The 57,671-nt window shown below is 40.3% G+C and carries 38 protein-coding genes, 4 tRNA genes and 7 rRNA genes (2 of these 49 cut by a window edge); 30 read left to right on the top strand and 19 right to left on the bottom strand.

Annotation, left to right across the window (positions count from 1 at the left end):
• From P0Y49_04145 to P0Y49_04130, 4 genes are all read left to right on the top strand, one after another.
• Nucleotides 1-605, top strand: the end of a protein-coding gene (locus P0Y49_04145) for a bifunctional (p)ppGpp synthetase/guanosine-3',5'-bis(diphosphate) 3'-pyrophosphohydrolase (GenBank protein ID WEK20330.1). Its footprint begins 1,603 nt before the window's first position; 605 of the gene's 2,208 nt are visible here — the last part of the coding sequence; its start codon lies beyond the left edge, outside the window; it ends in the stop codon at nucleotides 603-605.
• Between the two features lie 63 nt (nucleotides 606-668).
• The gene (locus tag P0Y49_04140) at nucleotides 669-1,160 is read left to right on the top strand and encodes a transcriptional repressor (GenBank protein ID WEK20329.1); all 492 of its coding nucleotides are present in this window, start codon (nucleotides 669-671) and stop codon (nucleotides 1,158-1,160) included.
• A gap of 33 nt (nucleotides 1,161-1,193) precedes the next feature.
• On the top strand, nucleotides 1,194-2,471 hold the full coding sequence (locus P0Y49_04135; protein WEK20328.1) for an adenylosuccinate synthase: 1,278 nt from the start codon (nucleotides 1,194-1,196) through the stop codon (nucleotides 2,469-2,471).
• 101 nt (nucleotides 2,472-2,572) lie between these two features.
• On the top strand, nucleotides 2,573-3,838 hold the full coding sequence (locus P0Y49_04130; protein WEK20327.1) for an anthranilate synthase component I family protein: 1,266 nt from the start codon (nucleotides 2,573-2,575) through the stop codon (nucleotides 3,836-3,838).
• An 11-nt stretch (nucleotides 3,839-3,849) separates the two neighbouring features.
• Here the strand turns inward: P0Y49_04130 and P0Y49_04125 are convergent, their stop codons facing one another.
• The 4 genes from P0Y49_04125 to P0Y49_04110 are packed head-to-tail and all read right to left on the bottom strand — an operon-like array spanning nucleotide 3,850 to nucleotide 6,593.
• Nucleotides 3,850-4,656, bottom strand: coding sequence for a M48 family metallopeptidase (locus P0Y49_04125; GenBank protein WEK20326.1), 807 nt, complete (start codon nucleotides 4,654-4,656; stop codon nucleotides 3,850-3,852).
• An 11-nt stretch (nucleotides 4,657-4,667) separates the two neighbouring features.
• On the bottom strand, nucleotides 4,668-5,315 hold the full coding sequence (gene plsY / locus P0Y49_04120; GenBank protein WEK20325.1) for a glycerol-3-phosphate 1-O-acyltransferase PlsY: 648 nt from the start codon (nucleotides 5,313-5,315) through the stop codon (nucleotides 4,668-4,670).
• A 3-nt stretch (nucleotides 5,316-5,318) separates the two neighbouring features.
• Nucleotides 5,319-6,161, bottom strand: coding sequence for a carboxylating nicotinate-nucleotide diphosphorylase (gene nadC, locus P0Y49_04115; GenBank protein WEK20324.1), 843 nt, complete (start codon nucleotides 6,159-6,161; stop codon nucleotides 5,319-5,321).
• A 36-nt stretch (nucleotides 6,162-6,197) separates the two neighbouring features.
• A complete protein-coding gene (locus P0Y49_04110; GenBank protein WEK20323.1) occupies nucleotides 6,198-6,593 on the bottom strand; it encodes a DUF4783 domain-containing protein in 396 nt (131 codons plus the stop codon).
• A 137-nt stretch (nucleotides 6,594-6,730) separates the two neighbouring features.
• On the opposite strand from P0Y49_04110, the gene gpmI reads away from it, so the two are divergent.
• Together gpmI and P0Y49_04100 are read left to right on the top strand one after the other, a co-directional pair.
• Nucleotides 6,731-8,251 (top strand): 2,3-bisphosphoglycerate-independent phosphoglycerate mutase, encoded by a 1,521-nt coding sequence (gpmI, locus tag P0Y49_04105; protein WEK20322.1) that lies wholly within the window; start codon nucleotides 6,731-6,733, stop codon nucleotides 8,249-8,251.
• Nucleotides 8,251-8,778: a hypothetical protein gene (locus tag P0Y49_04100; protein WEK20321.1), complete on the top strand. Its 528-nt coding sequence runs from the start codon at nucleotides 8,251-8,253 to the stop codon at nucleotides 8,776-8,778. The genes gpmI and P0Y49_04100 overlap by 1 nt, the downstream gene beginning before the upstream one ends.
• A gap of 8 nt (nucleotides 8,779-8,786) precedes the next feature.
• Here the strand turns inward: P0Y49_04100 and P0Y49_04095 are convergent, their stop codons facing one another.
• Nucleotides 8,787-9,413: a tetratricopeptide repeat protein gene (locus tag P0Y49_04095; GenBank protein WEK20320.1), complete on the bottom strand. Its 627-nt coding sequence runs from the start codon at nucleotides 9,411-9,413 to the stop codon at nucleotides 8,787-8,789.
• A 262-nt stretch (nucleotides 9,414-9,675) separates the two neighbouring features.
• Between P0Y49_04095 and lon the strand changes: the two genes are divergently transcribed.
• Together lon and P0Y49_04085 are read left to right on the top strand one after the other, a co-directional pair.
• Nucleotides 9,676-12,153: an endopeptidase La gene (gene lon, locus P0Y49_04090; protein ID WEK20319.1), complete on the top strand. Its 2,478-nt coding sequence runs from the start codon at nucleotides 9,676-9,678 to the stop codon at nucleotides 12,151-12,153.
• Between the two features lie 115 nt (nucleotides 12,154-12,268).
• Nucleotides 12,269-13,219 carry a lipid A deacylase LpxR family protein gene (locus P0Y49_04085; protein WEK20318.1) on the top strand — a complete coding sequence of 317 codons (951 nt, stop codon included), beginning with the start codon at nucleotides 12,269-12,271 and terminating at the stop codon, nucleotides 13,217-13,219.
• 22 nt (nucleotides 13,220-13,241) lie between these two features.
• Here P0Y49_04085 and arfB read toward each other — a convergent pair whose 3' ends face one another.
• Complete coding sequence (arfB, locus tag P0Y49_04080) at nucleotides 13,242-13,652, bottom strand: alternative ribosome rescue aminoacyl-tRNA hydrolase ArfB (GenBank protein WEK20317.1); 411 nt, start codon at nucleotides 13,650-13,652, stop codon at nucleotides 13,242-13,244.
• Between the two features lie 81 nt (nucleotides 13,653-13,733).
• Here arfB and cmk point away from each other — a divergent pair, with 81 nt between their 5' ends.
• On the top strand, nucleotides 13,734-14,411 hold the full coding sequence (gene cmk, locus P0Y49_04075) for a (d)CMP kinase (GenBank protein WEK20316.1): 678 nt from the start codon (nucleotides 13,734-13,736) through the stop codon (nucleotides 14,409-14,411).
• 12 nt (nucleotides 14,412-14,423) lie between these two features.
• Here cmk and P0Y49_04070 read toward each other — a convergent pair whose 3' ends face one another.
• Complete coding sequence (locus P0Y49_04070) at nucleotides 14,424-14,972, bottom strand: ORF6N domain-containing protein (GenBank protein WEK20315.1); 549 nt, start codon at nucleotides 14,970-14,972, stop codon at nucleotides 14,424-14,426.
• A 401-nt stretch (nucleotides 14,973-15,373) separates the two neighbouring features.
• Here P0Y49_04070 and P0Y49_04065 point away from each other — a divergent pair, with 401 nt between their 5' ends.
• The 20 genes from P0Y49_04065 to P0Y49_03970 all read left to right on the top strand — a co-directional run bounded on the left by P0Y49_04065 (nucleotide 15,374) and on the right by P0Y49_03970 (nucleotide 44,595).
• On the top strand, nucleotides 15,374-15,961 hold the full coding sequence (locus tag P0Y49_04065; GenBank protein WEK20314.1) for a TetR/AcrR family transcriptional regulator: 588 nt from the start codon (nucleotides 15,374-15,376) through the stop codon (nucleotides 15,959-15,961).
• An 18-nt stretch (nucleotides 15,962-15,979) separates the two neighbouring features.
• Complete coding sequence (locus P0Y49_04060) at nucleotides 15,980-17,149, top strand: efflux RND transporter periplasmic adaptor subunit (GenBank protein WEK20313.1); 1,170 nt, start codon at nucleotides 15,980-15,982, stop codon at nucleotides 17,147-17,149.
• Between the two features lie 32 nt (nucleotides 17,150-17,181).
• Nucleotides 17,182-20,358, top strand: coding sequence for an efflux RND transporter permease subunit (locus P0Y49_04055; protein ID WEK20312.1), 3,177 nt, complete (start codon nucleotides 17,182-17,184; stop codon nucleotides 20,356-20,358).
• 10 nt (nucleotides 20,359-20,368) lie between these two features.
• A complete protein-coding gene (locus P0Y49_04050) occupies nucleotides 20,369-21,772 on the top strand; it encodes an efflux transporter outer membrane subunit (protein WEK20311.1) in 1,404 nt (467 codons plus the stop codon).
• A 122-nt stretch (nucleotides 21,773-21,894) separates the two neighbouring features.
• Nucleotides 21,895-22,572 (top strand): response regulator transcription factor, encoded by a 678-nt coding sequence (locus P0Y49_04045; protein WEK20310.1) that lies wholly within the window; start codon nucleotides 21,895-21,897, stop codon nucleotides 22,570-22,572.
• A 36-nt stretch (nucleotides 22,573-22,608) separates the two neighbouring features.
• Nucleotides 22,609-23,919 (top strand): HAMP domain-containing sensor histidine kinase, encoded by a 1,311-nt coding sequence (locus tag P0Y49_04040; protein ID WEK20309.1) that lies wholly within the window; start codon nucleotides 22,609-22,611, stop codon nucleotides 23,917-23,919.
• A 72-nt stretch (nucleotides 23,920-23,991) separates the two neighbouring features.
• The gene (locus P0Y49_04035) at nucleotides 23,992-24,234 is read left to right on the top strand and encodes a hypothetical protein (GenBank protein ID WEK20308.1); all 243 of its coding nucleotides are present in this window, start codon (nucleotides 23,992-23,994) and stop codon (nucleotides 24,232-24,234) included.
• A 235-nt stretch (nucleotides 24,235-24,469) separates the two neighbouring features.
• Nucleotides 24,470-26,407 carry a 30S ribosomal protein S1 gene (gene rpsA, locus P0Y49_04030; protein ID WEK20307.1) on the top strand — a complete coding sequence of 646 codons (1,938 nt, stop codon included), beginning with the start codon at nucleotides 24,470-24,472 and terminating at the stop codon, nucleotides 26,405-26,407.
• An 80-nt stretch (nucleotides 26,408-26,487) separates the two neighbouring features.
• Complete coding sequence (locus P0Y49_04025) at nucleotides 26,488-28,089, top strand: beta-N-acetylhexosaminidase (GenBank protein ID WEK21771.1); 1,602 nt, start codon at nucleotides 26,488-26,490, stop codon at nucleotides 28,087-28,089.
• A 157-nt stretch (nucleotides 28,090-28,246) separates the two neighbouring features.
• Entirely contained in the window at nucleotides 28,247-28,795 is a 549-nt protein-coding gene (gene pyrR / locus P0Y49_04020; protein WEK20306.1) for a bifunctional pyr operon transcriptional regulator/uracil phosphoribosyltransferase PyrR, read from the top strand.
• Nucleotide 28,796: 1 nt separating this feature from the next.
• Nucleotides 28,797-29,729 (top strand): aspartate carbamoyltransferase catalytic subunit, encoded by a 933-nt coding sequence (locus P0Y49_04015; GenBank protein ID WEK20305.1) that lies wholly within the window; start codon nucleotides 28,797-28,799, stop codon nucleotides 29,727-29,729.
• A 169-nt stretch (nucleotides 29,730-29,898) separates the two neighbouring features.
• Nucleotides 29,899-32,916 carry a tetratricopeptide repeat protein gene (locus tag P0Y49_04010; GenBank protein WEK20304.1) on the top strand — a complete coding sequence of 1,006 codons (3,018 nt, stop codon included), beginning with the start codon at nucleotides 29,899-29,901 and terminating at the stop codon, nucleotides 32,914-32,916.
• Between the two features lie 11 nt (nucleotides 32,917-32,927).
• Complete coding sequence (locus P0Y49_04005) at nucleotides 32,928-34,646, top strand: TonB-dependent receptor (GenBank protein ID WEK20303.1); 1,719 nt, start codon at nucleotides 32,928-32,930, stop codon at nucleotides 34,644-34,646.
• 53 nt (nucleotides 34,647-34,699) lie between these two features.
• Nucleotides 34,700-36,058, top strand: a complete 1,359-nt coding sequence (locus tag P0Y49_04000; GenBank protein WEK20302.1) for an SPOR domain-containing protein — start codon at nucleotides 34,700-34,702, stop codon at nucleotides 36,056-36,058.
• 2 nt (nucleotides 36,059-36,060) lie between these two features.
• Nucleotides 36,061-36,771, top strand: coding sequence for a MotA/TolQ/ExbB proton channel family protein (locus P0Y49_03995; GenBank protein WEK20301.1), 711 nt, complete (start codon nucleotides 36,061-36,063; stop codon nucleotides 36,769-36,771).
• Entirely contained in the window at nucleotides 36,771-37,172 is a 402-nt protein-coding gene (locus P0Y49_03990) for a biopolymer transporter ExbD (protein WEK20300.1), read from the top strand. The genes P0Y49_03995 and P0Y49_03990 overlap by 1 nt, the downstream gene beginning before the upstream one ends.
• Nucleotides 37,172-37,990 (top strand): energy transducer TonB, encoded by an 819-nt coding sequence (locus tag P0Y49_03985; protein WEK20299.1) that lies wholly within the window; start codon nucleotides 37,172-37,174, stop codon nucleotides 37,988-37,990. Before P0Y49_03990 ends, P0Y49_03985 begins: the two co-directional genes overlap by 1 nt.
• 40 nt (nucleotides 37,991-38,030) lie before the next feature.
• Entirely contained in the window at nucleotides 38,031-39,317 is a 1,287-nt protein-coding gene (locus tag P0Y49_03980; GenBank protein ID WEK20298.1) for a bifunctional folylpolyglutamate synthase/dihydrofolate synthase, read from the top strand.
• 71 nt (nucleotides 39,318-39,388) lie between these two features.
• Complete coding sequence (locus tag P0Y49_03975) at nucleotides 39,389-41,053, top strand: alkaline phosphatase family protein (GenBank protein ID WEK20297.1); 1,665 nt, start codon at nucleotides 39,389-39,391, stop codon at nucleotides 41,051-41,053.
• Nucleotides 41,054-41,202: 149 nt separating this feature from the next.
• On the top strand, nucleotides 41,203-44,595 hold the full coding sequence (locus P0Y49_03970; protein WEK20296.1) for a methylmalonyl-CoA mutase family protein: 3,393 nt from the start codon (nucleotides 41,203-41,205) through the stop codon (nucleotides 44,593-44,595).
• Nucleotides 44,596-44,673: 78 nt separating this feature from the next.
• Here P0Y49_03970 and P0Y49_03965 read toward each other — a convergent pair whose 3' ends face one another.
• From P0Y49_03965 to P0Y49_03940, 6 genes are all read right to left on the bottom strand, one after another.
• Entirely contained in the window at nucleotides 44,674-45,654 is a 981-nt protein-coding gene (locus tag P0Y49_03965) for an acyl-ACP desaturase (GenBank protein WEK20295.1), read from the bottom strand.
• Nucleotides 45,655-45,951: 297 nt separating this feature from the next.
• Nucleotides 45,952-46,063: ribosomal RNA gene (rrf, locus tag P0Y49_03960) — 5S ribosomal RNA — on the bottom strand.
• A 104-nt stretch (nucleotides 46,064-46,167) separates the two neighbouring features.
• A 23S ribosomal RNA gene (locus P0Y49_03955) occupies nucleotides 46,168-49,046 on the bottom strand.
• A gap of 289 nt (nucleotides 49,047-49,335) precedes the next feature.
• Nucleotides 49,336-49,412 (bottom strand) — tRNA-Ala (locus P0Y49_03950).
• 18 nt (nucleotides 49,413-49,430) lie between these two features.
• Nucleotides 49,431-49,505: transfer RNA gene (locus P0Y49_03945), tRNA-Ile, on the bottom strand.
• A 180-nt stretch (nucleotides 49,506-49,685) separates the two neighbouring features.
• A 16S ribosomal RNA gene (locus P0Y49_03940) occupies nucleotides 49,686-51,207 on the bottom strand.
• The 16S, 23S and 5S rRNA genes sit together here with 2 tRNA genes alongside, the layout of an rRNA operon.
• A 919-nt stretch (nucleotides 51,208-52,126) precedes the next feature.
• Here P0Y49_03940 and P0Y49_03935 point away from each other — a divergent pair.
• Complete coding sequence (locus tag P0Y49_03935) at nucleotides 52,127-53,248, top strand: Fic family protein (GenBank protein WEK20294.1); 1,122 nt, start codon at nucleotides 52,127-52,129, stop codon at nucleotides 53,246-53,248.
• A gap of 62 nt (nucleotides 53,249-53,310) precedes the next feature.
• On the opposite strand, the gene rrf (P0Y49_03930) is transcribed toward P0Y49_03935, so the two are convergent.
• The 6 genes from rrf (P0Y49_03930) to P0Y49_03905 form a co-directional block, all read right to left on the bottom strand.
• Nucleotides 53,311-53,422: ribosomal RNA gene (gene rrf, locus P0Y49_03930) — 5S ribosomal RNA — on the bottom strand.
• A gap of 83 nt (nucleotides 53,423-53,505) precedes the next feature.
• Nucleotides 53,506-53,617 (bottom strand): 5S ribosomal RNA (gene rrf / locus P0Y49_03925).
• Between the two features lie 104 nt (nucleotides 53,618-53,721).
• Nucleotides 53,722-56,600 (bottom strand): 23S ribosomal RNA (locus P0Y49_03920).
• Nucleotides 56,601-56,887: 287 nt separating this feature from the next.
• A tRNA-Ala gene (locus P0Y49_03915) sits at nucleotides 56,888-56,964 on the bottom strand.
• Between the two features lie 19 nt (nucleotides 56,965-56,983).
• Nucleotides 56,984-57,058 (bottom strand) — tRNA-Ile (locus P0Y49_03910).
• 118 nt (nucleotides 57,059-57,176) lie between these two features.
• A 16S ribosomal RNA gene (locus P0Y49_03905) occupies nucleotides 57,177-57,671 on the bottom strand; it runs 1,027 nt beyond the window's last position.

The raw sequence follows: 57,671 nt of genomic DNA, 5'->3' as shown, positions 1-57,671 counted from the left end.
AGGAGCTTTTCATTGCTGTAGCAAAGGGAAAAATCGAGTTAAAGGACTTAAAAGATTACCTGGCCAGCGAAAAAGAAATAGAAAACCGCGGCGCTGAAAGAAATGACCATCAGCAAATTGATGCTTTATTGAACAAGGTAAAAGGTCCTGAGTCGGACATTTTATTAATTGGTGAGGATCTGCAAAAGATAGATTATACTTTAGCAGCTTGCTGTAACCCCATTCCCGGTGATGATGTTTTTGGTTTTGTAACTGTTAATGAGGGTATAAAAATACACCGTACCAATTGCCCGAATGCTGCACAGCTGATGGCCAATTATGGTTACCGTATAGTAAAAGCCAAATGGAACAGACAAAAAGAGCTGACCTTCTTAACCGGTTTGCATATTATCGGTATTGATGATGTTGGTTTAATCAATAACATCACTAAAGTTATATCAAACGATTTTAAAGTAAATATGCGTTCTATAACTGTAGATACAGATAATGGTATTTTTGATGGATCAATAATGATCTTTGTAAATGACAAAGAACACCTGGATAACCTGATTAAAAATCTGTTAGAAGTGAAAGGTGTAACGGGCGTTACTCGTTTTGATGCCTAAAAATAACAATAAATCATAGCGTTTATATAAAAAAATGATACCTTTGAAAGGAGTTTAAAAACTATGTCGACAAACCACAACAGCGAGTTGGTTAGGAAAATATTCGAAGCCTACCTCGAAAATAAAAGTCTGAGAAAAACACCGGAACGTTTTGCCATCTTAGAAGAAATTTACTCAAGAGATGACCATTTCGATGTAGAGACCCTCTATATCCACATGAAAAATCAAAAATACCGTGTGAGCAGGGCTACGGTATACAATACTTTAGAGTTATTGGTTTCATGTGATCTGGTTACCAAACATCAGTTTGGTAAAAACATGGCTCAGTTTGAGAAATCTTATGGCTATCATCAACATGACCATATTATCTGTATTGATTGTGGAAAAGTTGTAGAATTCTGCGACCCGCGTATCCAGCAGATACAAAGTATGGTTGGTGAGCTATTAAAGTTTGAGATCAAACACCACTCTTTAAATCTTTATGGCGTTTGTTTCGATTGTGCCGCTAAAGCTGCGATGAACAATCAGAATGCTGACATTAAACATGCAAGTTAACCAATATAATATTTCCATTTTTAAATTTAAATAATGACGCAAGTAGACGTGCTTCTGGGCCTGCAATGGGGCGATGAAGGCAAGGGAAAAATTGTTGATGTACTCAGTCCACAATATGATTTGATAGCTCGTTTTCAAGGCGGTCCGAATGCCGGCCATACTTTAGAGTTTGATGGCAAAAAGTTCGTTTTAAATACTATACCTTCAGGTATCTTCAATGAAAAAACAATGAACCTGATTGGAAATGGTGTGGTAATTGACCCCATCATTTTAAAAAGGGAATTAGATAACCTGAAAAAAGCAGGTCATGATCCTGTAGCCAAAGGCAAACTGGTAATTGCCCGTAAAGCACACCTTATTTTACCTACACACCAATTGCTGGATGCAGCAAATGAACAAAAAATGGGTAAAGATAAAATAGGTTCTACCTTAAAAGGAATTGGTCCGACTTATATGGACAAGACCGGTCGTAATGGACTAAGGGTTGGTGATACGACCTTACCTGATTTTAAAGAGCGTTACAACAAGCTTGTTGAAAAACATAAAGAAATACTTTCTCATTATGAGTTTGAATATGATCTTACAGAAAAAGAAGCAGCCTTCTTTGAAGCGATTGAATTCATCAAAACCATACCTCATGTAGATAGTGAGCACTATGTAAATGGCTTCCTTAAAGAAGGAAAAACGGTATTGGCTGAAGGTGCACAAGGAACATTATTGGATGTAGATTTCGGTTCTTATCCTTTTGTAACTTCTTCAAACACCACTACTGCCGGTGCATGTACCGGTTTAGGTATTGCACCTAATAAAATCGGTCATGTTTATGGTATTTTTAAGGCTTATTGTACCCGTGTTGGTGGTGGTCCTTTCCCTACTGAGCTGGACGGTGAAGTTGGAGAAACCCTACGTCAAGTTGGTCATGAGTTTGGTGCAACTACCGGACGCGCTCGTCGTTGCGGATGGATTGACCTTCCGGCATTAAAATATGCAATTATGCTGAATGGGGTAACTGAGTTGATCATGATGAAAGCTGATGTATTGGATGGTTTTGATACCATTTATGCCTGCACGCATTATGAGCACAATGGTGAAACCATTGATTATATGCCATACGACATCATTTCTGTGAAACCGACACCGGTTTTAAAAGCAATTGATGGCTGGAAAACAGATGTAACCAAAGTAAACAAAGTAGCAGATATTCCAGCTAAGCTAGCTGATTACATTGCTTTCCTTGAAAAAGAACTGGAAGTGCCTGTTAAATACCTTTCTGTTGGACCAGACAGGGTACAAACACTGGAATTAAACTAAGATTTTTTAGATTAAAATACGCAAGGGCTGCTTCATAAATCATGATGCAGCCCTTTTTATTGGTGCTACTCTGATCCTTATTTTCTACATTTGCGCCCAATATGAACGGCAGGGATATACATTCTTTTAAACAAAAGGCACTGGCATGGGCTGCTTCTTTCGAAGTGTGTTGTGTGCTCGACTCCAATGGTTACACAGATCCCTACGGTAAATTTGATTTGCTCCTTGCTGCCGGCACCAAAGCGGAACTGAATGCTAAATCCGTAAACAAGTTTAAGGAGCTTAAAACATTTTACGAGCAACACCAAAACTGGATGTTTGGATTGCTTGGCTATGATCTTAAAAATGAGACAGAGCAATTACACTCGTCAAAACCGGATTACATTAACTTCCCTGAACTATTTTTCTTTGTTCCTCAATACCTGATTGCGATTAAGGGAGACCAAATAAAGGTAATTATTGGCGATCCGGGACTGATAGATTTAATCGAACATACGGAGCTTGATATGACAGCTATCCTCAACGGGGATAAGCAAAATATTCCTATACAAAACAGAATTTCTAAAGAAGTGTACCTTAAAACTGTTAAGGCCTTACAAGAGCACATTGCACGTGGCGACATTTACGAGGTTAACTTTTGTCAGGAGTTTTTTGCCGAGCACGCGGTGATCAATCCTGTTTTAGTCTATCATAAGCTTAGCGATGTCTCCCCCACTCCATTTGCCGGATTCTTTAAAATAAGAGATCAATACATCCTATCTGCAAGCCCTGAAAGGTTTTTATGTAAAAGAGGCAACAAGCTCATCTCTCAGCCTATTAAAGGCACTGCAAAGCGCAGTGCAAACGCGAAGGAAGATCAGCAGATTAAAGATGCATTGAGGGAAAACACAAAAGAACAGGCCGAAAATGTAATGATTGTAGATCTGGTACGTAATGACCTTACAAAATGCGCCGTAAAAGGAAGTGTAAAGGTTGATGAGCTTTTTGGGATTTATGGTTTCCCCCAGGTTTTCCAAATGATTTCAACCATTAGCTGCGAGCTCAATCCGGATATACATTTTATAGATGCCATAAAACACACTTTTCCGATGGGTTCCATGACCGGTGCGCCGAAGGTAAAAGCAATGAAACTGATAGAAGCACATGAGTTTAATAAACGAGGGGCTTATTCAGGTGCTTTTGGCTATTTTAGCCCTGAAGGTGAATTTGACTTCAATGTCATCATCCGCAGCATCTTGTATGATGCGGGGAAACAATATTTATCCTTCCAGGTTGGCGGGGCGATCACCTATGTTGCTGACGCAGAAGCCGAATATGAAGAATGTATGTTGAAAGCTTCAGCGATTATTCAAACGCTGAAGCCATAAAAAAGATCACCTTAAGGTTTATAATATTTCATTGCCTCTGGGATATCCCTTTGTATTTGTGCAATACGTGTAGCATCACTAGGGTGCGTGCTTAAAAACTCAGCTGGTTTCTGACTTCCGGCAGAAGCTGTAGCCATTCTTTGCCAGAAAGCAGTAGCATTTTGAGGATTGTATCCGGCCATAGCCATAAAGATCAGGCCCAATTTATCTGCTTCCAACTCCTGATTACGTGAATATTTAAGCATCACTAATGGCGTACCTACGCCATACAGGGTATTGAACAAAGACTGAGTTTTAGGATTATTGGATAGCGCAGCACTTCCAACAGAGCCAAGTCCCTGAGAAACCATTTCCTGAGACATACGTTCTGCACTATGTCCTGCAATAGCATGCGCAATTTCGTGGCCCATTACCGTAGCCAGACCTGCATCATCTTTGGTAACGGGAAGAATACCGGTATACACCACTATTTTTCCACCAGGCATACACCAGGCATTCAATTCTTTACTTTCTACTACGTTTACCTCCCACTGGTAATCCTTAATCAGGTTACCATAGTTGTTATTGTTCATATAGACTTTTACGGCAGCAATGAGCTTATTGCCTATCATTTTAACCCTTGATGCCTGTGCATTTGATGCAGACAATACCGCACCTTTATTTTCGGTCAGGAATGTAGTATAAGCCTGAAATGCCATTGGTAAAACCTGGTCATCACTTACCAGATTCAATCTACTACGCCCTGTTAAGGGAACAGTAGAGCAAGATGAGCAAGCTAAACCAATTACGGTTAGGCCTGCAATGAATACTTTTTTCATCAATTTTTAGTTTAATTCGTTTTCTTCTTAAACAGGTATACTTTGGATTCTTTACCTTTTAACAGTCTTTCCAGGTTTTTTTGATGTGTCACTAAAATGAGTACACAAACGCACATTCCATATAAAACCTCAGATTTTATTGATGAATGTAACACAAACACAATGCTTAACGGGAAGGTAAAACCGGCACATATTGAGCCTAATGAAACGTAATTTGTAATCAATAACACCGTAATGAACACCAGAACACAAAGCATTGCTGCCGGGAAGTTAACTGCCAAAATCATTCCAAAAAGAGTGGCCACTCCCTTGCCACCTCTAAAACCGGCAAATATTGGGAATAAATGCCCCATAACGGCTGTAACACCAAGAGCCAGTTCGTAATTAACGAACTGTGCAGAATTTTGCGGACCGGTAACCGACAATCCGATGAAATAGGCCAACTTGGTTGCGGTATACCCTTTTGCGATATCTATAGTCATTACGGCAATACCGGCCTTTTTACCCAACACCCTGAAAGTATTGGTTGCACCAGCATTTCCACTTCCATACTCTCTTACATCAACACCATAAAATGCCTGTCCCAGCCAAACTGCGGTAGGTATAGAACCAAATAAATAGGCTAAAAGAACCGCCGAAATAGAATAGATAGAAATCATAACCTAACAGGCTTTTAAACTCATGTCTAAACTTTTAACAGAATGTGTTAATGCGCCCATAGAGATATAGTCTACGCCGCAGGCTGCATATTCTGTTACATTTTCTTCTGTAATACCGCCAGATGCTTCTGTAATATACTGTTTATTAATCTTATTAACGGCTGCTTTCAGGTCGCTGAAACTAAAATTATCAAGCATGATCCGGTTTACATTTCCGGTTGCAAGTACCTGATCAAGTTCTGAAAGATCCCTGACTTCAATTTCGATTTCTAATTGTTTACCCTTCTCTTTTAAATACTGATTAGCTGCATTAATGGCATTGGCAATTCCTCCGGCGTAATCAACATGATTGTCTTTGATCAGGATCATATCATATAAACCAATTCTGTGGTTTACACCACCGCCAATACGCACTGCCCATTTTTCCAGATACCTTAAGCCTGGAGTAGTTTTGCGGGTATCTAACAATTTGGTAGAATAGCCCGAAAGCATTTTTACAATATGGTTGGTTTTGGTGGCAATACCACTCATACGTTGCATGCAATTTAACACCAAACGTTCGGCAAGCAGGATAGATTGTGCGTTCCCTGAAACGGTTAAAGCAATATCGCCCACCTTCACTTCGGCACCATCGTTAATATATACCTCTGTAATTAAGTCTGCATCTACCTGTTTAAAAATTTCGAGCGCAAGCGCTACTCCAGCTATGATACCGGCTTCTTTTATCAGTAATTTTGCTTTGCCCTGAGCATTCGCAGGGATGGTTGAAAGAGAGGTATGATCGCCATCACCTAAATCTTCGACAATAGCATTTTTTATAAATTGGTCTATGACTTGTTTATCCAAAATTAATATTTAAACCCAAAAATAGCATTTTTACTATTATTTATCAGGCTCTATCCTTAATTCTGTAATAAAAAAAGCATTTGATGATTTTTTTAAGGTAATGGAAACCCTGAATTTCCCATTCTTTGTATGTAAAGAAAGTATGCCAAACCTGAAATTTGGGTTGGTATTAATGAGATGAATCACCGATGATTTAACAGGCGGATATTTAATAAAAAAATTTCTTAGAATCTGTTCAGCCTGAGCTTTAGAGTATACATCTTCCTCGTCGATGATGATTAACTCTACAGAAGAAGAGAAGCTTGCGGCGATCTCTTTTGCATTACCAGCCTTAAAATGATTAGATAAATTGTCTATAATATCGCCTTGAAGCGTATAAGAGGAAAGAAATGGAGTAAAAAAAACAAATAAAAAAAGTAAGGGCTTTATCATCTCTGTATACTAAATGAAGGAGCCCGCATAAATTATGCCATTAATAGATCATAAAAAAGAAATTGGTTCAAAAAAAAAGGCACAATAGACTTATATTTGCTAAGTTCAATAAAACACTAAAACAAAGCGAACCACGAATGAACAACAAAAAAGTAGTACTACTAATTCTTGATGGCTGGGGATATGGAAAACAAGACAGCTCTGATGCTGCTTATGCAGCCAATACCCCATTTTTTGACTCCTTAATCCAAAAATATCCGAACTCAAAACTTGAAGCGTCTGGTGAAGCTGTAGGTTTACCTGCGGGACAAATGGGGAATTCTGAGGTTGGGCACATGAACCTGGGCGCAGGAAGGATTGTGTATCAGGAGTTGGGAAGGATCAATAAAGCGATCAGCGATAAGACCCTTCATCAAAACCCGGTGCTACTTGATGCTTTCAGCTATGCTAAAGACAACCATAAAGCAGTTCATTTTATTGGATTGACTTCTGATGGAGGCGTTCATGCGCACATCAACCACTTAAAAGCTTTATGTGACGCTGCGACTGAACAAGGCTTAAAAGATGTATTTGTACATGCCTTTATGGATGGAAGGGATACTGATCCAAATTCGGGGCTTAATTTCATTAAAGATCTTGATCATCACCTGCAAAATACTTCTGCTAAAATTGCCAACTTAATTGGCCGCTATTATGCAATGGATAGAGATAGTCGCTGGGAAAGAGTTAAACTGGCATACGACCTGCTTACTAAAGGTGCTGGACAATCGACAAGTGATCCGGCAGCTGCTATTGAACAATCTTACAAAGACGGAATAACTGACGAATTTATAAAACCTATAGTAGTTACTCAGGCAAACGGGCAACCTGTTGCGACCATACAACCAGGCGATGTGGTTATTTGTTTTAACTACAGAACAGACCGGGGAAGAGAAATTACAACGGTACTTACCCAAACTGATTTCCCTGATTTTGGTATGCATAAATTGCCGTTGTATTATGTGACCATGACCACTTATGATGAGAGTTTCGAAAATGTGAAAGTCATCTTTACAAAAGACGACCTTTCGGAAACGCTGGGTGAAGTATTGGAAAAACACCATAAAAGTCAGATCCGCATTGCAGAAACGGAGAAATATCCACACGTGACTTTCTTTTTCTCGGGAGGCCGTGAGCAGGTATTTGAAAATGAGAAAAGGATCATGATTCCTTCTCCAAAGGTTGCTACTTACGACTTACAGCCGGAGATGAGTGCTGCGGGAATTACGGAAGCCATTTGCAAAGAACTGGAAACCGGAGGGGCGGATTTTGTATGTTTAAACTTTGCTAATCCTGATATGGTTGGCCATACAGGCGTTTTTGATGCTGTTGTTAAGGCGGTTGAAACAGCAGACCGTTGTGCGGAGCTGGTAGTAAACAAAGGAATTGAAAACGGATATTCGTTTATCATCCTTGCCGATCATGGTAATTCGGAATTTATGATTAACAATGATGGCTCTGTAAATACCGCCCATACAACTAACCTTGTACCTTGTATTTTAATAGATAAGGATTATACAAGTATAGCGGACGGTAAACTGGGTGATATTGCTCCTACCATCCTGAGTATAATGGACATTCCTAAACCGGCAATCATGACCGGTAATAGCCTGGTATAATGAAAAAAACTTTTTGGCTATCTGGTATCGTTTTGATTTTTTACAGCTGTAATCCGGCTGCAAAAAATCAAAATGATACTTTAAATTATTTTGACATTAAAGGCTATTTTGAAAAGGAAGCATTGCGACTTAACAAAAACAATCCATTGCTAACGAAAACGGTAGTGGTAAATGGTGCTGCCGAAACCAGAAAAATCCATATTCCGGACTGGAAAAAGGAGTTGTCTATCTTTTCTGATGCAGAAATTAACCGAAGTGCATGGAAAGGTCTGTTTGGCACAACAAAAAACAATGAACAGGAACTTTATACTTCCGACAATGAAAAGGTACCGGTAAAGGAAGTATTGATCACTAAAAGAAATGGCCGCGTATACGGTATCCGGATCCTGGTAAAAAACACCAATATGCTTTACAATTCTGCAGATACACTGTCTTATTATCCTGATAGTCTATATCAGATAAATAAAAAGCAGCACATCAAATTGATGGCTGCAAAGAATTATAGCATTACAGGAAAATTCAAGTAAGGAGCAGTTTATTTCAAACTGGTAACCTGTGCTTTTACATAATCAATCAAAGAAAGAATATCTTTTCTCTGAGGCTGAACCAATAAAACTTTCTGAAAATCGGCAATAGAATTATTAAATAAAGCTACACAGCCTGTTTTCTCTGCTTTGGTTTTAATCTTATAAGATTTATAAATCGCATAATCTTTATAAGCCAGTGCCCTATTTTGTAGTAGCTGAGTATCTTCTTCCCCATTGATTTCTATTGCCTTCGTGAAATCTTTAATTGCTGCCTGGTAAAAGCTCTCACGCATATTGTTTAAAGATTCCTTAGGGTCGTTCGCTACATTTTGTCTGGCTTTACCACGATAATAATAGGCTGAATAATCTGAAGGTTTTATAGCAATTAAACGACTGTAAGTATCTATAGAGCTTTCAAAATCACCACATTGAAAATAAGAATAACCCAACATTTTCAACACATTAACGTTATTAGGGCTCTTTGTATCTGCTTTTTCCAGTTGACTCACGGCACCTTTGTAATCCCCCTTCATCATAGCCTGCATGCCTAGCTTATCATAACCACTATTTTGTGCAAAAGTGGTGGATGCAGAAAAAACAAATAACATTAAGATTGCTTGCTTGAAATAGTTCATTAACTTTTGTTTAAAATATAAATGTATTTAAAAGGTTAGATATAGACAACTATCATACCATTTGCAAATATCTAACTTAAACGCTAAATAATTCAAATTATGATCTATTAATTAATTATTATTGAGGCATGACTTTTTAACAGGGAAAGGCCGACAATTTCATTTTGGCACAGGAGTTGAAAATATACCAGTAGCATACAATTAATAATTTTTAAACGACATGCTGTCAGATTGTCGTTTTTATTTAAGAAAGACTTATTTAATGAGTAAACGAGATCAATTCGATTTTAGCAACGCACTACCTATCATAAACGAAGACACTGAATTCTTTCCATTGATGTCCCAACAGGATGAAGATGAAATGAATAACGAGGATACTCCAGGGGTTTTACCTATTCTTCCACTTAGAAATACTGTACTTTTTCCGGGGGTTGTGATTCCTATTACTGTTGGCAGAGATAAATCCATAAAACTAATAAAAGAAGCTTATAAGGGCGATAGAATCATTGGCGTAGTTTCTCAGCGCGATGTTTCTATAGAGGATCCTACATTTGAACAGTTAAACAGTGTAGGTACAGTAGCTCATATCATTAAAATGTTACAAATGCCTGATGGCAACACTACTGTAATTATACAAGGCAAGCAACGCTTCCGTTTATTGGAAGAGGTACAGTCTGAGCCCTATATAAAAGTAACCATCAGCAAGTTTGAGGAATCCAAGTTTAAAGCTGATAAAGAATTTAAAGCACTAGTGGCCTCTATTAAGGAGATGTCCAGCCAGATTATTCAGTTATCGCCAAATATTCCCAGCGAAGCCGGTATTGCGCTTAAAAACATAGAAAGTACTTCTTTCCTGATCAACTTCATCTCCTCAAATATGAATGCGGATGTTGCTGATAAGCAAAAGATGCTGGAAATGACAAATTTGCGCGAACGTGCAATGATGGTAATGGAATTGCTGACACTTGAACTTCAAATGCTTGAGCTGAGGAATCAAATTCAGAGCAAAGTACGTGTAGACCTTGATAAGCAGCAAAGAGATTATTTCTTAAATCAGCAGCTAAAAACTATACAGGAAGAATTGGGAGGCAACTCCACAGACCTGGAATATGAAGCCCTGGAAAGCCGTGCTAAGAAGAAAAAATGGGAGCCTCAGGTTGCCACACACTTTAATAAAGAACTGGAGAAATTGGGTCGCATGAACCCTGCGGCTCCTGATTATTCGGTACAGATCAACTACCTTGAGCTGTTGCTTGACTTACCCTGGAATGATTTTACCAAGGACAATTTCGACTTGAAACGTGCGCAACGCGTGCTTGACAAAGACCATTTTGGACTGGAGAAAGTAAAACAGCGCATTATTGAGTATTTAGCAGTGCTGAAACTTAAGCGCGATATGAAAGCTCCTATCCTTTGCCTGGTAGGCCCTCCGGGGGTTGGAAAAACCTCCCTTGGAAAATCCATTGCCAAAGCCCTAAACCGTAAATATGTACGTATGGCTTTAGGTGGTATAAGGGATGAAGCAGAAATCCGTGGACATAGAAAAACTTATATTGGTGCCATGCCGGGCCGTATCATTCAATCTATTAAAAAAGCAGGTGCTTCTAATCCTGTATTTGTATTGGATGAGATTGATAAGGTAGGATCAGATTTTAGAGGCGACCCTTCTTCTGCCCTATTGGAAGTATTGGACCCTGAGCAAAACAGTGCTTTTAATGATCACTATGTAGAAACGGATTACGATCTGTCGCACATCTTGTTTATTGCCACCGCTAACTCACTCAGCACTATCCAACCGGCATTGTTAGACCGTATGGAGATTATTGAGGTAAATGGTTATACTATCGAAGAAAAGATAGAGATTGCTAAAAAATATCTGTTGCCTAAGCAAAGGGATATACATGGTGTAAAAATTAAGGACATTGCTTTAAAGGGTGCTTTAATTGAAAAAGTAATTGAGGATTATACCAGGGAATCGGGTGTGCGCGGACTGGAAAAAACTATTGGATCACTCGTAAGAGGCGTGGCAACTAAAATTGCCATGGAAGAAACCTATGATCCGAACCTTAATCAGGATGATGTTCAACGTATCTTAGGTGCTCCATTGTACGACAAAGATCTGTATGAGGGGAATGAAGTTGCCGGTGTTGTTACCGGATTGGCATGGACACAAGTAGGTGGTGATATTTTATTTATCGAAGCCAGTTTAAGTCCGGGTAAAGGAAAGTTAACCTTAACGGGAAATCTGGGTGAGGTAATGAAAGAGTCGGCCATTATTGCGCTTGCTTATTTACGCGCCCATGCCGAACTTTTTGGGATTGATTATGCCTTGTTTGATCAGTTTGATGTGCACGTTCACGTTCCTGCGGGCGCTACTCCTAAAGATGGCCCTTCGGCAGGTATAACCATGCTTACCGCGCTAACGTCGGCCTTTACACAACGTAAGGTAAGATCTAATTTAGCGATGACCGGCGAGATTACACTTAGAGGTAAAGTGTTACCTGTAGGGGGCATAAAAGAAAAAATACTTGCCGCAAAGCGTGCGAATATAAAAGACATCATTTTATGCAGATCAAACAGGAAAGATATTCTTGAGATCAATGAGAGTTATATCAAGGATCTTCATTTCCATTATGTTTCTGAAATGAAGGAGGTGATCGATCTTGCTTTGACTAAAGAGAAGGTAAAAAATCCACAAAATCTGACCGTTAAAATTACACCTGCTACGGACAATGGCTAATTGTTTAGCAGACAGAAAAAAATAATAGTTAAAAAGCGTTCAGAAATTCTGAACGCTTTTTCTTTTAAAACTAATACCAATCTGATAACTTTACAGCATAACCAGCAATTGACGGATGAAAAAATTACTTCTTGCCCTAACTACAATTTCCCTATTGAGTATCAATTCTTATGGGCAGACTTATAAAAACGAATTTGGATTCCGCAGCGATAATGATTCATACCTGGCCCAAGGTTCTGACCGCTATTACACCAATGGTTTATTTATAAATTTTAGAAGGGCATTGGACCAGCAAACCTTAAAAGCAGGATTAGAAAAAAAGACTTACGAAATTACTGTTGGTCAGGAAATATACAATCCGTACTCAGGATACGCCCCGGATCCAGCCAGACAAGACCGTCCATTTGCGGGTTATTCATATGTGGGTGGGACATTGAACTGGTTTTATAGCAACGAAAGTATTTTAAAAGCGAGTGCAAAAATTGGTACCACAGGTCCGAACTCTCTTGCTGAAGACGCACAGGAATTCTTACACAAGACAGCGGGCTTTTATGAACTTGGAGGCTGGGAGTACCAGATCAAAAATGCAGTAACATTAAATCTTTCTGCTCAATATACCAAACTGTTACACCGTTCTTCAAATCTTGCTACAGATTTTTCTTTTGAGGGCTATGCCAATGCGGGAACTACATTTAGTGGGGCCGGTGCCGGTATTTTATTTAGAGCGGGTGGTCTTAACCAGCTTTTCAACTCTGCCTATACCAATGCTGTAATTGGGAATAATCCAAAAACCAAAGCGCTGGTAAAAAGAGAGGTGTTCTTTTATGCAAAGCCTCAACTAAACTTTGTGGCTTATGATGCTACTATTCAAGGCAGTATGTTTAACAACAATGATCCCATTACTTTTGGTATAAAGCCAATAGTATTTGCTCAGCAGGTCGGCTTCAATTACAGTTCACAGCGGTTTACTTTTGATTTTGGAATGATCTTTAAAACCAAAGAGGTAAAAAGTACAGCGAGAGCACATCAATATGGATTGATCAGCCTATTTTATCGCTTTAACTAGTATGCATTAGCCAACGCTAATTTTAATCTAACTGAGGGCGTTTTCTCGATTCTTTTTTAGCGGATACTGATTGTTTATCGGCAAGCCTTTTTCTAATCACAGCTTTAGGAATTTTGGTAGTTTTTCTCTTTTTCTGTACATGCAAAGCTGATTTAAGCAAAATGATCAACTTGGCAATCGTCTTTTCCTTATTTAGTAGCTGACTTCTGTCTTCCTGCGACACGACATGAATATTCCCCTCCTGATCTATACGTCCTGCCAGTCTCTCTGTTAATAATGTCCGCTCGTTATCCGTAAAAAAGTATGCCTCAGCTATGTTAAAGATCAATTCAACCTTACTGGAAACCTTATTTACATTTTGTCCGCCTTTACCCCCACTACGTGAAGTTTTGAATGTAACTGCTTTTAATATATCTTCTCTGGTGGGTAACATGGTGCAAACATAAACATATGTTGAGTATTTAATAAAAATTTCACACTAAACAATTCCCCAAAATATTAACTTTGCTGCCCTATGAGAAAAAACCTCGTTGTAGCTATAGATGGCTATTCATCTTGTGGAAAAAGCACCCTTGCCAAAGCACTGGCTAAAAAGTTAGGCTTTATTTATATTGACAGTGGCGCTATGTACCGTGCAGTGACCTTATATTTTATTCGTAATCATGTTAAAGTAAATGATCCTGAAGCAGTAACCTCTGCTCTTGGTCAGATAGAATTGAACTTTCACTCGCAGGACTACCAATCGCACATTACACTTAATGGCGAAGAAGTATCCGAAGAAATCAGGCAAATGCCGGTTTCTGAGAATGTGAGTGAGGTTTCGGCGAACAAACAGGTACGTAAGGAAATGGTAAGACAGCAGCAACGTATGGGAAAATCCAAAAACATAGTGATGGATGGACGTGATATCGGGACGACTGTATTTCCTGATGCTCAGGTTAAATTTTTCATGACTGCTGATCCAAAAATAAGAGCTGAACGCCGTTTTAAGGAGTTACAAAGTAAAGGTGATACTACCACGAGTTTAGAAGATGTTTTTGAGAATCTTGCGCATAGGGATTATGCAGACACTACCCGTGAGGAAAGTCCACTAACCCGGGCTGAAGATGCGATTATCCTGGATAATACTAATCTTACAGAATCGGAGCAACTTGACTTTGCACTGGATATGGTGCATCAGCAATTGCCTTAACTTTCTTTTTGTTTATTTTTTGGAACCGATTCTATAACCGATGCTTTTTCGCTCCGGACGAGAGTCTTCCTTCTTTTCTAAGAATTCATCCAGGTATTTAAATACCAGTTCAATATTTTTATTCTGGTTATCTACTTTATTTTTGATGGAGGCTATCTCAAGACGAAGTTCTATATTGTCTAATAGCACCTGTCTAATTTGAATAAATACCCTTACAATTTGAATATTCACTTCGATTGCCTTATCACTGTTCAATACACTAGCAAGCATAACCGCTCCATGTTCAGTAAACACATAAGGCAACGCTGCTGAATATTTCATAGGAGCATGATGTGAAAACTTCAGAATTATCATTTCTTTTTCTTCTTTTGTAATCTGAAACATGAAATCATCTGGGAAACGTTTCTGATTTCGTTTTACCTGTTCATTCAATCGTTTAGTTGTCACCCCATAAAGCGCTGCCAAATCTCTATCAATCATTACCTTTTTATCACGTAATATGATAATCTTATTGATGATGACTTCATCGGGTATACCTACGATTGATTTGTCTTTTGCCATGTCTTGTGTTTGATTTGAAAGGTGGTCGCATTTTGCGACTACCTCAACAGTGTAATTCTGTTATCTTTATTTATCTACAAGTATCTTCCATAAAAACAATTGTAATATATAAATATAGTACAATAAATATTGAACAACAAAACTAAAATTATTAATAATTTAATTATTTTAAATTAAACGATTCACAATATCAAATAAACATAATCACAACAACCTTATCACCTCCAATTAGTTAAGCTTAAACAAAATGAGGACTCCTGCAATACAACAAGTCGATCTCTCCATTTCTCTGCAATTATTTGGTTACAATAACCAACATAACCTAAACATTACATTTCCATGTTTTAACATAAACACCGGATTAATACTTTTGTTTAACAATTTTGTCAAACTCAAGTTTAATGACCAGCAGAGACACAGGTACTGAACAATTAATTAAGAATACTGCGAAGCGTCTTTTTTTTGCCGAAGGCAAGTTACACGCTACTACACAAGAGATTGCGGATGCAGCCGGGGTAAATCGTACGCTTGTAAACTACTATTTCCGATCAAGAGATGCCTTATTTGATCAGGTGTTTAATGAGGCTCAGGATACCCTCTTTAAAATGCTTGACGAGGTTATGGAATCTGATATGCCATTCAAACAAAAAATTGAGAATCTCATTTCGGTATTCCTTAAAGAGGCTCTGCAATTCCCCTACCGCGAGCTGTTTCTCATTACAGAAATGAACAGACATGATGTAATCAATGCAAAAAAAGCAAGAGCTCAAAAAGTAAATGCTTTTTTAGAAGAGATACAACAGGAAATGGAAAAGGGAACCATAAAAGCTATGAACCCAAGACATTTCACCATCAATCTTTTTTCTCTAATGGCCTACCCATTAGTTACCGCTCCCCTAAATAAAATACTATTTGGTATGAATGATGACGACTACACCGCCCTGATGGAGGAACGAAAACAATTAATATTTGAACTTATATTCCCTTAAACACTACGATATATAAATATGAAAACTAGAATCCATTCTCTTTATTTATTACTTCCTGCATTATTGATCATTGCTTCATGTGGAAATGGCGATCAGAAAAAGGCCGGTCCACCTGCCCCTCAGGTACAAGTCTATCCTGTTGTTGCCTTAACCGCCCAATCTACCTCCTTAGAAACAGACTACCCAGCAACGTTAGAAGGGATTCAGAATATAGACATCAGACCGAAAGTTGACGGCTTTATTGAAAAAATATTTGTTGATGAAGGTGCCACCGTTAAAAAAGGTCAGCCGCTTTTTAACATCAATGCTCCACAATACGAACAGCAGGTTAGAACCGCAGCAGCTGCAATAAGCAGTGCCGAGGCTGATGTAAATGCTGCACAACTACAAGTTAACAAAACAAAACCACTGGTAGAAAAAGACATCATCAGCAAATATGACCTTGATGCAGCCATCCTAACCCTGCAAAGCAGAAAAGCAGCATTGGCACAAGCCAAAGCAGAGCTGGTAAATGCAAAAGTAAATCTGGGCTACACCCACATCACCAGCCCGGTTGACGGAGTAATTGGAAGCATTCCCTTTAAAACAGGAAGTTTGGTAAGCAGCAGCAGTGCCAGTCCACTAACAACAGTTTCTAACATATCTAAAGTATATGCTTACTTCTCTTTAAATGAGAAACAACTTTTAGAGTTCTCCCGTCAATATAAAGGGGCAAATCTGGAAGCAAAGCTGAAAAACATACCGGCTGTTTCACTGGTACTTGCCGATGGAACAACTTATGCAGAAAATGGTAAAGTACAATCTATAAATGGATTGATCAATACAGGCACAGGTTCTTCAAGCTTAAGAGCTACATTTTCAAACCCGGTAAACCTTTTAAGAAGCGGTGCAAGTGCATCCGTACGCATTCCTCAACACCTGGAAAATGTAATCCTTATCCCTCAAAAATCTACTATCGATTTACAAGGTAAAAAATTCGTGTATGTATTGGACGACAAAGGGTTGGTTAAAAACACTGAAATTGAAGTCATGGAATTAACTAAAGGTAACTTCTATGTAGTAACCAAAGGACTAAAAGCCGGTGATAAAATCGTACTGGAAGGCTTCCAATCGTTGAAAGATGGTGCAGAGATTAAACCTGAAGAGAAAAATGCAGATTCAGTTTATGCCGACCTTAACAATAAATAATCTGGTTTTTACAACCTGCTGAAATAGAATATATGTTTAAGAAATTTATAGAAAGACCAGTTTTATCAACGGTAATATCCATTATCATTGTAATACTCGGGGTATTGGGTTTAATTACCTTACCCGTATCCCAATATCCGGAAATTGCACCACCAACAGTACAGGTATCAGCTTCTTATCAAGGTGCGAATGCCGATGTGGTACTGAATAGTGTGGTTATCCCACTCGAAGAGCAAATTAACGGTGTGGAGGACATGACCTACATGATCTCATCGGCAAGTAATGATGGTACAGCCACCATTACGATCAACTTTAAATTAGGCACTAACCCTGATCTGGCAGCAGTAAACGTACAGAACAGGGTAGCGAGAGCCAGTAGCTTATTGCCAGCTGAGGTTACCCGTGCAGGTGTGACCACAGCAAAAAAACAAGCCAGTAATGTATTGATATTCGGTATTTATAGCGACAGTGCCTCTTACGACCAGAAGTTTTTGCAAAATTATGCCAATATCAACCTGATTCCACAAATCAAACGCGTGAATGGAGTTGGTGATGCCAGTGCATTTGGATTGATGGACTATACCATGAGGATCTGGCTTAAACCTGATGTAATGGCCACTTATGGATTGGTACCCAATGATGTGAGTGTAGCACTTGCTGAGCAGAATATTGAAGCTGCTCCAGGCCAGTTTGGCGAGCAGGGCGACCAGTCGTTCCAATATGTGCTAAAATACTCAGGACGTTTAAAAAATGAGACTGAGTTTAGCAATATCATTATCAGGACTGCCGCCAATGGTCAGCTTTTACGATTGAAAGACGTCGCCAGAATTGAATTGGGCGCACAGAGCTACTCCAGTTCTGTACGCTTCAATGGCAAACCTGCATTAGGTATTGCCATTAACCAAACGGCAGGTTCAAATGCAAAAGATGTAATCGAAAGTTCCATAAAAATTCTGGATCAGGCTTCGCTCAGCTTCCCTAAAGGGGTACACTACACCTCATTGGTAAACGTGAATGATTTCCTTGATGCCTCCATAGAAAAGGTAATCCATACCCTGATCGAAGCATTTATTTTGGTTTTCATCGTAGTATTTATTTTCCTTCAGGATTTCCGTTCTACCTTAATCCCGGCCATCAGTGTACCTGTTGCCATTATCGGTACATTCTTCTTCCTTAGTTTATTTGGCTTTACCATTAATCTACTTACACTTTTTGCATTGGTACTGGCCATTGGTATTGTGGTGGATGATGCCATTGTAGTAGTCGAGGCCGTCCACGCCAAGCTCGATCATGGCTACACCTCAGCCAAAAAAGCTACTGTTGATGCCATGGAAGATATTACCGGTGCCATTATTTCCATTACCTTAGTTATGGCAGCCGTATTTATTCCGGTAAGTTTTATCCAGGGTTCATCAGGAGTATTTTATAAGCAATTTGGTTTAACCCTGGCCATAGCGATTATACTTTCGGCAATTAATGCCCTAACATTAAGTCCTGCACTTTGTGCTTTGTTACTGAAACCTCATCCCGAAGATCTTGGCAAACCTAAGAACTTTATGAAGCGTTTTTATGCCGCATTTAATGCTTCTTTCGATGCGATGACCACGAGATACAAGCGCTCAGTAAGCTTTTTAGCAAGAAGGAAATGGATAGCAGGTGCCGGAATTGCCCTATTTGCTGTAGTACTTGTCTGGATGATGAATACCACTCCAAAAGGTTTTGTGCCTAACGAGGATTTGGGTACTATTATGTCCGACATTTCATTACCTCCGGCTACTTCACAGGAACAAACAGCTATCGTCATTAAACAGATCGATAGCATCGCCCATACCATCCCTGAGATCAAGAATTCCTTAACAGTAGTTGGCCGAAGCATGATCAGTGGTACTGGAAGTTCTTATGGTATGGTAATTGGAAAACTAGTGCCCTGGAATGAACGTAAGCGTGATGTAAAAGCAATTATTGGCGAATTGTTTGCCAAAACTGCTAATATTAAAGGCGCCAGAGTCATCTTCTTTGCCCCTCCTACTATCCAGGGATTTGGTACCAGTGGTGGTTTCGAATTCCAATTACAGGATAAAACAGGTGGTGACATTAACAAATTCAATACCATTGGAAACGAATTTCTTGCCGCATTGAGTAAGAGAAAGGAAATTCAATATGCATCAACTTCATTTAACCCTAATTTCCCTCAATACCAGATTGATGTAAATGTAGCTACAGTAAAACAAGCCGGATTAAGCGTTAGTGATGTACTGGGTGTATTGCAAGGTTATTATGGAGGTGTTTATGCATCCAACTTTAACAAGTACGGAAAGCAATACCGTGTAATGTACCAGGCAGATGCGCCTTATCGTGCCAATCAGGAAACACTAAATAGCATATACGTTAGAAATTCGAGTGGACAAATGGCTCCTATCAGCAATTTCATTACCTTGAAAAAGGTATATGGACCACAGGCGATATCACGTTTCAACTTGTTTACCTCTATTTCCGTAACCGGAAGTCCTAATGCCGGATTCAGTTCTGGTGATGCTCTAAAAGCAGTACAAGAAGAAGCTGCCATCCATTTACCTGCAGGATATGGATACGAATTTTCGGGTTTATCCCGGGAAGAGATGTCGAGTGGCAGTCAAACCATATACATCTTCCTGCTTTGTGTAATTTTTGTCTACTTCTTACTTTGTGCCCAATACGAAAGTTATATCCTGCCATTAGCAGTACTTATCTCATTGCCAATTGGTTTAGCAGGAGTATTTATTTTCGATAAAATATTTGGTGTCGACAACAACATCTATACCCAGATCACACTGATCATGCTGGTAGGTTTGCTTGCAAAAAATGCCATTTTGATTGTGGAGTTTGCGGTAGATAGACGAAGAAAGGGAATGAGCATCGTAAGTGCGGCCATTAGTGGTGCAACAGCTCGTTTACGCCCGATCCTAATGACCTCTTTCGCCTTTATTTTAGGATTATTACCATTAATGCTATCTACCGGAGTAGGTGCAGCAGGTAATAAATCAATTGGTACCGGAGCCGTAGGTGGTATGCTTATCGGAACCATATTCGGGATTTTTGTAATCCCTACCTTATTTATTGTATTCCAAAGTCTACAGGAAAGCGTAAGTAAGAAATCGCCTTTTGATGAAGGATATGGCCCAATAGAGGAAACCATTGCATTTCCTGAAGTAGACACCCGCGAACATTAATTTAAAAAACATGAACACCAGATATCATAAATATTATTTCATCATTGGCTTTTCCATACTGAGCTTAACGGCCTGTGTAACGAAGAAATACGAGCGTCCTGTCTTAATCAGCAATGATTTATACCGCGGCAATACCAGCACAGACAGCACTACAATTGCTACGGTACCCTGGAAAAGCATATTTGCCGATCCAGAATTGCAGTCGCTCATTGAACAAGGGATCAATGGAAATCTTGACCTGAAACAGGCCATTGAAAGAATTAAAATTGCCGAAGCTACGCTACTACAAAGTAGAGCAGCTTTATTGCCAAGTTTAACAGCCGATCTTTCGGCAACCGATGCTAAGCAATCAAAGGCATCATTAAACTTCCCTCCGGGTATCAATATCAATACCGAAACTCAAACTTACAGGGCGCAGCTGGGTACCAGTTGGGAGGTCGACATTTGGGGCAAGCTGAGCAGTGCAAAGCGCTCGGCCTATGCCTCATTACTACAAAGTGATGCCGCAAAAAGAGCTGTACAAACGCAATTAATTGCCAACATAGCCAATGGTTATTATAGCTTACTGGCACTGGATAAACAATTATCCATTACCGAGCAAACCATCAAAATCAGACAGCAAGATGTCGAAACCATGAAATCCTTAAAAGAAGGTGCAGTGGTAAATGGAGCAGCCGTAGTACAAAGCGAGGCCAATTTATACGCAGCACAGGTAACACTTCCTGATCTGAAAAGAAGCATCAGGGAAACTGAAAATGCGTTAAGCATCCTTTTAGGAAGAGGCCCTGGAAAGATAGACCGCACTACACTTGATCAGCAAACCACATACAGCAATTTACAAACCGGTGTATCGGCACAGCTGTTGCAAAACAGACCCGATGTACAGGCTGCAGAATTTGCTTTCAGGGCTGCATTTGAAAATAAAAATGTAGCTAAAACCTATTTCTATCCTGCTTTAACCCTAACTGCAAATGTGGGCTTATCGAGTTTGAACCTGCAAAACTTTTTTAGCAATTCATTATTCTATAATTTAATTGGGGGTATTACGCAACCAATATTTAACAAAGGACAAAACAAAGCCCGCTTAAAAACTGCGGAGGCGCAACAACAAATTGCATTCTATAACTTCCAGCAAAGCCTGTTAACGGGTGGGCAAGAAGTATCTGATGCACTTTTTGCTTATCAGACAGCAACCGAAAAGGAAAGCACAAGAGCAATGCAAATTGCCTCCTTAACCAAAGCAGTTGATTTTACCAAAGAATTGCTGCGCTACAGTTCTGCAACAAACTATACCGATGTACTTACTTCTGAGCAAAGTTTACTGGCAGCTCAGCTAAGCAGTATCAATGACAAACTCCAAAAATTACAGTCTGCTGTAAATTTATACAGAGCACTTGGCGGTGGTTGGAAATAATTTCTTAGCTAACAACTAACCACTAACGAAAAGGTATACGATTTTACAACGTATACCTTTTCTTTTATCAGTTCTTTTTACCTAGCTTCATCTTCTAATATGATTAAGCTTTATTTTATCTGATGAATATCCTTATAGTTGAAGACGAAAAAACACTGGGTTTAGAAATAGCCGAATTTTTGGGCAAAGAAGGTTACACCATTGAACATGCCTGGAAGAAATCATCTGCCGAAGAAAAAATCTTCGTAAACACTTACGATTTTGTTCTGCTCGACCTTAGCTTGCCTGGAGGCGATGGTTTTGAACTTTTACACCAGCTAAAGAAAATACCGGGTCGCGAAGATGCCGTAATTATACTTACTGCCCGCGGCGATGTAGACGATCGCATTAAAGGCCTCGAAGCCGGTGCCGACGATTATCTGCCCAAACCTTTCTCTTTAACAGAACTACTAGCCAGAATGCACGCGATCATCCGCCGTAAACATAAACTCGTGATGAATGAAGTAAATGTTCATGACTTTTTACTGGATATTAAAAACCATAAGGTGAGTTTTAGTGGACAGCGTATTAGTTTAACCAATAAAGAGTTCGAGATTTTTAATTACCTGGTATTGAACAAAAACAGGGTAATATCAAGAGTTAACCTTACCGAACATGTTTGGGGTGATATATTGGAGGTAAATTCTGACTCAAACTTTGTTGATGTTCATGTAAAAAACCTACGTAAAAAGCTGGCCGCTCATGCAACAATAGATTGGTTTGAAACCGTTAGAAGTATTGGTTACCGGATTAATTTTTAGCTCCCTTAAAGGCCCAGGTTTAGCAACAATGTACCTATGAAATTACAATTTAAACTCGCTTTATACAATACGCTAACCAAGGTTGCTATTATTACCGGACTGGGTATCGTGATAGCGGTTTCCATCAACCATATCTCTATAAGTCACATTCAAAAGCGCCTTTTACAAAAAAAGATCAGGCTTATTGCCAACCTTTCTAATATAGAGGTAAACGATCTGCTACTACAAAAAACATTTACAGACTATAACCTGCTGCGTGAGGAATACATCATTCTTAAAGAGATAAAAAAAGAAGATCATCCCATAAAGCAGAAGTTTATGCAGGAATTCCGTAGTATAGAAGGAAAGCAGGAAGAATTTCAAATCCTGATCACCGACTTTAGTTACGAGGGAAAGAGCTATAGACTCGAACTTGGTGAAACCATGTCCACCTTAGCCCAATTGGAGCATACCATTTCCATGTTTACTTTCGGGATATTGATTGCAGCTGTTATTCTTACCTTAATTATAGACCTCGGCTTTATGCAGTTTTTGCTGGCCCCTTTCTATCTGATTATTGATCAAAAACTGAATAAGGTAAATGATCCGATTAATTTTAATTATCAACCTGTAAAAACCAGTACCGACGATTTTAAAATACTGGATCAGAGCATCAGCGTGCTGATGAATAAAATCGCTACGCTTTTTCTTACCGAAAAGGAGTTTATTGCCAATGTATCTCACGAATTGCTTACCCCTATTTCCATCCTCAATACCAGACTCGAAAACCTGTTAAATGATGAACAGTTAAGCCCCGAAGGAGAAAACAAATTATTTGCTTGTTTAAAAACACTAAACCGACTAAAAGCCATCATAAATAGTTTGCTGCTGATTTCGAAGGTTGAGAACCAGCAATATGGTAAAACCGATATCATATCGGTAAAACATACTGTAGAAGAAGTACATGAAGAGCTGGAGCATCGGCTATTGATGATGAAGCTTAAAATGCATATTAATCTTACGGATGACTATGCCTTTACTGGAAATAAGTCACTGTTCCATACCTTGCTGATGAATTTGATCAACAACGCGATAAAATATAATAAGCGATCCGGTTCAGTAAATATTTATAATGAACCTTCATCGGAAGGTTACACCCTTGTGATTGCCGATACCGGTCTTGGGATGGATCCGGAGGTAGTGCAAAATGCCTTCATCCGTTTTGAAAAACTCCAATCGGAGAAAGAGGATAGTCATGGATTAGGCCTCGCCATTGTAAGAAGTATCGCAGCCTTTCACGACATCCATGTTGATATCACTTCGCAAAAAGGTACAGGAACGAAAGTGCGCATTATTTTTCCAAACTGAATTTTTCTTCATCAAATCTTCATACAGTCTCCGCAACTTTGATCTAACAAAAAACACTAAATAATTTATAACATGAAAAGAACAATTTTAGCGCTAGCATTAGTTGCAACAACTTTTGGCGCATTCGCACAAAACACTACTCCAGCTGCCAAAACTGCAACTGCGAAAACTGCAACTACACCTGCAACTGCTACACCTGCAACTGCTGAAGCTGCAAAACCTAAACACAAAAAAGCTGTTAAAAAAGCTGCTGAAGCACCTGCTACTGCTAAAACTGATGCAAAACCAGTAGAAGCTAAAAAAGCTGGTAAATAGTAATCCGTTAAGTTTTTAGTTGAAAGGCCATTTGTTATAAAACAGATGGCCTTTCTTTTTTGATTCACAGGCATTTAGATCATTTGCCGCTTATTTCTCTGCTTTACGTGATGAAATCTGTGCAATTACTTTACAATCTGTTCTAAATCAACAACATTTATCTGAAATTTCTTTGCTGGAAAAAGAATAATTCCTATATTTGCCGTCCCTCACGGGAAAAGGAGATTTAATTTTAATGGCTAAAAAACAAGTAGCAGAAAAAGAACTAGAGGCTAAAAAAGCCGAATTACAAGGCGCAGACGCTCGTCTGGCTGAGAAAGAAACCATTGAGTCAGAAGCTGATTCAGTGTCGATCGAACAGATCAAATCATCATTAGCAACTCCAGATCAAGATTTTGACTGGGATGCAGACGACAAAGCATTCGGAAATTACAGTGACGCAGACCGTAAGAAGTTTGAAGATATGTATACCGATACTTTCAATCAAATCAACCAAGGTGAAATCATCAGCGGTACCGTTGTTTCAATCAACAACAAAGACGTAGTATTAAACGTAGGATTTAAATCTGACGGTTTGGTATCTACTTCTGAGTTCCGTGATACACCTGATTTGAAAGTTGGCGACAAAGTTGACGTTTTCGTGGAAGCCCCTGAAGATGCTAACGGCCAGTTAATTTTATCTCGTAAAAGAGCTAAAACCCAAAGATCATGGGAGTCTATTAATGAGGCTCTTGACAATGACAGAATCATCAACGGATTTGTTAAAAGCCGTACTAAAGGTGGTCTTATCGTTGACATCATGGGTGTTGAAGCTTTCTTACCTGGTTCTCAAATTGACATCAAACCTATCCGCGATTACGATGTATACGTGGGTAAAACAATGGAATTCAAAGTTGTTAAGATCAACCACGAATTTAAAAACGTAGTTGTATCTCATAAAATCTTAATTGAGGACGACTTAGAAAGCCAAAAAGTTGAGATCGTATCTAAACTTGAAAAAGGTCAGGTATTGGAAGGTACTGTTAAAAACATCACTGACTTCGGTGTATTCATCGATTTAGGTGGCGTTGACGGTTTACTTCACATTACTGATATTTCTTGGGGCCGCATAGAGCATCCAAAAGAAGTATTGAGCTTAGATGAGAAAATCAATGTTGTTGTTCTTGACTTTGATGACGAGAAAAAACGTATTGCTTTAGGTTTAAAACAATTGACTCCTCACCCTTGGGAATCTTTAGATGCTAACTTAGCTGTTGGTTCTAAAGTTAAAGGTAAAATTGTTACTGTAGCTGATTACGGTGCTTTCTTAGAAATCATTCCTGGTGTTGAAGGTTTAATCCACGTTTCAGAAATGTCGTGGTCACAAAACTTACGCAGCCCACAAGAATTCTTGAAAGTTGGCGATGAAATCGAAGCTGAAGTTTTAACTTTAGACAGAGAAGATCGCAAAATGAGCTTAGGTATTAAACAATTAACTCAAGATCCTTGGCAAAATGTTGCTGAAAGATATCCTATCGGAAGCAAACATACTGCAGTAGTTAAAAACATGACTAACTTCGGTGTATTCGTGGAAATCGAAGAAGGCATCGATGGTTTAATCCATATCTCTGATCTTTCATGGTCTAAAAAAGTTAACCACCCTAACGAATTCACTAAAGTTGGTGATACATTAGACGTAGTTGTATTAGAATTAGACGTTGAAAGCCGCAAATTAAGCTTAGGTCACAAACAATTAGAAGAAAACCCTTGGGATACTTTTGAAACTATCTTCACTTTAGATTCAATCCACCAGGGAACTGTTGTTAAAGTAACTGATAAAGGTGCTGTTATTGCTTTACCTTATGGTGTAGAAGGTTTCGTACCAACTAAACACATGGCTAAAGAAGATGGTAGTACCATCAAAGCTGAAGAAACTAATGACTTCAAAATCATTGAGTTTAACAAAGATGCTAAACGTATCGTTGTTTCTCACGCCCGTATCTGGGAAGAGGCTAAAGCTGAAGCTGTTGCTGAAGAGAGAAATGCTAAGAAAAAAGAAGCTAAAGCTTCTAGCAGTGCAGTGAAAAAAGTTAAAGATTCAGTTGAAAAATCTACATTAGGTGATTTAGGCGTGCTTGCACAATTAAAACAACAAATGGAAGGTGAAGAAAACAAAGCCAAAAAAGGCGAGTAATCTTTAAAGCTTATATATTAAAAGCATCCCCTAACCGGGATGCTTTTTTTTTGCCCCTCTTTTTGCTATTTTGCGACATGATGAAATCTTTGTTAACATTCATATTTGGCCTGCTGATCATAAACAACACACAAGCTCAGCTACCGGCAATTATTCCTCAGCCTGTTCAAATTATAGCTAAGGATAAAGCATTGCCTTTTGTATTAAAAACAAATACTCAAATTATTGCAGTAGATTCACTTTCCACTAGCGCTTCCTTTCTGAAGAACTATTTAAATACTTACTATGGTATTGATTTAGCGAATAACCCAGCCTCTGCCAGTACTTCAAATACGATCAAGATCGCGGTTAACCCTGGAGTGACTGAAAATCCAGACGGCTACAAACTGGTGGTCGACAACAAGAACATTAACATTACTGCAAGTTCTGCTCGTGGAGCTTTTTATGGCATTCAAACATTAATCCAACTGCTGCCAACTACAACATCAAAAGATAACCTGGCCATTCCCTCCGTTGAGATTTTTGACTACCCCCGCTTTGGTTACCGGGGTATGCATCTTGATGTAAGCAGACACTTCTTTGATGTGGCCTTCATAAAAAAATACATAGACTATCTGGCCTACCATAAACTAAACAACTTTCATTGGCACCTAACTGATGATCAGGGCTGGAGAATAGAGATCAAAAAACATCCTAAGCTGACCAATATCGGTGCATGGCGTAATGGAACCATTATAGGTTTATACCCGGGGACAGGTAATGATGGCCTTAGATACGGTGGATACTATACTCAGCAGGAAGTTAAAGATGTCATTAAATATGCGGCAGACCGATACATTAATGTCATCCCCGAAATTGAAATGCCAGCACATAGTATGGCCGTATTGGCTGCCTACCCACAGTTTGGTACCGAGCCTTCCAAAAAATATGAAGTGGCACAGACCTGGGGAATCTTCAATAAGTTGAACAATGTGCTCCAACCTACCGAGCAGACTTTTAAATTTCTGGAAGAAGTATTAACGGAAGTTATGGCTCTTTTTCCATCCAAATACATCCATATTGGCGGTGACGAAGGTTCAAAGATCTGGTGGAAACAATCAGCAGTATCGCAGCAGATCATGAAAGCGAACGGAATAAAAGATGAAAGTGGACTGCAAAGCTTTTTCATCCACAGAATAGAAAATTTTGTAAACAGGAAGGGCAAAACCATTATTGGCTGGGATGAAATTCTAGATGGCGGTCTGGCACCAAATGCTGTTGTAATGAGCTGGCGTGGAGAAAAAGGCGGCATTGCTGCTGCCAAACAAAAGCATAAAGTAATCATGACACCGGAAGACATGATGTATTTTAACCATAGTCAGTTTGTGAAAGATGATTCACTGACTGCGGCAAAATATCTTCCACTAAAAAACGTATACGATTACGAACCTGTACCTTCGGTATTGAATACTGAGGAAGCTAAATACATTTGGGGTGGACAAGCAAATTTATGGTCTGAATATATTGCCAATCCTGCGAAAGTAGAATACATGCTTTTCCCGAGACTAGATGCTTTAAGTGAGATTTTATGGAGCCCTAAAGAGAAGAAAAACTATCCTGATTTTCAGAATCGGTTAAAAACCCAATTTAAAAGGTACGACCTCATGAAGATAAATTATAGTAAACGATATTTAGTAAACTAATGAATATATGCCCATAAATATTGAAATCATAAATTCAAATACATAACATATTTAAGGACAAGCTGCTACATTAGCATTTTGTACTTTTTAAATTTAAAAGCATCTTTATGTATTTGAGGTTCCAAATTTTGGCTATATTTGCATAATCTTTAAGTCAATGCAAAAACGAACACTGCTAGACGGTCAAAAATTCCAGATCACAATTAAGCGACTTTGTCATCAATTAATTGAGAATCACAACGATTTTTCTAATACTGTTTTAATTGGTATACAGCCACGCGGCAGTTACTTTGCCGATAGAGTAAAACACGAACTTTCAGAAGTCCTGAAAAAAAGCGCCATTAAGAAAGGTAATTTAGATATCACTTTCTTTAGAGATGATTTTAGACGGAAAGATGGGCTCGTTTCTGCAAGCAGCAATACCATAGATTTTATTATTGAAGGCAAAAACGTAATCTTAATTGATGATGTATTGTGGACTGGGCGGACTATCCGTGCTGCGCTTGATGCACTATTGGCATACGGAAGACCTGCTAAAGTAGAATTACTGGTGCTAATTGACCGACGCTTTTCAAGACACGTACCCATTGAGCCGGATTATATCGGATTACAGGTAGATACGCTTGACTCGCAACAAGTGCGGGTGAGCTGGAAAGAAACAGAAGGAGAAGACAAAGTTATCTTAATATCAGAAAGCAATAAATAATATGGCAGTAGAAAAATTATCAACCCGACATCTTTTAGGAATCAAAGATATTAACCGGAATGATATCGAATTAATCTTCGAAACTGCAGATAATTTCAAAGATGTAATTAACAGGCCAATAAAAAGGGTCCCTTCGTTAAGAGACATCACTATTGCCAATATATTTTTTGAGAACTCTACCAGGACCAAACTTTCATTTGAACTGGCTGAAAAACGCCTTTCGGCCGACGTAGTTAATTTCGCTGCATCCTCTTCATCGGTAAGTAAGGGTGAAACCCTGATTGATACGGTAAACAACATTCTAGCCATGAAAGTGGACATGGTGGTCATGAGACACCCTTATGCTGGTGCCGGTCAGTTTTTAAGTAAACACATCAAAGCCCAAATCGTTAACGCGGGTGATGGAGCTCACGAACACCCTACACAAGCTTTACTGGATGCTTTCTCTATCCGCCAGAAACTTGGTGATGTAGCAGGTAAAAAAGTAGTGATTGTAGGTGACATCCTCCACTCCAGAGTAGCCATTTCAAATATCCTTTGCCTGCAAAAACTAGGTGCAGAAGTAATGGTATGTGGCCCTACAACCTTAATCCCTAAGCACATTGAAAGTCTAGGTGTAAAAGTTGAACACGATTTAATCAAAGCTTTAAATTGGTGCGATGTAGCCAATATGCTACGCATACAACTGGAGCGACAAGACATCAAGTATTTCCCTTCTTTAAGAGAATATGCGATGATGTACGGACTAAATAAACAGATCCTGGACAATCTGGATAAAGAAATCATTGTAATGCATCCAGGCCCTATCAACAGGGGTGTGGAGATTACCAGTGATGTAGCTGACAGCAAGCAATCTATCATCCTTGAACAGGTTGAAAATGGTGTAGCGGTACGCATGGCCGTACTCTATCTATTAGCTGCTCAGAACGACTAAAAAGCCGGTTCAGCACAACATCAATCCCATAGAGGATGGATATTTTTTAAGAATCAATACGAACTTTCTTTAAAAATCGTTAAACCTGTGTTATCAACACATGTTAATTTCTTATGTTAATAAGACCCAATACTATATCTATATTAGTACCAACCATATTTGAAATCAGATGTCAAAAAAATACTTTTTTATTCCGCTACTGCTAGCAGGGGGCTTTACGGCCGGTTACGCGCAAACGAGTGTACTCGTGAACCTGAACAAGAACTACCAAACTGGTTTGGAACTACTCGATAACGAGAAATATGTAGCTGCGGCGCAACAGTTTAGACTGGTGGAGCAGCAGAGACAAAAGCCAAGTACCCAACCAGAAAGCAATGCCGAGTTGTCAATGCTTAAAGAAAATGCCAAGTTCTATGCTGCCGTTTGTGCCTTAGAACTCGGTAACAGGGATGCAGAAAGCTTGTTTCAAGACTTCATTAAAAATTATCCCCTAAATCCAAATACGAAACTTGCTTACTTCCATGTAGGTAAATCATATTTTGCACAAAAAAACTACCAGAAAGCACTGGAATGGTTTGAAAAAACTGACCCTTCTACCCTTTCCGGTAAACAACGACTAGAGTATCAGTTTAAACAAGGATATGCCTATTTTGAACTGAAGAACATAGAAAAAGCAGAACCTTTATTTGAAGCGGTGAAAAAGGAAAAATCACCTTTTCAGGAAAGTGCTACCTATTACTTTGCTTATATCAATTACCTGAACAAAGAATATAAAACTGCACTAAGCAATTTTGAAAAACTAAAAGGATCACCTACTTACGAAGCAAGCTACCCGTATTACATTACTTCTATGTACTACCTGGATGAGCGTTATGATGACGTGATCAATTATGCCATTCCTATTTTAAAGACCTCTAAGCAACAGTATGAAGCAGAAATGCTGAGCCTGATTGCAGCTTCTTATTTTGCGAAATCTGATTATGCAAATGCCGAGAAGTATTTCAGAGATTTTTATGCAAAAGATAAATCAAACAATAAGAATAACCTTTTTATCTATCAGTATGGTTATTCCTTATTTGAATTGAAAAAATACAGTGAATCGGTAAGTGTATTGGAGAAACTGGATACAGATGACATTTACCTACAAAGCGGGATGTATACATTGGGTCGCTCCTTCCTGCAGTTAAAAAATAAAGAAAAAGCCAGAAGTGCTTTCTTCAGGGCTTCAAGACTTGATTTCGATAAGGTGATACAGGAAGAAGCCTGGATCAACTATGCCAGATTAAGTTATGAGCTTGATTTTAACCAACAAGCACTGGAAGCCACTCAAAATTTCTTAAAGCAGTTTCCGACCTCACGGAAATTAAATGATGCCAAAACACTGCTTGGAGAAATCCTCCTAACCAGTAAAAATTATCAGGCCGCGATAGATATTTTAGAGCCTATTCAAAATAAATCGGAAGGAGCCAAAGAGGCTTATCAAAAAGTAACTTACTTCAGAGGACTTGAATTTTATAACGAAAGAGCATTCCCAAATGCATTATCGATGTTCCTTCGCTCAGAAAAATTCCCTCAGGATGAAGAGATTCTTGCATTAAGCACCTACTGGAAAGCAGAAGCCTGCTACGAACTCAGAAAGTTTGGTGAAGCGGTAAAACATTTTGAGACATTTTTGGCTATGCCGGGTGCCAATAAAACCGGCGTTTACAATTTCGCAAATTATGCCCTTGCCTATTCGGCTTTTGAAGATGAGCGCTACGGCAAAGCAGCTACTTATTTTGAGCGTTTTTTAAAAGGCAATGATAAGGATCAGAAAACAGTAAATGATGCGACCATCAGACTAGCGGATTCTTATTTTGTAAGCAAAAGCTATGCTAATGCCCTGGTAAACTACAACAAGATTATTAGTAGTAAGGCTACAGGTGAAGATTACGCTTTATTTCAACGCGGTATGATTCAAGGTCTGGAAAATCAAAATGATGCGAAGATCAGTACCATGCAAAGCCTGCTTAAACAATTCCCTACCTCAAATTATGCCGATGATGCAGGTTTTGAAATGGCCTATACTTATTTCAATAAAGGCGATTTGGACAAATCGAAATCAGATTTGATTAGCCTGGTAAGTCAGTACCCTAACAGTAGTTATGTACCGCGTGCATTGGTAACCATCGGCTTGGTTCAATACAACCAAAACCAGGATGATGCAGCCCTGGAATCATTCAAAAAAGTAATCAGAGACTATGCAAGTACTGAGGAGGCTAAACAGGCTTTAGGATCCATCAAGAATATTTACGTAGATAAAGGAGATTCTCAAGGTTTCATTGCCTATGCGGGCACTACCCCACTGGGTAATTACTCATCGGCAGAACAAGACAATATCCTGTTTCAGGGAGCAAACAACTTATATCTAAAAGGCGATGCGAAAGGGGCTTTTGAAGCGATCAATGCTTACTTTGATAAGTTCCCTAAAGCCATACACGATAAAGAAGCTAAATTTATCAGAGCAGAATCACTGGTTAAATTAGGTCGGCCTAATGAAGCTATTCCTGACTATGAATATATTTTGAACGACTGGACAAGTGATTATACCGAGCGTTCGCTGGTGAGCATTTCCAAACTTTTCCTTGATCAGAAAAAATACAATGAAGCCATTGTATACCTGAAACGACTGGAAACAACGGCTGATTACAAAGTGCATTATACTTACGCGTTAAACAATCTTTTAAAAGCTTACAATGCGTTGAACATGCCGGATGATGTATTGAAATATGTACAGTTGATTAAAGAGTCTGATAAAGCTTCTGAAGAAGAGAAAAACAGTGTGGACCTGTACGCAGGTAAAGCTTACTTATTAAAAGCAGATACAACACTCGCTGTAAAATCATTTAACAACGTAGTTAGCAAAACCAAAACGCTTGCTGCTGCCGAGGCTAAGTATAACCTGGCAGCTGTACAATATGCTAAACGCGATTATAAAACATCAACAAAAACTTGTTTTGATTTGATTAATAATATGCCTTCTTATGATTATTGGGTAGCTAAGGCTTTTATATTACTATCCGATAACTATGTAGCCTTAAAAGATAATTTACAGGCAAAAAGTACGCTATTGAGTATTATAGATAACTACGATGGCAAAGATGATATTGTGCCTACTGCCAAAGCGAAATTAGAAAAAATTAAATAAGACTAAGCGACATGAGATTGACCAAATTAATATATACAACCCTATTTTTTATTGCAGCAGGTACCCTAAACACTATCGCGCAAGACAAAAAAACGACCGAGAAGAAAACGGAAGAGAAAAAAACAGAAGATAAAGCGGTAACCGAGGAAATTGAAGTGGTAAGACCTTATAAGCCTGTTTTAGCAGAAGCCGTTAAATTAAGGAGAAGTCCTGATTTGAATGATGTTAAAACTTATAAAGCAAAATTCAATTACAGCTTAACCGATAGAAAACTTGAATTAAACTCGGACATCAATAAACTACAGGCCCAACAGCTGGCAGCAGAAAAAGAAACGGAACTGATTAACAATTACGTTAAAGGCGCTTTCGGTTCTGCATCAACAACAATGGCTGAAGCCTATATCAATATTGGTAGAGATGAGGCTTTACAAGCTGGTGCATTTTTCAGACATTTCGGGCAATCAGGAAGTCTAAACAAACAAAGTGCAAACCAGCAACAGCTAAGTGTTTTTGGTAGAAGCATTGGCGACCTGGTAACTTTAAGCGGCCGGCTAAACTTTCAAAGGAACGGATTGTACTTTTATGGGATTGATAAAAACAACCCTACTTTAAATCCTAATCCAGAAAAACAGGCATTAAGCTTTCTTGAAGCCGAAGGTGAACTGGTAAATAAATTCACCAATGATCCTGATGCCTTAAGCTATGCAGCTAAATTAAATGGATATGTATGGAGTGATAAATTCGATGCTAAAGAAAGTTCAATTATATTGAATGGTTACCTGAACAAACGCATTAGCAGTCTCAATTTAGGTCTTGCGGCCTCAGCAGAATTTGGCAATACAAAAGATGCGCTTACTAATGTAGGCAACAACCTGCTTAGGTTAAACCCATACATTAAGCTGCAAGCCAATGGCGTTAAGATTAATGCAGGAATCAATTTTGTACAGGAATTTGGAACAGTTTCCTCAACCAGAATATTCCCAGCTGTAACCGCAGATTTTACCTTGATACCTGATTACTTAGAAATTTTTGGAGAAGTAAAAGGTGATGTGAATCGCAATTCCCTAAAACAACTGACCGATGAAAATCCATTTTTGAATAGCAACATATCCATCAAAAATTCAATAGAAAAACTAAGCATCAGTGGTGGTATTAAGGGAACAGGTGGTCCCGGATTTGGCTATAAAGCCAGATTCTATCACAAACGCATCGAAGATATGGCTTTGTTTGTAAATGACTTTGCCCACTTTAACAAGTTTGATGTGATTTACGATTTTGGTACCACAAAACTGACAGGTATTGAAGGCGAATTATCGGTACAGGTGAGTGATGCCTTAAAATGGACAGGTAAATTGAATTTTGAGGATTATAAACCTGCAGCAGAAACACAAAGCTGGTTTAAACCACAATTGCGTTTAAGTTCTGATTTAATGTATGCCATTACCAAACAAATTACATTAAATGCAGCTGTTGCCATCCAGGACGATAGCAAAGCAAAAGTTTACACTGCTGCTCCTGCAAATCCTTATATCATTCCTGATCTGGCCAATGAAACTGTAGTTACAGTGAAAGGCTTTGTAGACCTTGGTGTAGGGGCGACTTATAAGATTAACAACAAATTTTCGGCCTTTGCCAGAGTAAATAATTTGCTAAATACCAAGTACAGCAAGTATCTATATTATGAGGCAATTGGGCTGAATATATTTGGCGGTGTAGCCTATTCGTTCTAATGCATTTCAATTAATAATTGCTTGGTACGGAATTAAAATTTAATTTTACCAGAATGGATATCTTATCATACCTGACAACACTTATAAAAACCCACAAAGAAGTGGGAATTCCCGGACTGGGAACCATTTATAAAAGGAAATCTCCTGGGAGGTATGATATAGATACGCATTCGTTTCTGCCACCAAGCTATACATTAAGCTTTACTTCTGATTTAAAGGAACAAACACTCCTTACAGATTTGATCAGCAAGAAAAAGAATATATCAGTAGATGCAGCAACTTATTTTGTTGAACAATTTTCTCAAAATATACTGGATGAACTTTCCGGTCACCAGGAATCTGATTTTGGTGACCTGGGAACTTTCTCAACCACAATGGGCAGCCTAACCTTTATTCCTAAGCAGGAAAGCAATCTGGGTTTCGATTTTTACGGATTACCAACGGTTAAGGCCGACCTGAGCAGTAAGGAAGAAGAGTCTTTACAAGCTGCAGAATTACCTGAGAAAGAGGAACAGCCACATGTACCTGAGGCACAATTAGCACTCGAAAATAACAATGCTGATCTGAGTGATGGCGCTCCGGAAGCCGAGGATCAGCCTTTGACTGATGATGTACTTATTTCTCATTTGGAGAGTACAGAATTACCTGAGCAGCAACAAGAAGTAGAACACGATGAGCAGCCTGTATACGAGGAAATAGCGGAAGTTGTACCTGGGCCTCAAGTTGAAGAAGAAAAGCCGCCGGTTGTTATCGAAACTCCTGAAGTTGTAAAAGCAATTGATGTTAAGGAGCCTGTTCCTGCCCTTGAAAAGACTCAACAAAAAGGATCTACTCATTTTGAACTGGATTATACAGATCCGGAAAAACTGGGTGTGCCTGCATATCTGAAAGTAATTATTGCCCTTGTTGGCATTATCGTACTTGCCGGAATTATTTATTTGGCAAAACCCGAACTGTTTGATAGCATTATTAAAAAAACTTCCCCACCACCTGTTGTACAAACAGATACGGTACCAGCTATTAATGATAACAAACAAATAAAAATAGACTCTATTGCACAGGCTGACAGCATCAGAAAAAGTAATGAAAAAGCCATTCTTGCTGTAGACTCTGCTAAAAAAGATTCAGTCATAGCTACCAGGAAACCTGTAGAAAAACAGGAAACAGTTTCTTATGAAATTATTGCGGCATCACTACTTAATCAAAAGGAAGCAGATAACTTCCTTGCTGACATGAAGAGAAAAGGTATCAAGGCAAAAGTTGCCGACATGCCAGGCAAAAGAGTAAAAATCAGCATAGGTTCATTTACTGATGAAGAAAGTGCGAAAAAAGAACTTGAAGTCCTGAAGAAAACAACAAAAATCCCAGGAATTTACATTTACACAGTTAGACACACAAACAATCCTAAATAATTATGATCGCATTAATTCAAAGTGCCACTGATACCATTAAACAACTTACCGATACCGCAAACGCGCTAAATCAGGCCGTTACTCCTCCTGCCCCGGAACTACATTTTATAGATCTATTGTTAAAAGGAGGCTGGGTAATGCTTCCACTTGCTTTTTTAGCATTTATGGGCCTGGTTATTTTTGTTGAAAGATACATTACCATCCGAAAAGCATCTAAAACAGAATCCAATCTGATGCTTCAGATTAAACAATACATACACGATGGCAGATTAGACAATGCAATTGCCTTATGTAAAAACAACAATTCTCCATTGGCCAGAATGTTGGAAAAAGGACTAAAACGTATCGGAAGACCAATTAAAGATATCGAAGCTGCTATTGAGAACAATGGTAAACTGGAAGTCTCCAAGCTGGAAAAAAACATCGGTGTACTTGGTATTATTGCCGGTATTGCCCCTATGCTTGGTTTCGTGGGAACTATTATTGGAGTAATTACCATTTTCCATGATGTTTCCATTAAAGGAGCTATTGAAATTGGAACCATATCAGGCGGTCTTTATACTAAAATGATCACCTCTGCAACCGGATTAATCATTGGTATCATTGCCTATGTATTATACCACATATTAAATATGATGGTTGAACGCATCATCCTAAGAATGGAAACTGATGCAATTGAGTTTATTGATTTATTAGAGGAGCCGGGTAAATAATGAATCTACGCAAAAGAAATAGAGGGACAGTAGAGGTTCATACCTCTGCCCTCAACGACATCATGTTCTTTCTACTGCTGTTTTTTCTATTGGCATCAGCCGTAGTTAATCCGCAAGTAGTAAAACTATTATTACCACGTTCTGAATCCGGACAGCAATCTTCGGCACAAAAAACCGTTACCGTATCTATAGATGAGAAGCTAAATTATTTTGTAGATAAACAAAAGGTTTTATTGGATCAGATGCAACCTATGATAGAAGCTTATCAGAAAGCTTCACCGGATCTGACCATTGTGCTTTATGTTGCCAGAGGTGTTTCTATAGAAAATACCATGCAGGTATTTGATGTAGCAAACAAATTGAAACTGAAAGTTGTACTTGCTGTAGAACCTAAGAAATAATGACCTATCCTAAAGAAGAAAATAATTATCCTAAGGCAGTAGCGATATCAACCGGCATCATGGCGGTCCTGCTTGCCTTAAGCTTTTTTATTGCCATTGGTACCTTTAAGCCCGAAGTTGAAGCAGGTATGGGTGGTATGGTAGTCAATTACGGGACTTCTGTAGAAGGTATGGGAACGGATTATACCAGTATTGAAGAACCGTCTGCCGATCCTGATGCAAACAAACAAGCACCAGACAAAGTGGTGGTTACCAAACCTACTCCTCAAGTATCTACTGCACAAACCAGTGATAAGGACATTGTAACTCAAAGTACCGAAGATGCGGTAAGTATCAAAACAAAAGCAACTAAAAGTACCTCCACACCAGTTGCTACTTCAACGGAAAGTAAACCTGCGCAACCAACTATCAATCAGAATGCGCTTTATAAAGGCAAACCCAATAAAGGGACAGGCGGTGGTGATGGAACAGGTGAAACACCCGGTAATCAAGGAAGTGTTAACGGCGATCCACTCGCCAACAATTATGGTGAAGGTGGTTCCGGTTTTGGAGAAACACCAATCGCCTTAAGGAAATTTACCAACCTGGTAACTCCACAGGATGATGGACAAAAAACAGGAAAAATTGCAGTAAGGATAAAAATTAATAAAAGCGGAATTGTTATCGATGCCACTCCAGGAGTTAAAGGAACAACACTAAATGACAGAGAGTTATGGCAAAAGTGTAAAGATGCCGTAATGGGAGCACGCTTAACACAGTCAGAATCCGCTCCCGATGTTCAAATTGGTGTAGTTGTTTTCAACTTTAAAGTGAAATAATTCGTTCGCTTTGGTAATTTTGCCTGCTCAGGCTTTACAAATGAATTATAAGCAAACAATTGACTATTTATACAGCAAGTTGCCAATGTTTACACGCGTTGGCACTGTTGCTTTTAAAAAAGATCTCCACAACATAGTCGCCATGTGCGAAAACCTGGGGAATCCACAAACCAGGTTCAAAACTATCCATGTCGGAGGCACAAATGGCAAAGGATCAACATCTCACATGTTGGCCGCTATTTTTCAACAGGCAGGCTATAAAACAGGTCTATACACCTCCCCTCACCTCAAAGATTTCAGAGAGCGCATCAGAATCAATGGAGAAATGGTTGCAGAAGACTTTGTTACTGATTTTGTAAATCAACAACAGTCTATCATCGAGAAGATCAATCCCTCATTTTTTGAGGCTACTGTAGCCATGGCCTTTTCTTTTTTTGCTAAAGAACAAGTAGATATTGCCATTATTGAAGTAGGATTAGGTGGGCGTTTAGACTCCACAAACATCATTACCCCCGAGCTATCAGTCATTACTAATATCAGTCTTGATCATACCAATATACTGGGCAATACACTGCCCGAAATCGCTGTAGAAAAAGCAGGTATCATTAAACCAGGCATCCCCGTTGTTATTGGAGAAAAGCAGCTGGAAAGCGCGCAAGTATTTATTAAAAAAGCAGCGGAGACTGAAAGCAGGATATTTTTTGCAGATCAGGAACTCCATGTTGCAAATACAAGCAGACAAAAGGAATACCTCAATACATCAGTATACAAAGGCTTCGAACTTCTTTATAAGGATCTTGAACTTGACCTTAATGGTTTTTATCAATTAAAAAATGTGCTCACCGTTCTACAGGCCATAGCCATTTTGAAAGAAAAAGGATATAAAATAACTGATGATCATATTTATGACGCATTGAAGCATGTAAAAGATTTAACAGGACTTCAAGGCAGATGGCAGAAATTAAGCGAACATCCGCTTATCATTTGCGATACGGGACATAATATAGCCGGTATTACTGAGGTCATGCAAAACATCTATACAACTGATCATGAGCGCTTGCACATCGTTATTGGAATGGTAAAAGATAAGGATATCAGTGGTGTTTTGGCATTGCTACCTGTCCATGCTGATTATTATTTCTGCCAACCACAGCTAGAAAGAGCACTACCAGCTGTAGATTTGGCTGCTCAAGCTAAAAAATATGATTTAAATGGTCAGACTTTTGACACCGTTGCTTTGGCTGTTCAGGCTGCTAAAAGGAATGCAGGAGCAAATGATCTTATTTTCATTGGTGGCAGTACATTTGTAGTAGCCGAAGTGCTATGAAATCTTTACATAATGGTAAAGAATACTTATCATCAAGTATTTATATTTACCGCTAATCACAAAAACACATCATGAGAAAAACTTACCTATTATTTACTGCGCTTATTCTGATCAGTCAGCTGTCAACAGCTCAAAAAAAGACGGTAAAAAGCGGATCAAAAGAAACTTCTGCTGAGATAAACAGGCCAAAAATAGTTGTAGGTCTGATTATAGACCAAATGAGATGGGACTACTTGTACCGATACTACAGCAGGTATTCAAATGGAGGCTTTAAAAGATTAGTAAATGAAGGATTTTCTGCCGAAAACACATTAATTCCGTATACCCCAACAATTACAGCTTGCGGACACTCCAGCATTTATACGGGATCAACTCCTGCCATCAATGGTATTATCGGAAATGACTGGTATGATGCCAAGTTAAAAAGAAATATGTATTGTGCAGAAGATACCACTGTAACAACAGTTGGAAGTAGTACAATGGCTGGCGTGATGTCACCAAAAAACATGTTAACCACTACCATTACCGATGAGCTTCGTTTAGCGACAAATTTCAAAAGCAAAGTAATAGGCATCTCACTTAAAGATCGTGGCTCTATCCTGCCTGCCGGACATTCAGCCAATGCTGCTTACTGGTATGACGGACAAACCGGTGATTGGATTACCAGCACCTATTATATGAAACAGCTGCCAGCATGGGTTCAGGATTATAACAAACAGAAAACTGCAGATCAGTTTTTTGCAAAAAACTGGAATACCCTATACCCTATTAATAGCTACACCCAAAGTACTGAAGATAACAAAATCTACGAAAGGAAAACCAAAGGAGAAGAAACACCCACTTTCCCACACCCGCTAAAACTTTACATAGGCAAAAATTACGAGATCATTAAAAGTACGCCTTATGGAAATACTATCACCCTTGATCTGGCCAAATTAGCTATCTCTGCGGAGAAAATGGGACAAAATAATACGACAGACTTTTTAGCGGTGAGCTGCTCGGCAACGGATTATGTAGGTCACCAATATGGTCCAAACTCTGTAGAAGCTGAAGATACTTATCTTAGACTAGATAAGGATCTGGAAGATTTCTTTAATTATTTGGACAACAAATTTGGTAAAGGAAATTACCTGTTCTTCCTTTCAGCTGATCATGGTGCAGCACACGTTCCTGGGTTTATGACTGAGCACAAATTACCTGGAGGAACCTTTGATGAAGGTGCAGTCCTTAAAGACTTGAATGCAGCAATAGAAGAAAACTTTAAAATTAAGAAAGCCATAACAGCTTCTGCAAATGGTCAGTTTTACTTTAACCGCGAAGCCATAAAATCAGCTAAAGCAGACTTTGATGCTATAAAATCTTTGGTTATTGATATATTAAGAACCAAAGATGAAGTCTTTGATGCAGTTGACCTCAGCAAACTTGCAACCACAACCTTACCAGAACAAATTAAAAAATCCCTGACTTATGGGTATAATGCCCGCCGAAGTGGAGATGTATATTATATATTAAAATCGAATTACTTTAGTGGAGGTAAAACAGGCACAACCCACGGCGCATGGGCACCCTATGATTCGCATATACCATGTGTATTTATGGGCTGGAATGTGAAAGCCGGAAAAACCAATAAACAACATTACATGACGGATATTGCGGCAACATTAGCTGCCATGTTACACATACAAATGCCTAGCGGCTGTATTGGCGAACCAATTACAGAGCTTACACATCAATAAAAGGAGCTATTATACCATCTTTAAAGGCTGTTCTGGAACAAAAACCAGAACAGCCTTTTTGTTTACCTCCTTAGTGTATTTGATAAGCCTGTTTCTACCTAGCTCCTCTCAGTTTTTGTTACCTTTGCATACCGATTATAAAACCTATTATGGAGCAAATTGAAATTTATAAACCCAAACATAAAATCCGTTTTGTTACTGCTGCTGCACTTTTTGACGGGCACGACGCAACAATCAACATCATGCGCCGTATCCTGCAATCCTCAGGAGCCGAAGTCATACACTTAGGACATAACCGTTCTGTTGATGAAGTGGTAAACTGTGCAATTCAAGAAGATGTTCAGGGTATTGCAATGACCTCCTATCAAGGTGGTCATATAGAATATTTCAAGTATATGTACGACCTCCTTCAGGAACGTGGTGCAACCCATATTAAAATATTTGGCGGTGGCGGTGGTGTAATATTACCCTCAGAAATCGAAGAACTCCAGGCATACGGCATCACAAGAATATATTCTCCCGATGATGGCCGTAAAATGGGTCTGCAAGGTATGATCAATAACATGCTGGAGCAAACCGATTACATCACTACAAAATCATTAAACGGAGAACTTAAATCTATTCCTCAGAAAGATATTAAGAGTATCGCCGCTGCCATTACTGTAGCAGAAAATGATCCTGAAGCTGCTCAGAAATTTGTAAACGAGCTCAAAAAACTAACTTTAAGCAATCAAGCCCCAGTATTAGGTATTACAGGAACAGGTGGTTCAGGAAAATCATCTCTTGTGGATGAGTTGGTGAGGCGATTCTTAATAGAAGTAAAAGATAAAACCTTAGCAATCATATCTGTCGACCCATCCAAACGTAAAACGGGCGGTGCATTACTGGGAGATAGGATTCGTATGAATGCCATCAATAACCCACGTGTATATATGCGCTCGCTGGCAACCAGACAAGCCAATCTCGCATTATCTAAAAATGTACAGGAAAGTATTGACATCTGCAAAGCAGCCGGATATGATCTCATCATTGTCGAAACCTCCGGAATTGGTCAGTCTGATACCGAGATTACCGAACATTGCGATGTGTCTTTATATGTTATGACTCCGGAGTTCGGCGCGGCAACCCAGCTCGAAAAAATCGATATGCTTGATTTTGCGGACCTGGTAGCTATAAATAAATTTGACAAAAGAGGTGCCCTTGATGCCTTAAGGGATGTCCGCAAACAATATAAGCGCAATCATAATCTATTTGATGCCAAAGATGAAACCATACCGGTATTCGGGACTATGGCTTCACAATTTAATGATCCTGGCATGAATAACCTGTTTACTTCATTAATGGATAAGATTGAAGAAAAAACAGGTGTTAAATTTGATGCGCAGATGGAACTTACAGCTGAGCAGTCAGAAAAAATATACATCATTCCGCCAGACAGGATCAGATACTTAGCAGAAATTGCTGAATCCAGCCAGACTTATAATGAATGGGTTGATAAACAAAGTACCATTGCCCGCAAGTTGTATCAATTGCAGGGCGTAATTAAATTATCACAAGAAGAGCTTACCGTAAAAAATATTCCAGCAAGTAAAAACCTTACTCAGACACTGGAGGATGTATACAAGCACCTTGAAGAGCAATTGGATGGAGAATGCAAACGCTTGCTCCGTCAATGGCCGGAAACCAAGCTAAAATACAAGCAGGAGTTTTTCGTTTACAAAGTAAGGGATAAAGAAATTAAACAACCCTTGTTCTATGAATCCTTATCGAAATTACAAATTCCGAAGGTATCATTACCTAGATATGAAGACTGGGGTGACATCCTTCGTTGGCTTTTAACGGAAAATGTACCAGGAGAATTCCCCTATGCGGCTGGAGTATTCCCATTAAAGCGTGAAGGAGAAGATCCTACACGTATGTTTGCCGGTGAAGGTGGTCCGGAAAGAACCAACAAAAGATTCCATTATGTATCCTTGGGTCAACCAGCTCACCGTTTATCTACAGCCTTCGACTCTGTTACCCTTTATGGTGAAGATCCACACATCAGGCCGGATATTTATGGGAAAATTGGTAACTCAGGTGTAAGTATAGCAACTATTGATGATGCTAAAAAACTGTATTCAGGTTTTGACCTCTGTGCACCTTCAACGTCTGTTTCCATGACCATCAATGGTCCTGCTCCTATGCTGTTAGGTTTTTTTATGAATGCAGCCATCGATCAGCAGTGCGAAAAATACATCATTACACATGGATTAGAAAAAGAAGTTAGCGACAAGATAAAGGACATTTACAAAGCCAAAGGACAAGAGCGGCCGACTTACAATGGCGCACTTCCTGAAGGAAATAATGGCCTTGGCTTAATGCTCTTAGGCGTTACGGGCGATCAGGTTCTACCTGATGATGTCTACGACAAAATACGAGCACATGCCATTAGCACGGTTCGTGGTACCGTTCAGGCAGATATTCTAAAAGAAGATCAGGCACAAAATACCTGTATCTTCTCAACAGAGTTTGCTTTAAGGATGATGGGCGATATCCAAAGTTATTTTATTAGCGAGAAGGTGCGCAATTTCTATTCGGTATCCATTTCAGGCTATCACATTGCAGAGGCAGGCGCAAATCCCATTTCACAACTGGCATTTACATTAAGCAACGGCTTTACCTTTGTTGAATACTATTTGAGCAGAGGGATGAATATAGATGATTTTGCGCCTAACCTATCCTTCTTCTTCTCTAATGGCATTGATCCCGAATATTCTGTTATTGGTCGCGTTGCGCGCCGTATATGGGCTAAAGCCATTAAAAACAAATACAAAGGAAATGACAGATCGCAAAAGTTAAAATATCACATTCAAACATCCGGGCGCTCACTACACGCACAGGAAATAGACTTTAATGATATCCGTACAACCTTGCAGGCTTTATATGCCATCTACGACAACTGCAATTCACTGCATACCAATGCTTATGACGAAGCCATTACCACGCCTACCGAAGAGTCCGTTCGCAGAGCGATGGCGATTCAGTTAATCATAAACCGTGAACTGGGTCTCGCCAAAAATGAAAACCCTTTACAGGGAGCTTTTATAATCGAAGATCTTACCGATCTGGTAGAAGAAGCCGTACTTCAGGAGTTTAAACGAATTAACGATAGAGGAGGTGTATTGGGTGCAATGGAAACCATGTACCAACGCGGCAAAATTCAGGAAGAAAGTCTCTACTATGAAACTTTAAAACATACAGGAGAATACCCTATTGTTGGAGTTAATACTTTCCTGAATAAAAATGGTTCTCCAACGATTGTCCCTGGAGAAGTTATTCGAGCTACAGAAGAAGAAAAACAATACCAAATTACTGCACTACAATTATTCCAGGATAGAAATTCTGACAAGGCTGATGCTGCATTAAAGAATCTTCAGAAATCTGCCATTGCAGGAGACAATATCTTTGAACAACTGATGGAGGTTTGTAAAATATGTTCACTGGGTCAAATATCCAATGCACTTTACGAAGTTGGTGGTCAATACCGAAGAAATATGTAACTGAGGCATCAGTGTTATAAAACAAGAAAGGCTGAATAATTAATTATTCAGCCTTTCTTGTTTATTGATATCTTTTAGTTAAGCATGTATCCAGCTAAACTTATATTCCATTGTTGGAGCTTTCATACGATCTGCAACGCGCAACAATCTCGAAGGAAGTGCCATGATGTAATCACGAGCTCTTTCTCCAGCCTCGTTTAAATCACGCATACTATCCAATTTCCACTCTTCGATTAACTGCTGCATGATTTCTACATAATCAATAGCTGTATAAACACCTAGACGTTGAGCTGCATCTGTGAAATGTCCAAAAGTTTGTCCGATCTTCAAGCCCATCTCACGAAGGAAATGCGCCGGCATCACAATCTTCTGACGCATCATATCTTCAAAAGCGATCATTGCTTCATTAGGATCTACTTCAAAGATTTTACTCATAAAATCCTTATAAGCTTTTGCGTGACGAGCCTCATCCGATGCAATTACACCACACATTTTAGACAATAACGCATCTCCATCTCTTTTAGCCAATGAAGCCACTCTTCTGTGCGATATATTTGTAGCCAATTCCTGGAAGCTGGTATAAATAAAGTTTCTATAAGGATCATGACCTGTACCTATATCAAAACCGTCAGCAATCAGATATTGCGTAGAGATTTCCATCTGACGCATATCTACACGACCTGAAAGATAAAGATACTTATTCAGTAAATCACCATGCCTATTTTCTTCTGCAGTCCAGTGACGTACCCATTTCATCCATCCTCCTTGCTCATTCCTTGAAATTCCATCCACCATACTCAACCATGATTCATAAGTTGGCAAGGCTTCCTCAGTAATGGTATCACCAATTAAAACTGCTACCAGATCATAAGAAAGATCATTGGCCTTTTCACGTAGTACTTTTATATCCTGGAAAAATGTTTCGCTTGTAGAATCTGGCAAGAAATCAGCCGGTTGCCAATTTGTGTCAATTGGTTTTAAGTAAGTCTCCATCATATCAAGCATATAACCTTCTATGTGCAACATTACTTCCCTTCTTTTCTCTGCGAAAAAACTCATTCGTTTTATATTTTAAATTTTGTATCAAAGATAACCAAAAAATGCACAATCTACGGCATTAGCATTATTTTATTCGCAATTATTGACCTAAAACAAAGGTAATTGCATCCCCAAAATGTTTATCAACAATTGCCTTTTAAGCTAAGTGTATTTCCAATCTTCAATTATTTGATTTCTATTGATTATAAGACCATATTAAGCCATCAAAAGACAGCGATGTATCCTCTTAAAAAGAACCTTAAAAAAGGGTTATAAACAAGAAAAGCCTTTCAGTTTCCTGAAAGGCTTTCTTTTAAGATTTGGCACCGACCTACTCTCCCACGTGTTACCGCAGTACCATCGGCTCTGGTGGGCTTAACTTCTCTGTTCGGAATGGGAAGAGGTGGACACCACCGATATAGGCACCTAAATATTTTTAAGTATTTAGTTATATATCTCTCGATTAATTACACTAAACAAATGACATATTATTGAAAGAAGTTAAGTTTTGAAGAACAAACAACAGTGTTCTGCTCTTGAAAGCTTCGGATGATTAGTATTACTCGACTTTGATCTCACAACCTTTACATCTGTAACCTATCAACGTAGTAGTCTGCTACGGTCCTATATGGAATTCTCATCTCGTGGCTAGTTTCGCACTTAGATGCTTTCAGCGCTTATCTATTCCCAGCGTAGCTACTCTGCAATGCCCCTGGCGGAACAACAGATTCACTAGAGGCTAGTCCAACCCGGTCCTCTCGTACTAAGGTCAGCCCCACTCAAAATTCCTACGCCCACAACAGATAGGGACCGAACTGTCTCGCGACGTTCTGAACCCAGCTCGCGTGCCACTTTAATCGGCGAACAGCCGAACCCTTGGGACCTTCTCCAGCCCCAGGATGTGACGAGCCGACATCGAGGTGCCAAACCTCCCCGTCGATATGAGCTCTTGGGGGAGATCAGCCTGTTATCCCCAGCGTACCTTTTATCCTTTGAGCGATGGCCCTTCCATGCAGAACCACCGGATCACTATATCCGTCTTTCGACCCTGCTCGGCTTGTTTGCCTCACAGTCAAGCAAGCTTATGCTATTGCACTCCTCATACGGTTACCAAGCGTATTGAGCTTACCTTTGAAAGCCTCCGTTACCTTTTTGGAGGCGACCACCCCAGTCAAACTACCCATCAAACAATGTCCTTAGCTGTGCCAAGTTAGACACCGAATACAGAAAGGGTGGTATTTCAACGTTGACTCCACAACACCTGGCGATGCCGCTTCATAGTCTCCCACCTATCCTACACATCCTGTATCCAATGTCAATGTTAAATTGTAGTGAAGGTGCATGGGGTCTTTCCGTCCCGTTGCGGGTACCCGGCGTCTTCACCGGGACCACAATTTCACCGAGCTCATGGCTGAGACAGCGCCCAGATCGTTACACCATTCGTGCAGGTCGGAACTTACCCGACAAGGAATTTCGCTACCTTAGGACCGTTATAGTTACGGCCGCCGTTTACTGGGGCTTCGATTCAATGCTTCTCATTGCTGATGACATCCCCTCTTAACCTTCCAGCACCGGGCAGGTGTCAGGCCTTATACTTCATCTTTCGATTTTGCAAAGCCATGTGTTTTTGTTAAACAGTCGCCTGGGCCTTTTCACTGCGGCTGATATTGCTACCAGCGCCCCTTCTCCCGAAGTTACAGGGCCATTTTGCCGAGTTCCTTAGCCATGATTCACTCGAGCGCCTTAGAATTCTCTTCCCGGATACCTGTGTCGGTTTGCGGTACGGGTTTTTATAACCTGAAGCTTAGCGGTTTTTCTTGGAAGTCTGATTACCTGCACTATCCACGCCCCCGAAGGTTTGCGGTACTATCAGCGTTCAGCTAGACCGGCGGATTTGCCTACCAGTCCATTACCTACAGCCTTCAACGATCTATTCCGTCAGATCGCGGCAGTGTCACTACTCCGTCCCCACATCGCAGTTATAAAAAGTACGGAAATATTAATCCGTTGTCCATCGAATATCCCCTTCGGGTTCTCCTTAGGCCCCGACTAACCCTGATCCGATTAGCGTTGATCAGGAAACCTTATCCTTTCGGCGGGCAGGTTTCTCGCCTGCCTTATCGTTACTTATGCCTACATTTGCTTTTCCAGAAGCTCCAGCACAACTTACGTCATACCTTCGCTGCCGCTGGAATGCTCCCCTACCGTAATATTAATATTACCCATAGCTTCGGTGTACAATTTTATGCCCGTTTATTATCCATGCCCGATCGCTCGACTAGTGAGCTGTTACGCACTCTTTAAATGAATGGCTGCTTCCAAGCCAACATCCTAGCTGTCTATGCAATCGGACCTCGTTAGTTCAACTTAACTGTAACTTGGGGACCTTAGCTGATGGTCTGGGTTCTTTCCCTCTCGGCGCGTGACCTTAGCACCCCGCGCCTCACTGCCGTGTATATTAAATAGCATTCGGAGTTTGTCTGGATTTGGTAGGATTTGACTCCCCCGCACCCAATCAGTAGCTCTACCTCTATTTAACTCTACCACGACGCTGTTCCTAAAAACATTTCGGGGAGTACGAGCTATTTCCCAGTTTGATTAGCCTTTCACCCCTACCCACAGATCATCCGGAAACTTTTCAACGTTTATCGGTTCGGTCCTCCAGTACGTGTTACCGCACCTTCAACCTGTCCATGGGTAGATCACAAGGTTTCGCGTCTACCTCCCCTGACTATACGCCCTATTCAGACTCGCTTTCGCTTCGGATCCGTGTCTGAAACACTTAACCTTGCCAGAGAAGAGTAACTCGTAGGCTCATTATGCAAAAGGCACGCCGTCACGCCACCTGGACGCTCCGACCGCTTGTAAGCACACAGTTTCAGGTTCTATTTCACTCCCCTGTTCGGGGTTCTTTTCACCTTTCCCTCACGGTACTGGTTCACTATCGGTCTCTCAGGAGTATTTAGCCTTACCGGATGGTGCCGGCTGATTCCCACAAGGCGTCTCCGACCTCGCGGTACTCAGGATACTACTAGACTAATGGTACTTACGTGTACGAGGCTTTCACTCTATATTGCCAGGCTTCCCATCCTGTTCCACTTCATTGCATTATAATCATATCGTAGTCCTACAACCCCAGTCATGCCGTAACATTACTGGTTTGGGCTCTTTCCCTTTCGCTCGCCACTACTCAGGAAATCATTATTATTTTCTCTTCCTCTGCTTACTTAGATGTTTCAGTTCGGCAGGTTTGCGTACATTGTACAACTAGTCTTCAACTAGCTAGGTTTCCCCATTCAGAAATCTCCGGATCAATTCATATTTGCTAATCCCCGAAGCTTATCGCAGCTTATCACGTCTTTCATCGCCTCTGAGAGCCAAGGCATCCCCTGTGTGCTCTTAATTACTTTCTTCTCTCCATACCCTTTTGCGCGCATATGGAAATGCTTTTTTGATTGTCATTTGATCTTCTTCAGATCAAGGATCAAAGAGCAAGGATGAAGGATAAAAACCGAAGTCTTTATTCCTGGATCTTTCATCTTTTATCCAATTAATAATCTGTTCCAATCAAACAACGTCTCTATTGTTGTTTGCTCTTCTTTTTTAACTTCTTCCAATATGTCAAAGAACTTTTCTATCCCGGGTCACTTTCCTTTTGGGTTGGTTTCCTATTTACGTGCCTTTTGTAACAGACACCGGTGATGGTGGAGAATAACGGAGTCGAACCGTTGACCTCCTGCGTGCAAGGCAGGCGCTCTAGCCAGCTGAGCTAATCCCCCGTAAGATTCAATCTTATGTAGTCCCGAGCAGATTTGAACTGCTGACCCCTACATTATCAGTGTAGTGCTCTAACCAAACTGAGCTACGGGACTATATAGTCGTAAGTAAGGTTTATGAGTACTGATTTCTCATTTCACAAATCTTCTTGCCTACTCATGTCCCCTTTCTTCAGTATGGAGCACTAAACCATGCTTCATCCTATGGGTGTTTCTTTTTTGAGATCTTTCGTCATTTATATCATTCAGCGTAGCGAGTAGTCTGAACTACTCCAGAAAGGAGGTATTCCAGCCGCACCTTCCGGTACGGCTACCTTGTTACGACTTAGCCCCAGTTATCGGTTTTACCCTAGGACGCTCCTTGCGGTTACATACTTTAGGTACCCCCAACTTCCATGGCTTGACGGGCGGTGTGTACAAGGCCCGGGAACGTATTCACCGCGTCATTGCTGATACGCGATTACTAGCGAATCCAACTTCAAGAGGTCGAGTTGCAGACCTCTATCCGAACTGTGAATGGCTTTTTGAGATTCGCTTGCTGTTGCCAGCTTGCTGCCCTCTGTACCATCCATTGTAGCACGTGTGTAGCCCCGGACGTAAGGGCCATGATGACTTGACGTCGTCCCCTCCTTCCTCTCTGTTTGCACAGGCAGTCTGTTTAGAGTCCCCACCTTAACGTGCTGGCAACTAAACATAGGGGTTGCGCTCGTTGCGGGACTTAACCCAACACCTCACGGCACGAGCTGACGACAGCCATGCAGCACCTAGTTTCGTGTGATTGCTCACTCATCTATCTCTAAATGATTCACTAACTTTCAAGCCCGGGTAAGGTTCCTCGCGTATCATCGAATTAAACCACATGCTCCTCCGCTTGTGCGGGCCCCCGTCAATTCCTTTGAGTTTCACCCTTGCGGGCGTACTCCCCAGGTGGAATACTTAACGCTTTCGCTTAGCCGCTAACTGTATATCGCTAACAGCGAGTATTCATCGTTTAGGGCGTGGACTACCAGGGTATCTAATCCTGTTTGATCCCCACGCTTTCGTGCCTCAGCGTCAATCACACCATAGTAAGCTGCCTTCGCAATCGGTGTTCTGTGACATATCTATGCATTTCACCGCTACTTGTCACATTCCGCCTACCTCTAGTGTATTCAAGCTCATCAGTATCAAGGGCACTGCGATGGTTGAGCCACCGTCTTTCACCCCTGACTTAATAAGCCGCCTACGCACCCTTTAAACCCAATAAATCCGGATAACGCTTGGATCCTCCGTATTACCGCGGCTGCTGGCACGGAGTTAGCCGATCCTTATTCCTTCGGTACATTCAGCTTATTACACGTAATAAGGTTTATTCCCGAATAAAAGCAGTTTACGACCCAGAGGGCTGTCTTCCTGCACGCGGCATGGCTGGTTCAGAGTTCCCTCCATTGACCAATATTCCTTACTGCTGCCTCCCGTAGGAGTCTGGTCCGTGTCTCAGTACCAGTGTGGGGGGCCATCCTCTCAGATCCCCTAGTCATCGTCGCCTTGGTGGGCCGTTACCCCGCCAACTAGCTAATGACACGCATGCCCATCTTAATCCTATAAATATTTGATCATTACACAATGCTGTGCTGTGATTTTATGCGGTGTTAATCCGAATTTCTTCGGGCTATCCCCCTGATTAAGGTAGGTTGCATACGCGTTACGCACCCGTGCGCCACTTTCATAAGGAGCAAGCTCCTTAATCTCGTTCGACTTGCATGTATTAGGCCTGCCGCTAGCGTTCATCCTGAGCCAGGATCAAACTCTCCATTGTAAAATGTTTTGTTTGAACGCTGACCATTCTTAACTTGTATTAATAATAGTCTTATTCTAATTATATATTGTCTAGTTAGATTCTGACTTGAAAAAATAGCTTCGGTCTCATGTACTTTGAAATCGTACTATCTTACCTCGCTACGCTTTATAAATGACATCTCTTTAATGAACTTCTCGAATCGCCTCGCGGGTCATCTCTATATTTCTTCGTTTCCTATTCTCTGTTTCGTCCTGGTCTTAATGTTCCTGGTTTCAGTTTCGAATCTTCAACGTTTCAATCTTTTTTATTTCGTTATCAAACTCCGTTTGGTAACTCCCGTTCTGTTTGGGATTGCAAAGGTAGAAATCTTTTTAGCATTGTCAAACTTTTTGTTAAAGTTTTTTCTTTTATTTTCCGAGCTCTTTAAACACTCTAAAAGAAATACCAATCTCTACTTTCAGCTCCTCAAATCAACCTTCTTCCTTATCCTTCTCACTCTTTCCCTTCCTCCGAAGCGGGTTGCAAAAGTAGGAAAATTATGCGCCTCCGCAAACTTAAATCAACTATTATCGAACTTTATTCTCTAACTACCTACAACACAATCAGAAAAACTGAATGGTATTTTAAATCCCATATATTAAATAGCCATTTGATCCGATTTTAACGCTTTATACAAATACCTTTCAAACAGAATTGTTCTGTCATTCTTTTCATTTCTCAATAGCCAGAGCAAATTTCGAGTAGATATTATCATATTTTACTTTCCGGCGCCAGTCTCCAATATATCGATTTGAGCTGAACATCAAAGCTAACCTTAAAAATTAGGCTAAAATGAGGTTAACCATCCATATCCGCATTAGTTTAAGGCCATAAATAAACCTAACATTAAAATCATGCACATTTTAAGGTCAAAAGAATTCTTTTTGTATATTTGGTTATGGCATATCCACTAAATCCCGATAGAAACAAACCATGGAATGATCTTCCATCACTTCCCATAGATAAAGAGTTGTATGAGGATATTCAAATATTCTCCCTTCTGGGAAATGCTAAAGCTGCACTCGGCAGATTACAAGGTCGTAGCATTGCTATTCCTAATCAGGGATTATTGATCAACTCTATAAGTTTACAAGAAGCCAAAGCATCGAATGCTATAGAAAATATCTTTACTACGGATGATGAACTTTATAAAGCCTATAGCGAACAACAGACTAAACAACAAGAAGGCCCAGCCAAAGAGATATTAAACTACAGGGAAGCCTTATGGTTAGGTTACGAGTATTTACAGGGCGAACAGTTATTTGATGACACTTATTTTATAAAGATGTACAGAACCGTCAGCCAGTTTAATGATGGCATAAGGTCCCCTATAGCACAAATCTATATCAAAGAAGGCGGCTCCGGCTTAAATGCGGGTAAAGCATCTTACACTCCGCCACGTGGTCCAGGTATTATAGAAGCAAAACTTAGCAATCTCATAGATTTTTTAAATGATGATCAGAAATATCCTCTAGATCCGCTCTTAAAAATGGCCATTGCTCATTTTCAATTTGAAGCCATTCATCCTTTCAGAGATGGCAATGGCAGAACAGGAAGAATATTTAATATTCATTACCTTACCAAAAAAGGCTTGCTTGATTATCCTATTCTGTTTTTAAGTCGTTACATCATGGACAACAAGGAAGATTATTATTCCACACTCTCTGGAATTGCCCAAAAAGGCAATTGGAAAAACTGGCTTCTCTTTATGTTAAAAGCCGTTGAAGTAACAGCCAACCTTACTTACAATAAGATCAATGATATTATCGCAGCTAAAGATGCCATCTTAGATGCCGTTATTGCTCAGGGAAATATCAATCGACCAGAGTCTCTGGTAAGCACCTTATTTACGGAACCCTTTACTCGGGTAAAACACCTTACCGATAGAGGTTTTTATGCAGAGAATACAGCACGTAAATATCTCGATGAATTATCAAACCTTGGAATTCTCGAAAAAAGGATGATACAGGGGAATAGCTATTACCTCAACCTGGAACTATACAGAATTCTTTCAGAATAATCTTAAAATGATATAAAACAAGAAAACCCGATAGCCAATTAGACTACCGGGTTTCTTTTAAGATTTGGCACCGACCTACTCTCCCACGTGTTACCGCAGTACCATCGGCTCTGGTGGGCTTGACTTCTCTGTTCGGAATGGGAAGAGGTAGACACCACCGATATAGGCACCTAAATATTTTTAATATCTTTTAATCAGCAAAGTTCTTCATTTTAATAGAAAAGCCAATAGTCTATTGACTACCGGCTTTCATTAAGATTTGGCACCGACCTACTCTCCCACGTGTTACCGCAGTACCATCGGCTCTGGTGGGCTTAACTTCTCTGTTCGGAATGGGAAGAGGTGGACACCACCGATATAGGCACCTAAATATTTTTAAGTATTTAGTTATATATCTCTCGATTAATTACACTAAACAAATGACATATTATTGAAAGAAGTTAAGTTTTGAAGAACAAACAACAGTGTTCTGCTCTTGAAAGCTTCGGATGATTAGTATTACTCGACTTTGATCTCACAACCTTTACATCTGTAACCTATCAACGTAGTAGTCTGCTACGGTCCTATATGGAATTCTCATCTCGTGGCTAGTTTCGCACTTAGATGCTTTCAGCGCTTATCTATTCCCAGCGTAGCTACTCTGCAATGCCCCTGGCGGAACAACAGATTCACTAGAGGCTAGTCCAACCCGGTCCTCTCGTACTAAGGTCAGCCCCACTCAAAATTCCTACGCCCACAACAGATAGGGACCGAACTGTCTCGCGACGTTCTGAACCCAGCTCGCGTGCCACTTTAATCGGCGAACAGCCGAACCCTTGGGACCTTCTCCAGCCCCAGGATGTGACGAGCCGACATCGAGGTGCCAAACCTCCCCGTCGATATGAGCTCTTGGGGGAGATCAGCCTGTTATCCCCAGCGTACCTTTTATCCTTTGAGCGATGGCCCTTCCATGCAGAACCACCGGATCACTATATCCGTCTTTCGACCCTGCTCGGCTTGTTTGCCTCACAGTCAAGCAAGCTTATGCTATTGCACTCCTCATACGGTTACCAAGCGTATTGAGCTTACCTTTGAAAGCCTCCGTTACCTTTTTGGAGGCGACCACCCCAGTCAAACTACCCATCAAACAATGTCCTTAGCTGTGCCAAGTTAGACACCGAATACAGAAAGGGTGGTATTTCAACGTTGACTCCACAACACCTGGCGATGCCGCTTCATAGTCTCCCACCTATCCTACACATCCTGTATCCAATGTCAATGTTAAATTGTAGTGAAGGTGCATGGGGTCTTTCCGTCCCGTTGCGGGTACCCGGCGTCTTCACCGGGACCACAATTTCACCGAGCTCATGGCTGAGACAGCGCCCAGATCGTTACACCATTCGTGCAGGTCGGAACTTACCCGACAAGGAATTTCGCTACCTTAGGACCGTTATAGTTACGGCCGCCGTTTACTGGGGCTTCGATTCAATGCTTCTCATTGCTGATGACATCCCCTCTTAACCTTCCAGCACCGGGCAGGTGTCAGGCCTTATACTTCATCTTTCGATTTTGCAAAGCCATGTGTTTTTGTTAAACAGTCGCCTGGGCCTTTTCACTGCGGCTGATATTGCTACCAGCGCCCCTTCTCCCGAAGTTACAGGGCCATTTTGCCGAGTTCCTTAGCCATGATTCACTCGAGCGCCTTAGAATTCTCTTCCCGGATACCTGTGTCGGTTTGCGGTACGGGTTTTTATAACCTGAAGCTTAGCGGTTTTTCTTGGAAGTCTGATTACCTGCACTATCCACGCCCCCGAAGGTTTGCGGTACTATCAGCGTTCAGCTAGACCGGCGGATTTGCCTACCAGTCCATTACCTACAGCCTTCAACGATCTATTCCGTCAGATCGCGGCAGTGTCACTACTCCGTCCCCACATCGCAGTTATAAAAAGTACGGAAATATTAATCCGTTGTCCATCGAATATCCCCTTCGGGTTCTCCTTAGGCCCCGACTAACCCTGATCCGATTAGCGTTGATCAGGAAACCTTATCCTTTCGGCGGGCAGGTTTCTCGCCTGCCTTATCGTTACTTATGCCTACATTTGCTTTTCCAGAAGCTCCAGCACAACTTACGTCATACCTTCGCTGCCGCTGGAATGCTCCCCTACCGTAATATTAATATTACCCATAGCTTCGGTGTACAATTTTATGCCCGTTTATTATCCATGCCCGATCGCTCGACTAGTGAGCTGTTACGCACTCTTTAAATGAATGGCTGCTTCCAAGCCAACATCCTAGCTGTCTATGCAATCGGACCTCGTTAGTTCAACTTAACTGTAACTTGGGGACCTTAGCTGATGGTCTGGGTTCTTTCCCTCTCGGCGCGTGACCTTAGCACCCCGCGCCTCACTGCCGTGTATATTAAATAGCATTCGGAGTTTGTCTGGATTTGGTAGGATTTGACTCCCCCGCACCCAATCAGTAGCTCTACCTCTATTTAACTCTACCACGACGCTGTTCCTAAAAACATTTCGGGGAGTACGAGCTATTTCCCAGTTTGATTAGCCTTTCACCCCTACCCACAGATCATCCGGAAACTTTTCAACGTTTATCGGTTCGGTCCTCCAGTACGTGTTACCGCACCTTCAACCTGTCCATGGGTAGATCACAAGGTTTCGCGTCTACCTCCCCTGACTATACGCCCTATTCAGACTCGCTTTCGCTTCGGATCCGTGTCTGAAACACTTAACCTTGCCAGAGAAGAGTAACTCGTAGGCTCATTATGCAAAAGGCACGCCGTCACGCCACCTGGACGCTCCGACCGCTTGTAAGCACACAGTTTCAGGTTCTATTTCACTCCCCTGTTCGGGGTTCTTTTCACCTTTCCCTCACGGTACTGGTTCACTATCGGTCTCTCAGGAGTATTTAGCCTTACCGGATGGTGCCGGCTGATTCCCACAAGGCGTCTCCGACCTCGCGGTACTCAGGATACTACTAGACTAATGGTACTTACGTGTACGAGGCTTTCACTCTATATTGCCAGGCTTCCCATCCTGTTCCACTTCATTGCATTATAATCATATCGTAGTCCTACAACCCCAGTCATGCCGTAACATTACTGGTTTGGGCTCTTTCCCTTTCGCTCGCCACTACTCAGGAAATCATTATTATTTTCTCTTCCTCTGCTTACTTAGATGTTTCAGTTCGGCAGGTTTGCGTATTATATACGACTAGTCTTCAACTAGCCAGGTTTCCCCATTCAGAAATCTCCGGATCAATTCATATTTGCTAATCCCCGAAGCTTATCGCAGCTTATCACGTCTTTCATCGCCTCTGAGAGCCAAGGCATCCCCTGTGTGCTCTTAATTACTTTCTTCTCTCCATACCCTTTTGCGCATATGGAAATGCTTTTTTGATTGTCATTTGACCTTCTTCAGATCAAGGATCAAAGAGCAAGAATGAAGGATAAAAACCGAAGTCTTTATTCCTGGATCTTTCATCTTTTATCCAATTAATAATCTGTTCCAATCAAACAACGTCTCTATTGTTGTTTGCTCTTCTTTTTTAACTTCTTCCAATATGTCAAAGAACTTTTCTATCCCGGGTCACTTTCCTTTTGGGTTGGTTTCCTATTTACGTGCCTTTTGTATTAGGCACCGGTGATGGTGGAGAATAACGGAGTCGAACCGTTGACCTCCTGCGTGCAAGGCAGGCGCTCTAGCCAGCTGAGCTAATCCCCCATTAAGATTCAATCTTATGTAGTCCCGAGCAGATTTGAACTGCTGACCCCTACATTATCAGTGTAGTGCTCTAACCAAACTGAGCTACGGGACTAGATGTCTATACTGCAGTATGGAGCACTAAACGATGCTTCATCCTATGGGTTTTTCTTTTTTGAGATCTTATCGTCATTTATATCATTCAGCGTAGCGAGTAGTCAAAACTACTCCAGAAAGGAGGTATTCCAGCCGCACCTTCCGGTACGGCTACCTTGTTACGACTTAGCCCCAGTTATCGGTTTTACCCTAGGACGCTCCTTGCGGTTACATACTTTAGGTACCCCCAACTTCCATGGCTTGACGGGCGGTGTGTACAAGGCCCGGGAACGTATTCACCGCGTCATTGCTGATACGCGATTACTAGCGAATCCAACTTCAAGAGGTCGAGTTGCAGACCTCTATCCGAACTGTGAATGGCTTTTTGAGATTCGCTTGCTGTTACCAGCTTGCTGCCCTCTGTACCATCCATTGTAGCACGTGTGTAGCCCCGGACGTAAGGGCCATGATGACTTGACGTCGTCCCCTCCTTCCTCTCTGTTTGCACAGGCAGTCTGTTTAGAGTCCCCACCTTAACGTGCTGGCAACTAAACATAGGGGTTGCGCTCGTTGCGGGACTTAACCCAACACCTCACGGCACGAGCTGACGACAGCCATGCAGCACCTAGTTT

It is taken from the genome of Candidatus Pedobacter colombiensis (genome assembly GCA_029202485.1).
Taxonomy (GTDB): domain Bacteria; phylum Bacteroidota; class Bacteroidia; order Sphingobacteriales; family Sphingobacteriaceae; genus Pedobacter; species Pedobacter colombiensis.
Note: the sequence above shows the minus strand (reverse complement) of the source record. Positions and strands in the feature narration are given on the sequence as shown.

Bases quoted from the DNA above. Each gene is read 5' to 3' on its own strand.
- P0Y49_04140 (WEK20329.1), top strand. From the start codon at position 669: ATGTCGACAAACCACAACAGCGAGTTGGTTAGGAAAATATTCGAAGCC.
- P0Y49_04135 (WEK20328.1), top strand. From the start codon at position 1,194: ATGACGCAAGTAGACGTGCTTCTGGGCCTGCAATGGGGCGATGAAGGC.
- P0Y49_04130 (WEK20327.1), top strand. From the start codon at position 2,573: ATGAACGGCAGGGATATACATTCTTTTAAACAAAAGGCACTGGCATGG.
- P0Y49_04125 (WEK20326.1), bottom strand. From the start codon at position 4,656: ATGAAAAAAGTATTCATTGCAGGCCTAACCGTAATTGGTTTAGCTTGC.
- plsY (WEK20325.1), bottom strand. From the start codon at position 5,315: ATGATTTCTATCTATTCTATTTCGGCGGTTCTTTTAGCCTATTTATTT.
- P0Y49_04110 (WEK20323.1), bottom strand. From the start codon at position 6,593: ATGATAAAGCCCTTACTTTTTTTATTTGTTTTTTTTACTCCATTTCTT.
- gpmI (WEK20322.1), top strand. From the start codon at position 6,731: ATGAACAACAAAAAAGTAGTACTACTAATTCTTGATGGCTGGGGATAT.
- P0Y49_04100 (WEK20321.1), top strand. From the start codon at position 8,251: ATGAAAAAAACTTTTTGGCTATCTGGTATCGTTTTGATTTTTTACAGC.
- P0Y49_04095 (WEK20320.1), bottom strand. From the start codon at position 9,413: ATGAACTATTTCAAGCAAGCAATCTTAATGTTATTTGTTTTTTCTGCA.
- lon (WEK20319.1), top strand. From the start codon at position 9,676: ATGAGTAAACGAGATCAATTCGATTTTAGCAACGCACTACCTATCATA.
- P0Y49_04085 (WEK20318.1), top strand. From the start codon at position 12,269: ATGAAAAAATTACTTCTTGCCCTAACTACAATTTCCCTATTGAGTATC.
- arfB (WEK20317.1), bottom strand. From the start codon at position 13,652: ATGTTACCCACCAGAGAAGATATATTAAAAGCAGTTACATTCAAAACT.
- cmk (WEK20316.1), top strand. From the start codon at position 13,734: ATGAGAAAAAACCTCGTTGTAGCTATAGATGGCTATTCATCTTGTGGA.
- P0Y49_04070 (WEK20315.1), bottom strand. From the start codon at position 14,972: ATGGCAAAAGACAAATCAATCGTAGGTATACCCGATGAAGTCATCATC.
- P0Y49_04065 (WEK20314.1), top strand. From the start codon at position 15,374: ATGACCAGCAGAGACACAGGTACTGAACAATTAATTAAGAATACTGCG.
- P0Y49_04060 (WEK20313.1), top strand. From the start codon at position 15,980: ATGAAAACTAGAATCCATTCTCTTTATTTATTACTTCCTGCATTATTG.
- P0Y49_04055 (WEK20312.1), top strand. From the start codon at position 17,182: ATGTTTAAGAAATTTATAGAAAGACCAGTTTTATCAACGGTAATATCC.
- P0Y49_04050 (WEK20311.1), top strand. From the start codon at position 20,369: ATGAACACCAGATATCATAAATATTATTTCATCATTGGCTTTTCCATA.
- P0Y49_04045 (WEK20310.1), top strand. From the start codon at position 21,895: ATGAATATCCTTATAGTTGAAGACGAAAAAACACTGGGTTTAGAAATA.
- P0Y49_04040 (WEK20309.1), top strand. From the start codon at position 22,609: ATGAAATTACAATTTAAACTCGCTTTATACAATACGCTAACCAAGGTT.
- P0Y49_04035 (WEK20308.1), top strand. From the start codon at position 23,992: ATGAAAAGAACAATTTTAGCGCTAGCATTAGTTGCAACAACTTTTGGC.
- rpsA (WEK20307.1), top strand. From the start codon at position 24,470: ATGGCTAAAAAACAAGTAGCAGAAAAAGAACTAGAGGCTAAAAAAGCC.
- P0Y49_04025 (WEK21771.1), top strand. From the start codon at position 26,488: ATGAAATCTTTGTTAACATTCATATTTGGCCTGCTGATCATAAACAAC.
- pyrR (WEK20306.1), top strand. From the start codon at position 28,247: ATGCAAAAACGAACACTGCTAGACGGTCAAAAATTCCAGATCACAATT.
- P0Y49_04015 (WEK20305.1), top strand. From the start codon at position 28,797: ATGGCAGTAGAAAAATTATCAACCCGACATCTTTTAGGAATCAAAGAT.
- P0Y49_04010 (WEK20304.1), top strand. From the start codon at position 29,899: ATGTCAAAAAAATACTTTTTTATTCCGCTACTGCTAGCAGGGGGCTTT.
- P0Y49_04005 (WEK20303.1), top strand. From the start codon at position 32,928: ATGAGATTGACCAAATTAATATATACAACCCTATTTTTTATTGCAGCA.
- P0Y49_04000 (WEK20302.1), top strand. From the start codon at position 34,700: ATGGATATCTTATCATACCTGACAACACTTATAAAAACCCACAAAGAA.
- P0Y49_03995 (WEK20301.1), top strand. From the start codon at position 36,061: ATGATCGCATTAATTCAAAGTGCCACTGATACCATTAAACAACTTACC.
- P0Y49_03990 (WEK20300.1), top strand. From the start codon at position 36,771: ATGAATCTACGCAAAAGAAATAGAGGGACAGTAGAGGTTCATACCTCT.
- P0Y49_03985 (WEK20299.1), top strand. From the start codon at position 37,172: ATGACCTATCCTAAAGAAGAAAATAATTATCCTAAGGCAGTAGCGATA.
- P0Y49_03980 (WEK20298.1), top strand. From the start codon at position 38,031: ATGAATTATAAGCAAACAATTGACTATTTATACAGCAAGTTGCCAATG.
- P0Y49_03975 (WEK20297.1), top strand. From the start codon at position 39,389: ATGAGAAAAACTTACCTATTATTTACTGCGCTTATTCTGATCAGTCAG.
- P0Y49_03970 (WEK20296.1), top strand. From the start codon at position 41,203: ATGGAGCAAATTGAAATTTATAAACCCAAACATAAAATCCGTTTTGTT.
- P0Y49_03965 (WEK20295.1), bottom strand. From the start codon at position 45,654: ATGAGTTTTTTCGCAGAGAAAAGAAGGGAAGTAATGTTGCACATAGAA.
- P0Y49_03935 (WEK20294.1), top strand. From the start codon at position 52,127: ATGGCATATCCACTAAATCCCGATAGAAACAAACCATGGAATGATCTT.